Here is a 51,127-nt window from a genome sequence, read left to right on the forward strand (position 1 = left end):
CAATGCGGAAGGGATGGCAGCGCACGGGATACAGTCAGCGTGTAGGAAAATACGGAAGAGGCCAAGGGAACACTCTAAATTGGAAGAAACCAAATGCTTGGTTCAACAGGAGGGTAAGGAACATTCCCGTCAGTAGCACCTATTGGCATTGTCCCAAAGACATCGCAAGATCGTAAACACCTTTTAAAAATTTTCGTCCCGTTGGGACGGCTCCCGCGCCTTCGCTTGAGCTACGTTCACAACCGGTTCAAATTCATTTTTCAAGGAACAAAAAATAATAAGAGCAATTTCCAATTCATTAAAGAATTAGGAACTGCTCTTAGCATACAAGGAGGGTTCTACATGCAAATGAAACGTATAACTACTGTTCTACTATCTCTTACTATGGCAGGTAGTCTGGCGGCTTGTTCCAGCGGGCAATCTGCGGCTCCACAAGAAACCGGCAAGGCTGGAACGGATACTGACAAAAAAGTCACGATCAATTGGTTTGAAGGTTCTTGGGAAGATCCAGTCCCCCCACCAGATAGTGAAGCGGTAAAAGCAATCAATGAGAAGTTTAAGGTTGATTTCAAATCGCAGTACATTCCATGGGATACCTATGATGAAAAGCTTGCCGTAAAAATGGCTTCCGGCGATCTTCCAGATGTGATCGGCATGGAGGAAGTGGACTCCAACTTCGTGAAATGGGCGAAGCAAGGCGCTTACCTTCCTCTCGATGAGTCCATTAAGCAATATGACACCTTTAAAGCGGTTCCGGATTATGTATGGGATCCTTTGAAAGTGGATGGGAAAATATACGGGATTCCAACCTACTTTACGGCAAAAGGCGGAAAAAAACCGCTTATTCGTCAAGATTGGCTGGATAAGTTAGGGCTCAAAATGCCGACTACCTATGATGAGCTGAAACAAGTTGTTACGGCTTTTGCGAAGAACGATCCTGACGGAAACGGAAAGGACGATACCGTAGGTCTAGGCCTTGCAAAAGGGATCTACTATGATCCGGGCTTTGGCGCTTATTACAGCAATACCGCATGGTATCATAAGAATCCAAGCGGGCAGTTGATCCCCGGCAATATTTCTCAAGCCAATAAAGAAAAGATTCAGTTCCTTGCCGATGTGTACAAGGCAGGCGCGCTCAATAAAGATTGGGCTGTTACGAAATATAACGACGTATTTAAAGCGTTTAACGCGGGGAAAGTCGGGATTTGGTACGATCAACCGGGACCGGGTGGGCCAGGCGGCGTTGACTTTGAAGTATTGATGAAAAATGATCCGAAGGCGGTAGTCGTTCCGATTCCTCCTTTTAAAACGGCAGATGGGAATTCAGGCTTTACACTAGGTTCTGGCTTTTATCGTATGTATATGATTTCTGCCAAGCTGAAAAACGTTCCGGATAAAGTAAAACGCATTCTGGAGATCATCGATTACTTCAGAAAGCCCGTTCCCTTCGATCAGCAGAATCCGAAGAACGAATACTTCGATTGGATGAACGGTCATGAAGGCAAAGGCTATAAAATGGTTGACGGAATCGCGCAGCAAATGAAGGAAAACAGATCTAATGTTGCGCCTAATGCCTATATCTTAAACGAAGGATGGCAGACTGGCGATGACATTCTGTATGATTACGCGAAGATGAATAAAACAGCTGAAGGAAAAGTATTCAACCAAAAGCTTGCCGATCTTTTGAAGAGTTCACCGTTTTATGTAAATCCAATCAGTCGGATTCATCCCCTTACGTTTATGGAGAAAAAGACGGAATTGAACCAATATATTACGGATGAAACGACCAAGATGGTTGTGGGTCAAAGACCGATATCCGATTGGGATAAGATGGTTGATGAATGGATGGCTAAAGGCGGAAAACAAGCTATCGATGAAGTCAACAAAGAGCTTAATGATATGAAATTACAAGGGGAATGGAAAAAGTAATTCCTCAAGGAGAGAACCTACTATGAAGGAGCTTACAGCTGTACTCATCGGTGCGGGAGCAAGAGGCGCTCATGGCTATGCGCCTTATGCCATCAATTACCCTCACTTGTTGAAATTCGTCGCCGTTACAGATTCGAATCCGGAGCGAAGGGCAAGTTTCGCCAAAGAACACGGGATTCCTGAGGATCGCTGCTTTGATTCTTGGGAAAAGCTGCTGGAGCAGCCGCAAATGGCAGATATTGCGATGATTTGCACACAGGACCGGATGCATTACCATCCTACACTTCAAGCTTTGAACAATAAGTATCATGTCCTATTGGAAAAACCGATGTCGCCAAGTCCCAAGGAATGCTTGGAGATGGAAAAAGCGTCAAAGGAAAATAACCGTCTACTTACCATCTGTCATGTTCTCCGCTATACACCCTTCTGGTCTGCTATTAAACGGCTGATCCAAGAGGACAGAATTGGTCAAGTGGTATCTATTCAATTAAATGAAAACGTCGGTTATTGGCATATTGCACACAGTTTCGTCCGAGGGAACTGGAACAACTCCGACACCTCGAGCCCGATGATTCTTTCCAAATCGTGCCATGATATGGACGTGCTCTCTTGGTTAATGGATCAGCCTTGCGTTCGGGTCAGTTCTTATGGCTCCTTGATGCATTTTCATTCCGAGAATGCCCCTGAGGGATCAACGGATTATTGCATTAATGGCTGTACGGTCGAATCGACCTGTCCGTACTCCGCACCACGCTTTTATTTAGGGGAAGGCAAAGGATGGGCGAGACACTTTACAGAAGAACTGACAAGGGAAAATATCGTCAAAGGCTTGAAAGAAACCCCTTATGGACGCTGTGTGTACAAAAGCGATAATAATGTCGTGGATCATCAAGTCGTCAATATGGAATTCGCGAATGGGGCCACGGCGATGTTTAGCATGTGCGGCTTCACCCGTCACCAGGAGCGACGGATTCAGATTATGGGCACCAAGGGCGAGCTTCGCGGGGACGAAGACAAGTTGACTCTGCTAGAATTCGTCACCCATGAGGAGACGGAGATTAAAATTGCGACTCCAACAAGCGGCCATGGCGGCGGGGACTCTGGCATCGTGAGCAGCTTCCTTGAGGAAGTACGGAACTACGACGGAGGAGAAAGCTTAACATCCGCATCTGCGTCCGTGCGCAGCCATTTGATGGCTTTTGCCGCTGAAGAGTCCCGATTGAATCATGGGAAGTCCATAGATTTATCCGAATTTGCTTTTCATAATATGGAACCATAAAGTAAACAGAGCCGATTCCCTCGATATTAACTGTGATCTCAATCGTACGGCACATAAAAAGAAAGACCCTAGTTTAACCAATTAAAAGATGGCTCCTGTATTTGGTATTCACCGGGAGTCATCTTTTTTAATGTCAAATGATAATAATTTAAGCGGCTAAATTGTTGTACATTAACATCAAAGGGATAGAGGTGGGATCTAGGCTGAATTGTTGCATTTTCTACAACATCATTCAACAAAGAATAGGGAATCATTCATTCAAGCCTTATTCCCCCCTACCCCAACTATTTCTAACGCGGCTCTCTTCTTTTTCATTGACTTTCCCCTGAGTTAAAGTATACTTATATTTAGTACCTAGTACTAATATCAGATACCAAAGGAGTGAATCATTGATGTCCATCTCTCCCCCATTGCAAGCTAGAATCTCAGCAATCGGCAGCTACGTGCCTAATCGCATACTAAGCAACGCGGATCTTCAGGATATGGTCGATACGAATGATGAATGGATCGTTCAACGCACAGGGATTAGGGAACGTAGAATCGCCGCAGCGAATGAATTCACAAGTCATTTATGTATAGCCGCCGTACAAAATATGCTCACTAGATACCCTACATCACTGAGCGATGTTGAATTAATCATTGTCGCTACCCATACACCGGATCTGCCTTCCACGCCAGTGGCTTGCCAGATTCAAGCTCATTTCGGCATCCCTGAAACTGGCGCCTATGACCTCAATGCCACATGCTCCGGGTTCGCCTATGCCTTGCATACAGCAAGCGGGCTTGTCGCCGCTGGGGTACATCGCAAGGTTCTCGTCGTAGGCGGGGATTCCTTGTCCAAAATCACCGACTATACGGACCGTTCCACCTGCATTCTTTTCGGAGATGGCGCCGGAGCCGTGATGGTTGAAAGAGAAGAAGAGCATCCTGCTTTCCTTGCTCATCATCTTGGATCGGACGGTACAGGCGGCAAGCACGTTTACCGAACCGGACTTGCCTCTGAATTGAACGGAACGTCATTAACGGGTGAAGGCAAGCTCGTCCAGAACGGCCGCGAAGTGTATAAATATGCCGTTACAACTGTCCCGCAAGGAATCGAGAAGCTGCTTGCCAAAAGCCGTTTACCTCATACAGCAATCGATTGGTTCATTCCTCATAGCGCTAACCTTCGGATTATTGAATCCATCTGTGAAAAGAGCGGTATTCCATTCGAAAAAGCGCTGTACAGCCTTGAATACTACGGCAATACATCCGCGGCTTCCATTCCTCTTGCTCTGGATCTTGGCATACAAGAGGGTAAGGTCACGGCCGGTGATACGCTGCTGCTTTTTGGTTTTGGCGGGGGGCTTACTCACGCGGGATTAATCATGCGCTGGGGATGATGTTCCGCGAGCGACATTTTTACTAATCCACGGCTTGCCTGGCGTTCCTAACCGGCGTTGACGTGGACTTTTTTTCGTAATTTTCTCAATCATCGAACGCTGGTATTCACTAATCGTCTGCAGATTTTCAGCCAAATGGATAGCAAGCTGTTCGGATACTGTTACTTGATCTGCGATCGTCTCCATGATTCGGCATAAGGCTCGCTGGCTTCTAGCCAGCGAGGTTAGCATATGCAATTCAATTCTTTCACGATTCGATGCTTTCATTACTTATCATCCTCACCAAACGAAAATAAGTTGCCCATTTCGTTCGAACCGCCTGCTCCCGATTCATTATGTCCAAGAAGAGCCTGCATATGTCGATTTAAGGAGTTCTCCATCTTCGTCAAGCTATCGATGAGCTCAATCACATACTCATGAATCTCTCCGGATTGTTTCATCTGATGTTCGTGTCCATCTAAATTTGCTGAGTTAATATGAAGGCAAATCCAGTTGCGCGATTTCTCCGCTTCTACAACTCTAGCTTCCAACATCAAAGCTATTTCATGCTGCAGCTTGGCTGTAGCATCCAGCATATGCAAATACAGATCATTTCTATTCAAGGCGTATCCCTCTATTCTTCATGATCAGGTTCTTTCATTTCTTTCATGACAATTTCCGTTTGCTGCGCGATTGACTCTTCCAAATTGGCTAAGCTATTTAAATAAGCCGTAATATTCTTAGTCAATTGTAAGGCTTGCTCCTGCAGCATGCCTACGCCTTCGAAATTAGGATGCGAGTCAGGTATATCGCTGGCGATTGTCGCCATTTGCGACGAAACACTTCTGTGCGTCTCTAGAATTCTAGACATCTCACGATGTGAGGCTGCAATGTGAGAAATAATCGTTGTCACTCGCTGTTTCAATCCCTTTCGCCTCCATTTCCACTTTTTCACTCTAAGTTATGCAGCAATGAAGAGAACGGTGACTTCATAAGCTTCACGTCTGGCCTTATATAAAGCTGTGGGGGTCAACGCCCCATTTATCTATAAACTTCTGACGATTTTGCTGCAGCAGTCCTTGCACAGCCTCTTGACTCTTTTTGCTAAAGCTTGCACTGCCATGATGGAAAATGAAGCAATCCCCGGTTATGAGCAATCGATATCCTGCAAGCCGAGCCCGGTAGCATAAATCATCGTCTTCGAAATGACCCGGGGAGAATCTTTCGTCCATCAAACCAACTTTATCTAACATTTCTCTTTTGAAAAGTAAACAGATCCCGACCAGACGTTCAGTTTCCTGCCATAAAGAAGTATCCACGTTGTTATATTTCGCAGCCATGTCGGCTATGTTCGTAAATGGCTCCTGAATCTGCTGTTTACCGCTCGCATAATTCGTCACAGGACCAACCATGCCAATGTCCTCACTGCTGTATAAACAGCGCATCAGGTTATCCAACCAATTCGGAGTTACGATGGTATCGTTATTGAGCAGCATCAAAGCATTGCCAGTCGCAATACGAAGGCCAAAGTTACAAGCAGCGGGGAAGCCGCGATTCACTGGAATTGAAACCAGCTTCAACCGTTCTCTATAGCAATACTCCAGTGTGCCATCCTGTGATCCATTATCAACCACGATAATTTCAAATGGAACAGACGTATGGCTCCGAATTGAAGCTACACACTCTTTAAGTAGAGGAAGGCCATTAAAAGTTGGAATAACGATACTGACCTGCATGCTCCTTCACCTCTCCAGTAATCCCCTTTTTCTAATGATATCAGGAAACACAATTCGCTCACCTTTCAACTTCATCGCAAACTGCAGCGCCTCTACATGATCACCAATAATCAAGCGGGCAACCGGGTTGTTTTTCCCTTTATTGTGACTTCGGACTTTGTTCACAGATACGACGTTAACACTTGTAGGCGCAGTAATCCGTAACCCAGTCAGAATCGCATTCATCTGTGCTTTAGGCGGAACCATTAACTCGGAATATCCGATGTTCTCCAGAGCATTCCGCGACAGAGCATGAGGAACTGCTGTAAGCGAGTTTGCATTCAATTCCGGTCTATTCAACGTTACGTTAAGGAACCGCTTCATCACGGTTACGGAATCCCAGTGTGAAAATTTAGGTAAATACGGTGTTATGTTATTTAGCGCAAGATCTGAACCACGTTCAACATCATAGATAAAAGGAATAAGTTTCTCAGCCTGCACGACAAAATCACCATCTAAAAAGAGTAAAATTTCCGAATTCGACAGTTTAGCACCTATCGATCTTCCGACATCATGACCCAAGGGGTCTGGGTAATGAACGATAAGAGCATGCGAATGCGCTCTTACTTTCTCTAAGGTGCGGTCACTCGACCCATTCACTATTATGATGATTTCATCTAATGGTAATCGATTCAGCTGCTCCAATACCTTCACAATGGTACGCTCTTCATTCATCACGCTCACAATCGCGCCAACGGAATGTGCTGTAGGGATGAGCATCCAATTGGGAACCGGCAATTTAGCAGCTTTAAAGTAACCTTTCACATACCCTCTTGACGCTGCCTCATAGTTATGAACGTTGGTAGCAAGCAGCTGGGAATTAGCATGGTGAACCCAAAGGTTATTGAGCGCTTTCTTTTGATAACCTTCCTTACTAATATCGTGCGCAAGCGCATCTTGTTGACCCGCACGTTTCCCCCAATTTTTCCAGTATAGCTGCGTTTTTGTTAGAGAAGGCGTGTGCTTAGGGGCGGATCGGAGCACGGACTTCTTAAGCCCGGTTCGTTTTTTTTTCGCTACCACAGGCCGGGGGCGAGGTTTTGGTTTCTTGATGCGAAGCTTCATGTGATCACCTCATCATTTCTCTAATACGCAATTTGTCATGCATACTCGCTCTTTCATCTGAGGCTTGGATCAGCCACCCAATGGCTTCCAAATGATCACCGATGATGAGATCACCTACAGGATCTACATCTTTGGCCCTTCTTCTGATGCGATTTCTGAGCCCGACTTGGATAAGCTGCGCTGCCTTAATATGAAGTCCGCTTTGTACAGCTATGGCTTGAGCCAAAGGGGGAACTGCTAAATTCTTAGCTCCAATGGTGTCAAGCGCTTTGCGACTAATTGCATGTGGGATCGTCGTCATAGAGGCTCCATGTAAGTCTGGTCGGCCTAGTATCGCATTAAGTGCATGTTTGGCAAGAACAACCCTATGAACATTTGCTTTCGTTACGATTCCGTTATATTTATTTAATGCTACATCCACACCTTGCTGCACAGCTCGGATCAGGGGGATTGCTTCCTTGGCAGATACAACAAAATCGGCATCGAGGAATAATAGAATATCCCCTTTAGCTTCCATCGCACCTATGCTTCTCCCAACATCATGTCCTAGCCGTTGACTAAACGAGATAACCCTAGCCCCTAATCGCGTCGCAACCCCCTTACTACCATCCGTAGAACCATTATCAACGACAATAACTTCTGTATGTGGATGCACACGGAAAGCTTCCCGAATGACTTTGGCCAAGGTACGAGCTTCGTTGCAAACTGGAATGATGACCGATACTTTTGGCTGATGCTGATGCAAGGTGACGCAGGAGATTGGCTGCTTCCGTTTCCGCTGAATACGCTGGTTACTCAATTCGCTCTCAACTCCTGTCCATGGCGGAATACCTGCTTATATATTCTATGATTGCAGCAGAAAGGGGACAGGGCTAAAGCCGTACTAGAGTAAAACAGGCTTTTGTATCATCCTATCCAGCTTTACAAGAAACGTAATGATTGAGGCATTTGTCTTGTCCCCCTTTCCCCTCCTCCACGTAAGATAACGAAGACCAACCAAGATGAGAGGAAAACAGGATGAAAGCTATCGTTACCGGAGGTGCCGGTCTTATCGGCTCACACCTTGTGGAAGAGCTCCTTGCCGAGCAATTTGAGGTCCATATCATCGATAATCTGATCTCAGGTAAACATAAACATGTAACCTTTCTTTGAAGGGTTATCCGGCTTTGCCAACCAACATGGTTGAACCACCTGTTCCGGGGTTTACCTCCTGACCCTCCACACCCTACCTCGCGGTCAGAGTACTGTCATTCAGCTATACTTCCGCCACCTCACGGTATACACGGGTCTTTCACCCGTTAGTACGATGTGCTGCCTAGCACACAGAAGATCACCAAGGCAACATGGGGTACCGCAGCAGAATGACGTAAAACCCACTCTATGACATTATTTATCGTTTAAAACAGCGATTTTCTACATTGTTAGGTTGGTCAAGTAGGCGGGGCCTCTCCATCACGGATTGCACTCCATACTCTAGGTAGAATGGCCACCCAACTGGTGACCCGAACCCCCACAGAACCCGGCGTGCGGATTTCCTGCACCGGGCTCTTAAGCAATGGATTTACAGCATGGCGTATGTTTTCACCCGGTTATACGGGATGAAAATTCGCCTCAGTGGAAACAATGAGCGAAGGCGGTGGAATTCTTCCCACGTTACGTAGCTTCTCTGGCTTCGTCTACTCAGTGTTCGCCGCCAGCAAAAGACGGCTGCCTTGTAAACTTTAGTGAGATACCTCAAATTACCCGCCATTCCGTAATAAGCGTAATGACCTTGCAGCATCTGGTTTATTTTCACTGACTGTGTTTCTATCGCTTCGTGTTGCATTTTCCTCATCGTTTCCTGCACGTTCCCAATGCTTCGCTTCAATAGCGTCTTCTCCGTTTTCCTGCCCACCATAAAGTTCCCCTGTCGTTTCGCGTACAGTAATGCGTAAACCCCAGACAGTAAAGTGTATCTGGCTTTCTCTTCCCTTTGGCTTGGCTGTGTTTGCTTGCAGATCTCCCAAACTCAATTAATCTGGTTTTGCTAGGTTCCAACTCCAGCTTAAATTTATGGAGCCGGTTTCGAAGCGCTTCCTAAAAACAATGGCGTCGCTGCGTATTGAAAACAAACGATGAAATCGTCGATAACCGGAGCAGATAGGCTTCACCTCTCAACCTAGGTTTGATTGCTTTCTCAAACCATAAATCCAACACATAGTGCAGGTACAGATTACTCAGCATACTCCTTAATTTAAATTCTCTAACATGCGTGGTTTCCAAATTCGAACAAACTGCAAATATAAATAAGATCCAATAACAAAAACCATCGCAAAAGCTTGTAAAGCGAGTGTTTCAATAGTTGGGAATACGGAGAACCATACTCCTAACCAAGCCGATATATCCACATCAATTTTAGTTGTTGGTATCCATTCCGCAAGTTGCATTTCCTGAACGGTTTCACCGACCATTACAAAAAGCACTGCTGTGAGCATAACACCGGTTAAAATTAACATCTTTTTTGTACGAAAGCTTTTGATGAGCAACGAAGGTAAGAACTCCTGCAATGGCTGTAAAAAAACCAATTGATGCTCCCATTAGAATTACATGGTTTCCAGCTTGTAATCGTATGTTTTGAAGGAAAAGAACAACATCAAAGCCTTTTCGGTAAACCGAAGTTAATCCGATGACAACAAAACTCCAGTATGGGTCCCGCCATTGGTGGGACCCCTATTGTAAACAAGGAGATGTGGAGTGTTATAGCCATGAGGCTATAGTCGTTCTGTTAAGGATTGAAACGCTTCGTCAAGAATTATATTCAAAATCATCAATTAGGGGGATTTTGGCTAATGATGGTTACAATCAATATGGTTAGTAAAACAAAGAACGGATCTGTAATTGTTCCACGGAAGAAAAATCAGCCTCTAATTCGTTTGCGCTACCCCTATATAGACTAAATACTGGTTCAAAACAAGCACATTCTACATTTCCTATATAGAATAGAACTACTAAAAAAAATTAAATAATTTGTGTCCGGCAACAATAGGATGTGAACCACTAAGTAATTACTATCTCAAAGATTGGGTGTGTTGCTGGGATGAACCGTCCAAAAGTCATGTTGTTCTCCCATGTATGTAATATAAATTACATCACAGGGGCGGAAAAATGGCTCTTGTTTTTCACTCGCGAATTAAACCCTAGAAATGATTGTATTTTAGTCGTACCTAACGATGGTATACTCGCGGCAGATGCCAGAAACATAGGTATAAACGTGATCATCGAACCATCGGATGGCTGCTTATGGTCTTTGTATGAACCAACGTCTACATTACTCGAAGAAATCCACCAATTACGGTCGGATCCATCATTCAGTTCTTACATCAATTTATTGCATACGTACCGACCGGACTGGGTTGTGGTCAACACATGCGTTAACGTATTACCTGCGATGGCGGCAAAAATGTTGCAAATTCCAGTTATGTGGATAATTAATGAAATATTAGTAATCAACAATTATACGATGCACTCCGTTGATGTAATTGAACGTTATTCAGACTGGATTGTTGGCGTTTCGCATGCGACATTATCCCCATTTCAACATAAAAATTCAATTCCTAGAAAGATTGTCCTATATCCTGCTTTCCGCAGGGAAGAATTTAATCCTCTATCATGGGATTCTAATCGCCACGAACTTCGGATAAGCCATGGAATTTCAGAGGACTTGCCGGTAGTCGGATATATTTCTGCTTACTTTACTCCCAAAAAGGGCTTAAAGGACTTTATAAGGATGGCCATACAGCTTTGCCACGATGGAGTAGAAGCTTATTTCTTCATTATTGGGAATCCCGTTGATCCTGACTATTTTGAACACTGCCTGCAAATGGTAAAAATAACGAAATGGTCGCACAGGTTTGTTATCGTGGATTTCCATTCACGTATTGAAACTCTTTACCCAGCTATGGACGTAGTGGTTATCCCCAGTCTTATTGATGAAGGATTCGGCTTAACGGCACTAGAGGGACTCATATTTGGAAAACCTGTCGTCGCTTACAACTCTGGCGGATTAGCGGAGATTTTGTGCTTGACGGGTAATGAAAAATTTCTCTCACCAAAAGGGGACATTGATGGATTAGTGAATCGAGTGAAGGAACTGTTATCGGTTGAATCCTTACGCTGTAGAGTCACCGAAAGGAATGTATCCGCTGTACAGGAAACATTCGGTATCGATATTTTCCTCCATAGGTTAGAGGGTATACTTTCTATAGTTTATGGTGATATCGAAATACTACAAACTATTCCTTCTCTATTATTGAATTATAGGGATGGAACTTTGTTCAAAGGAGAGCTAACCCCTACAGTTTATCGACTAGAGATAGGAACGAAACGTCCCTTTCCCAGCGAATTCGACTTTCGTTATTATAAAAATCACTGGCGGGATGTTCACGTAGTAAGTGAAGCGGAACTGTATAGGTTGCCAACAGCCCCACCAATCATAGCTGAACCTCCACAGGCCTACGATGGAACGGCTACTTTCCATGCCGATAAGAAACAGAAGTCCAAGCGACATAAGAGGCGGCGAAAGAGACATAAGAAAAATCTCAAGAAAACGAAAAAGTTGCGATTAAAGAGGAAGCACAAGAAACGCAAGTAATTTTATACATCTAAATAGATCAAGGTGAATCATGTTCGTTCATATCCACGTTTAATCTAAATTATAAACCCTTCAATATCTCAACGGTTTGAATCAGTTCACTTAATAGGGGATTTCTGTTGGACACGAAAAATGCACGCAAAGCTAAGCCTCGCGGAAATAAAGAATTTTTTATGTCACTTTATCCCTTAGCGTACGAAATTCGCGTTTATCTAAACTCATAATAATGAGCGACTTTACAGTATTCTATGTATCGTTACTCATTATTTTTATTTCTTTGTTGATTATAAGATTATATATCTCTATTGAATTTTATAGTATTTATAAGTATTTATAGTATATTTGATAAGGTTGAGGACGTAGCTCAAGCAAAGGCGCGGGAGCAGATTTTGAATTGTGCTAAAGTATCTACGATAACAACAGGAGGGTTTAAAGAGGGTTGTCAGTCTTGAGACAAAAGAAGGCAGTATATGCTGATGAATCCGAATGATGAACCCGTACAACCGGTTCTACAGTATTTGAAATTCAAAGATAATAGCGGTGCAGCTCTTGATACAGTTGCTTTGGGAAAGCTCAATGCGAATCGGAGAGGCGTTAGCATTGTGGCTTGAAGACTTTGAGATCGATGCCCGAAAGATAAACATCCGTGACCGCGGCGAACTTTTCAACTTCGCTGAAATTAAAACGGTATGTAGTCCACGAAGTATTGATGTTTCCCCGGATTTAATGAACCTATATCTGGACTACATAGCCGAATTTCATATCGAGAATGTGGATACAAACCATGTTCTCATCAAATTTTCCGGAGAAAACAAAGGAAATCCATTGGAGTACGCAGATGTGTCTTCCTTATTTCAGCGCTTACGCAAGAAAACATCGGTCTTGCTTTAACAACTATTTTATTCCTACTGCTTGTAGGAACCGTTACTGCGTCGAGCATTAATGGCGATTATCAGGGTTATCCTATCGTTAATGTGGAACTACCCTGGTTCCCGTAAGATTCGTTAGTGAAAAAATGGGTTCCAAGTTAGAATGGGATCCCAACACTTTCACCGCCAGTATTACTTCTTCTGCACCACCCGTCTCATCAACCACCGTCATGTTTACTTATGACAAACCAGACAATCAAGCCGACAACGAGTTTATGGACAAGATTTTCTCCATTTTTCCACGTACGCTACAGTGCTAGACAATCCAAGAGGCAAATATCCGATCGATAATGTCATCGTAACTTTTAAAGGCGGATATGTTGAGATGAGCTACAAAGATATTCTTCAGGAGTTGCCAAATTCGAAAGTACCTGGATTATCAAGAAATAAATCAATTAAGAAGAAGATAAAATAGCACCATGACAAACAGGCTGCCAGCATTAAGGGCAGCCTGTTGTACTATCGGGCAGGATAGTTTAAGATCCTGTGTGGTGAACCGTATCATAGTGAATACATCAGTAGGATTAAATGATTCTATCAATATTAGTCCTAATTTCCACTGAATCAAGCAGCTTCGATCTATAATCTGAGGGATCGTTGTTTCCCAGTACAAGTAATGATGTTCTTTTGGTATTACTGATATTGTCAGATACTGTTAATCCTGTATATTTGATATTAAAATGAAGTGAACGAAATAAATTAGTGAGTTCACTAAGATTCCATTCTTGTACATGTGATGGATTTTGAGGTGGCCCAAAATGATCAATACCTCTCTCAATGTCTCTTTCTGGCGTTGACAGCAGACATACGGAAGAAAGCCCCATCATCTCTTTTAGATTCCATAACAAATAAGCTGGATTAACCAAATGTTCAATAACATCTGCACAAATAATAATGGAATCTTTAAGGATAGACTCTTGAAGGATTAGCTTCTGAGGACTATCAAGGTTATGCTCAATCCATGTTCCGTAAGGATACTTGCTCATGCATACTTGTAGATTTGCACCATAATCGACGCCAATAATATGAAAATCGGGATACAATTTTGTTAATTTAAATGCAATACCACAGCCAAGATCGATAACATACTTACAATTTAAATTCGTTCCTAAATAGCGTGCTAAAGCATAAACCTGTGGTTGCCAAATACCATCTCCCAAAGAATCATAACAATATCGAGGTTGATTTCTAGACTGGTATCCGCTCTTTAGGTAACAGTTGTTGATTATAGCATTTTCGATAGACTGATTGTCCAACAGAATCTCTCCTTCTTTTATTTATTTAAGCTTAAAAGTATCCGTTGTATGAACCAAGGTGTATATTACTTTATTCAAGTCTAGTAGGACATGTTCGGGTTTTAGCAGCAGCAATTATACAAGTCTTTTACGATCCAAGAGGAGGAGATCATTTGAACACGTTAGTAGACATGGAAGTTGCAAATAATATTTGGTGTGCTGAACCGTATCATATAGAAAGAAAAGTTAGATTTTCATTGCGCTAACGAAGACTAATCTTTATAGGAGATATGTGATTAGTTGGTATAGTTATACAGTAGCCTCTTGGAATTAGATGAGGTTTGAAGGGGAGAGTGACAGAAATACGACGTATTTTAACTGGAAGAAGTGGACAATGAAAGCCATTTTCATAAAAGGCAGACTGACCCAATTTTCATAAGTTTTTTTAAAAATCAGGCTGCATGAGGGCAAACCATGGTCCTAAGTTTGTTCCACTCTTCTTTCTGGCTCACGTACCACGCATCCATGTGTTGGCAGATCATAATGCCATAGATGCGCATGTACCACATCATGGTCGAGCGATGTCTGCCGGACTCGAGCTTGTAGTCGATCTTTTCCCGCTTGTTGGAACGCTCGATGGAAGTGCGGCGTTTGTAAATCAGCTTCCACTTTTCCGAATTTCGAGCGGTCTTGGGAAAAAGGCGAGGGTTGTCGCTGTTGTGGGTGTGGTAGGTTCGACCGTATTTGGCCGTAGAACACTCGCAGGACGGCGAGCACCTCCACTTGCGGCGATTCTGGGATTTGTCGTAGCCATTAGGTTTCATTTCGTTTCCCTTTGGGCAGATGGGAATGCCCATGGGCGAGATTCGGATGTCGCTGTCCCTAGCCGTATTCTTCTTGCTTCGGTTGTTAAGATCGATGAAAGGCTCGATGTTCTGGTGATCGAGAAGCAGATAAATCGCTTCGGCATCATGACCGGCATCGAGGAGCATTTTGTCTACCGTGCCCAAGGTGAAACGTTGCTTGAATTCGACCGCACTCTTGACCAGACTGACGGCAGCCGGGAAGCAGGATGCCGTCTAGGGTACAAGGGTAAATCGTGTTTGCTGTCCGCCGCAGAGACCATGTATAGGTGGTATCCGTTAAAGTGCTTTTCTCTGGCGCTGTCCCAACCCGAGTTGCAGTCGGGTTGGGAGTAAAGACGAGGATGGTTGTAGTCAGCAAGGCCTTGGGCACGACAATCACAAGTGGGTTTGCTTCGGGGATAGGCGGAAGTTTCGACCGGTGTGCCATCACCGGCAGCACTTAGGGCCGAGAGATCCCCAAGCAAACCTAAACTCGCTGACACGGAGAGAATCTGGGATTGGAAAAATTGAAACAACCGATCCGCAGGCAAAATCGTTTTTTTGTCAGCGTGACGTATCATCATTCCACCAGTCGCTTCACTCTTCCGGATGTCGTGGTAGGCGCCTTTTCGCCCTTCTTGCCTCTCTTGGATTTGCTCTTGCGTTTACGCTGTTTCTTGGGTTTGAGGTGTTTGTCAACAGAAGGCCAAAGGCGATCGAAAAAGTCGTAGAACGTACGACGTCGGGAATCGTCAAAATCAAAACCGCTAAGAATGGCGTAGATCGGGGTACGTTTCATTTCGTTGATCCATTCCGTCAGTCCCATCTCCGAATTGGTTATGAGGAAAATGAGGAAGGAACGCAACAAGGAAGCCGGATCTCGAGGCAGGGGACCCCGATTCGAGTAGGTATCGTGAAGCAAAGTCGTGATGGGAGAAAGATCCGTCATCCAGAGTTTGGCGGTAAGCGGCCAATCCTTGTTAATGATTACGATGCCGGGTCCGTAATTCGTGCAAAGTTGATGGTGAACAAAAGCTTGGTAATCCGAACGGGGAATGAATATAGGTTTCATGAGTAAAACACTCCAATCGTGTGTTGTAAGGGATATCCCCTTCACGCGATTTTGGAGAATTCCAGAAAATGTCAAGTGTTTTTTCGAATTATCAGCCGCAATTTGCAAATATTTTTCCAATTCCGAATGTGGTTGAAATAAAAAATCCCCCTACGAAAGTAGGAGAAGAGCAAGTTTGGTGGTTCAAGGAAACCCTTAACCCATCTGCCTCGGCGAATGCCGAGAGGCTATTATACAATAAGAGGAGGATTCGAAAGTTCAACCACCGCTTATAGCATATTGCTGCTGAGAGGAGATAAGTATTGAGAAATGGAGAACTATAAAAATCGTGTAGTGATCGGAATAGACGGTGGGGGCACCCATACCCGAGTCATGGTAGGAAGAAGATTGATGATATTGATTAGACCGTTCAACTAAACGGAGAACGATAGTTGAATGACAGAAAAAAAGCAGCCAAGACTGTATTGTTCCAGTTTTAGACTGCTTTTTGTGATGCTCCCACAAGAATACATTGAATACATGTAAACAATGTGCAGAGCTTTATAATTCAAGGGATTTTCACACGCTCGTTTAGATAATTAAAATTTGTTGGCTGGACCCCATGCCCCCATTTGGCCACACATGATGCTAATACATCGCGGTAATTGCCAAGTCCGTTACATGATGATCGATCAAGTTTCTACCATTTGTGTCTGGTACGCTGATACTGCCTCAAATGGGTTGTTTCAGGTCCTATTCTTAGGTTCTTGTTTATTTCAATTTCATAACGGGATTCATAGGTTATATAAGGATTGTACGATCATAAAAACAAACGGAGGTGTTAGGCTTGGGTTCAGTCGGAATATCGCGACCGAAGGATTATTATTTCTGGATGAAGGATTGGGCGGTCAGCTCCGGGTTTTCCCTGTCGGATGTATATAAGCCGATTGCCATTGATGCATCAATTCCTACCTTTGTGGCTGTAATCCCCGGGGGACGCGTGTACGGCGACGAAGGTACCGTGATATCCCCTGATAATGTGCTGATTTGGGAAGTATCTTATGATTGGAGCAATCAACCGCATAAACATACGATATTTCTGCTGGATTCACTACCGCCTGTCCGGCATATTTCTGGCAACGTAGCTGTCCTGACGAAGATCGGATCATCTAATTACTATCACTGGTTGTATGATGTGCTTCCCCGCATTTATTTGCTTACATGCAGCGGGATTTCGGTAGACTGGTACATTGTCAGTGGAGGCTTGCAGCCCTTCCAGTATGAAACCTTAGAGTCGCTAGGCATAGGAAGGCATCAGTTAATCGAGAGTGATACCAATTTCCACATTCAGGCTGATAGGCTGATTGTTCCCTCTATCGGCTTCGGGCAGAAATGGGTATACCACTTCCTGCGATCCGAGTTTCTGCCGCAGGCACCTCAGCCGTCGAGGCGGTTGTTTATTAGTCGTGCCAATGCGGTAGGGAGATCGTTAGCGAATGAAGCGGAAGTGATTCAAGAATTGAAGGGCTACGGGTTTGAGACGGTATATCCGGAGACACTGTCCGTTGTTCAACAAAGCAAACTGTTTGCTTCTGCTGCGTATGTGGTCGCACCAACTGGAAGCGCACTAACGAACCTGACCTTTTGCAGTTCAGAAACGAAGGTGCTTGAGTTTTTCTCGCCCAATTTTGTTGTCCATGATATTAAAAGGATTTGCGATTTTGGGGGGGTGCGGCATGATGCTCACTTAGGAATAGGAGTCCGGCCCCCAAGTTATGAAGGAAGTCCTTGGTATTGGAACGGGCTAGACAACATTGTGGTCGATATTGCCGAGCTAAGACGATGGTGCTCGCAAATGAGCTTGTAGGAAAAATCCGGAGGAAATCTGCGAGCGGGATGAGCAGGCGACAAGACTGAGGGACAGGGAGTCCGGGGGAGCAATCTCCCGTCTTACCCTACTGCACAAGCTGTAGGAAAAGGCAGGGTAAACCTAGGTTCACATGGACATCTATCTCTTTCCAATGGTTGCCTTCCCTTCATACTATATAAGGAATTCGTACCGGAAAGGAAGAACTCCATGAACATATTGCTGACTACCTTTTGGGGGCTTCCACAGGCTGGAGGAGTAGATCTGTATATAAGTCAATTAAAATTGGGACTTGAACGGCGAGGGCACCATGTAGATGTCTTGAGCCGGCTCCCCGATGGCAGTGGATATACGGTCTTGAACCAAAAAAGAGTGATACCAAGATCTGTTATCACCTCTTTGGTCACCCCTCATATGGAAACCTATTTTCAATATCATTTACCTGAGATCGATCCGCTAATCCGGGAGGCAGAAGTCGAACGATACTGCTTTGAGGCCGGTGCCGCGTACCTTGACATTCATTCCTATGATCTCATTCATGCCCAAGATGTTATTTCCGCTCGTGCCTTATCCCGCATCAAGCATCCGAGAACCGCTTTAGTTACAACGATTCACGGGTATTTAGCGAAGGAATGGTTCTATGGGCTGGAGGCACAGGGTGTGCTGAAAGATATGAATCGAAGACGTATGCTATGGCATTACGCTTCTCACCGGGAGCAGCTCGGGATTATGTCCTCGAACGAAACGATCCTCCCTACCCAATGGATGAGGGGAATTATGGAGGAACAGTTCTCTATATCCGAGGGAAGGATGTCGATTGTGCCCAACGGCTTTGACATTGAAGGGTTCCTAAAGCAAATGAATGCCTATACCGAAGTGTGCCGCCCACCGGACCGGAAGGTGTTTATATGTCCGGCCCGATTCGATGTTGTGAAAGGACATGTCTACTTAATTCGTGCGCTTGCGAAGTTGAAGCGCGATCGCAGTGATTGGGTATGCTGGCTGGTTGGAAACGGTGGTCTGGAGTTAAAGCTGCGGGAGCTGACGAAGGTACATGGCATTGAGGAGCATGTGGTATTTCATGGTTTACGGAGCGATGTGCCGGCACTGCTCAAGCAGGCGGATGTGTTCGTGTTGGCTAGCCTGCAGGATAATCATCCATTTGCTGTCATGGAGGCTCAGGTGGCCGCTAAAACCATCATTGTTTCAGATGCAGGCGGTATGCCAGAAATGGTTGCGCATGATGAGAATGGGCTGGTATTCCCTGTGGGGGATGACGAACAATTGTATCAGCATTTGCGTAGTGTCATGAACGACCAAGCACTGTGCGACCGGTTGTCGCATCAAGCCCAGAGCTCGGGAAATCATCGTTGGTCGCTTGATACGATGATGGCACAGGTTTCGGCGGTCTATGAATCGGCACTACACCATCACCGGGGAGGATGAGGGCATATGGTAGCGAAAAAGTCCCGCCATCACGGTAAGAAAACGACCAAGAGGGGGAAGGTCTACAAGCTTCTCGTCCGGAAACGTACGAGACGGCATGATCATAAGAGCGGCACCACTAAACGTCATATGCTAAAGGCCGGCATCGGCAAGAAAGCCGGTCGGTCAAAAGGAAATGCCAAGCGGAAGCGACCCACAGACTTCCGAGGTACTGTCGTTTCCAACGGGCTGTATAACAGGATCTTCCACCTTCCGCGTTATAAAGGGGAAATTAAAGAGAAAAAGAGGGTATGGGATACCATTCATTCTGCCCTCCCCCCCAAGTATATGATGCCGGATGTTGAGGTTGTGCGAATGATGGAATCGTATTTGCATATGGAAGCAGAACAGCCATAGATAAGCTCCAGGTGATGTTATTTCCCCATATTTGCGGCAGCCAGCTAATCATGGGGGAAGCGGAAGCATTCATACTGGCAAACCGCAGACACGCGAAATACGAACGGTGATTCAACCTTTATTGAACGGTTCCGCATATCTATCGTTATATGCAGGCTTGAAAGGGACGTTAAGCAGTCTAACGGCATCGTCTGAGGCCTTCCACCACTTCGATTTTCACTGGTAGGATGTGGCGTTGGTAGAGGAACTAGCTGTTCCTCCATCTCGCCGGTATCACGATCAGACATGGTCTCCTATTAATGACTTCGGCTCGCCACTGATAAAGAAACCTTCGCGCGATTCACAGTTATAATCCAACCCAAAAGTTGTGGTAAAACGAATCGGGCGAAGACAGAGGCCACAATGAGCAGTACAGCCAGAAGGGTCTGATCCTTGACCGGATCAGACCCTGATAAGTTCAATCGCCATTTCATAGCATACGCAAATGGACAAGCTTCAGCCAAGAGGAAAGCCCCTTAGATGCGAAGCCGGTAAGACAGAGCTTAAGCTATCTTTGTCAAGCCACTCCAGCGTTTACATCCAAGCGAGCAGTTCTCGCAGTCATGTTGGGTAATTCCGTGCTGAATAGTTTACAGAACCCCATGGAAGGTTGTACGAGAAGTAAGAAACCAGCATGGAACAGACCCTACTGTATCCGTCGATTAGTAACATTCTCATACGACTACCTCATTTGATTCGGGCATTGCTGATGATCGATAACGGACCAGAAAACGAACGATATCGATATCTGGTGCGCGATAGGCGGGAGGCAGCTCAGCGGCGATTCGGTTCCATATCTTCCGATTCACAGATTCCCGTATGGCTTTGCACGGAGGACGGAAGAACCGACTATAATGGTTCGCGGACAGGATCAGGCGTCCAGGCCGTTTCTTCTTCCTGAGACTTGCTACCTTCTTCTTCCTGAGGCTTGCTACCTTTTTCTTCCTGAGACTTGCTACCTTCTTCTTCCTGAGACTTGCTACCTTCTTCTTCCTGAGACTTGCTACCTTCTTCTTCCTGAGTTTTGCTACCTTCTTCTTCCTGAGGCTTGCTACCTTCTTCTTCTTTGTACGGACGATTGTTTTCTTCTTAATCGGGTCCATCCTTCCCTCACCTCTGCTTTCCGTTTATGCATGGCCCGGCTATACACGGCCATCGTTCTTTCCGTCATAACAGGAAGGGACCAATGGTAACTTCCCCACTGTTCCGACTGTTCGCTCAGGTGACGGCACAGCCCTTCATCGTTAAGGGCGGTATTTAATTGGGCGAACAGCCTCTGTTCGTCCCCTGCGGGAAAGATAAGTCCCGTTTGCCCGTCGATGATCATCTCAGGAATGCCTCCCGCATTCGATACGATCACCGGCTTTCCAGAAACATGGGCTTCCATGATTGCGAATGGATGATTATCTTGCAGGCTGGGTAACACGAACAAATCTGCCTTCTTGAGCAGCGCAGGGACATCATGACGTTTTCCAAGGAACACCACCTCATTCTGAAGACCAAGGCTTACCGCCAGTTCCCTCATTTTCCCTTCTACCTGACCGTCCCCGACCAGCCAGCACACCCAATCGTTTTGGAAGCGTTCCTTCTTAAGCAGTAACAACGCATGAAGCAAATGGACATGTCCCTTCACTGGATCGAAGCGGGACGTACAGATAATCACCTTCTTCCCTGCGGCATCCGGAGTAACAGCAGGCTTCTCCATGTCTTGCTTAAACTCTTCGATATCCATACCGCAGGGAACGACCGTCATTTTGTCCGGTGGGATATGAAAGTCCAAGGACATGACGGATTTAAGCCATTGCGTCGGTAAGATGGTTTCTGCATTCCGCATGATGCCGAGGTGCTCAATGAATCCGAAATAGTGCCAAATCGTCGTCTGCTTATACTGGTCGTTGAAGATGCCCTGTTCAAGAAGGCGGGCTAGGCTTTCTGTAGAATAGCAGCCGTGGATCGTGGCGACTTGGATCTGATGCGGATGTCCGATCCGGGTGAATGCCCGGGAAGCGAATATATCTTGCGTGTGAATGATGTCGTATGTGGATGGACGGAAATAGGCAGCTGCTGCCTCAAAGCAAAATTTTTCAATCTCCATATGCTTAATCGCAATGTCAATCTCCGGAATATGCTTTGCGAAATAGGTACCGGCTTGTGCGGAAATTAGTGGGAGCAAATGGCTTTTCTTCAAAATCCAGCCTTTGTTTAACATATGGTAACCCGAGTCGTCTGGCATTCGGCTGAAAATATCCACTTGGTGCCCCTGCGCTTCCAATCCCCGCTTTAATTGATAGATGTATTTTTCTAGTCCGCCCACAGACGGAAGCCCCCAATAGGTGGCAATGAGGATTCTCATAAAGACCTTCCTTTCTGGTTTGAAGTTCTTATATGTTTATGTTTTTGCTGGTCTTCGGATAGAGACATCCACCCGAATTCGGAAAATTTGGGCCGGAACAACACCCCATTTTTTAGAAAACAGGCTCTCAACCATGACTTTATCTTATATAGCTACGTATGATGTTGGCAGGAATCGATAGAAAGGGGGATATTTGTATGCCCTTTAACCATCTGCAAAACATTGCCGTCATCGGACTCGGCTACGTGGGGCTGCCGCTTGCCAAACTTTTTTTGGAAAAGGGACACACGGTCTATGGTATCGATGCGGATAAAAGCAAAATTAAGAAATTGATGAATAAGCAACCTTATATATCGGATTTCACACGGTTGGAGATAACAGAGATGTTCGGAACCGGACACTTCCATGTTGGAAGCTCCTTTGAGGTGATCCGGGAAGCGGACAGTATCCTCTTGTGCGTACCAACACCGATTGATAAAGAAGCAAAACCGGATCTATCTTTCGTACTAAGTGCAGTCGAGCAGATCATCCCTTACTTACGAGAAGGACAGCTAGTCGTCTTAGAAAGTTCTACTTATCCAGGTACGACGGAAGAAGATCTGAAGGCCTTAATCGAAGGCGCCGGGTGGGAGGTCGGGAGGAACGTATATTTGGCTTATTCTCCAGAGCGAATCGACCCCGGGCAAATACGGTATAAGCTTTCTGAGATTCCTAAGGTGGTTGGAGGCGTAACGAATGCGTGCACTGAACATGCGAAGCGGGTTTACGAGGGTGTCTTCAATAAGGTTATTGCGGTATCGAACGCCAGAACGGCGGAAATGACCAAGCTGATCGAGAACTACCAGCGTTTCGTCAATATTTCGTTAATGAACGATCTGGTCAGGATTTGTGAAGCGATGAGCATCAACTTGTGGGAAGTCATTCAAGCGGCCAGCACAAAGCCTTACGGATTCATGACATATTATCCGGGACCAGGCGTCGGTGGACATTGCATACCTGTCGATCCTATGTATCTGGTTTGGAAAGCAAAGCAGTACAATGTTGATCTGCCTTTTATCGAGCTTAGTCATCAGGTGAATGAGGAAATGCCCTGGAACGTCGTCTCTAGGGTGGAAAAAGCCCTCCTCCCTCTTACGCTTGCGCAAAGCAGCATCATGGTGATCGGTGTGACTTATAAGAAGAATGTCAATGATCTTCGTGAATCCAAAGCACTTCAGGTAGTCGAATGCTTGATCCGCAGAGGGGCGTCTGTGAGCTACTACGATCCATATTTCAAGGAAATTGAGATCGCAGACCGAAAGCTCAAACGTTCAGAGGTAACGGCAAAAAACGTCAAGAAGCATGATTGTTTGCTGATTCTGACAGATCACTCCGGGCAGCCGTATGAGTTGATTGCCAAGCACGCACGACTGGTTGTAGATACAAGGAATGCAACGGCGAGTATTGTGGACAAATCCAATATTATTCTACTGTAATTAGCAGTAGGCGGGGGTGACTCGATTGAGAATATTAGTTACGGGCGGGGCAGGATTTATCGGCTCAAATCTTGTTCGGTCACTGCTAGCCAAGGGACACAGCGTAGTGACCCTGGATGATCTGTCTACAGGGAGTGCGCAATTTCTGCAGGATGTGTTATCCCATGATAGGCATACATTTATTCAGGAATCGGTACTGAATCGTCATGAGCTGCAACGCTGGATGGATCAGGCAGAAGTCGTATATCATATGGCAGCAGTCCTTGGAGTTAAGAATACAGTTGACAATCCGATTAAAGTCATCGAGGGGAATATTGACGGCACGCGCAACGTGCTGGAGCTTGCCTATCCCCGGGGGATGAAAGTGATCTTTGCGTCCACATCCGAAATCTACGGAAAAAATACGTTGGTTCCCTTCTCGGAGACATCTGACCGCGTATATGGTGCACCCTCCGTCCACCGATGGTGTTATGCTACAGCAAAGTCGCTAGATGAGCATATGTGCTTCGGTTATGCCCAGAAGGGGCTTCGGGTCACTGTGCTACGTTATTTTAACGCTTACGGCCCTGGTCAGACGAACTCCCAATACGGCATGGTTGTACCACGGTTTATTCGTTCCGCGCTCTTGGGGACGCCGCTTGAGGTGTATGGGGACGGTTCACAGTCTCGGTGCTTCACTTATGTGGATGATACGGTTCGCGGGACGATTAGCGCGATGCGAAGGGAAGCGGACGGACTGGCATTCAACATCGGATCCGACAGCCCGACGACCATCTTGGAATTAGCCCGCATGATCGTGCAGTTGACAGGCTCAGATGCCCCGATACGGTTCAAGCATTACCAGGAAGCATACGGCCCGGGGTATGAGGATATGCCGATTCGTATTCCGGATTTGACCCGTTCAAACTCCGTTCTAAATTTCCAACCTAAGGTTGGGCTGGAAGAGGGATTAACCAAATCTATTGCATGGTATCGTTTGAACGATAGTTGCTTTCCGGGAGGTAAGGAATCATGAGGGCATTAGTAACGGGCGGTGCTGGGTTTATCGGCTCCCACATGGTTGACGAATTGGTGTCGGCCGGGGCGGAAGTACACGTTTTGGATAACTTGTCTACCGGTTCAAAGAGGAATGTGAACCCACGGGCTTTTTTTCATGAGGTGGATATCCGGAACGAAGCCATACGAAGTCTGGTCTCTGACATTCGCCCTGATGTGGTGTTCCACATGGCCGCTCAAGTGGATGTACAGCGGTCTGTGAAACAGCCTCAGGAGGATGCTTCCATTAACCTTGTTGGAACGGTGAATTTACTGGAAGCGTGCCGGCAAGCGGAGGTTCGGAAGATTATCTATGCTTCCTCCTGTGCCGTCTATGGCAATACGGTCAAAGAAAGGATGGAGGAAACCGATCCTGCAGCGCCTATTTCCTATTAAGGAATCAGTAAATGGATGCCTGAGCATTACTTGCGCATTTATCAACAACTATACGGGCTTAGGTATACGATTCTTCGGTATGCCAACGTCTATGGTCCGATGCAAACGCCCCATGGGGAGGGCAGCGTGGTCGCGATCTTCCTCGATCGGATCGGGAAAGGACAGCCACTCGTGATTTACGGTGATGGGAAACAGACCCGTGATTTCGTCTATGTGAAGGATGTAGTACGGGCTAACATGGCGGTTGTGTTGAAAGGGGACGGTCACCTTATTCATTTCTCTACATCAAACAAATCCACTATCTCTGAGTTATGTGGCCATTTGGAGCGTATTCATGGCAAGCCCCTACTAGCTACTAATGCTGACGAGCGACCGGGAGATATTCGTCATAGTTGTTTGTCTAATCGGAAGGCACAGGAAATTTTAGAATGGAAGCCGAATTACAGCTTATGGCACGGCTTGAAGGAGTCTTATGCAAATACAATCATTGGAGAGCGATAAAAAGCGGATCATGATTAAGGGGGGGTATTCGTGAAGATGCCGTTGGTTAGCGTGGTCATTCCTTGCCATAACTACGGGCAGTATGTAGAGGAGACGGTCGATTCCGTATTGCGTTCCACCTTTCAGGACTTCGAAATTATTGTGGTCGATGACGGCTCCACCGACCCCTTTACCCTCGAGAAGCTCGCTACACTGCAAAAGCCGAAGATGCGCATCATCCGCCAATCCAATCAAGGACTTGCTGCCGCCAGAAATCGGGGGATTGCCGAGGCTCGAGGGAAATATGTGCTTCCGCTCGATTCTGATGATCTCATTCATCCCACATATCTGGAGAAGGCGTTCTGGATATTGGAGCTTTATCCCGGAGTCGGTTTCGTGTCTCCATGGGTTCAAGCGTTCGGGACGGAAAACTGGTCCTACCCCGCACCGCAGTTTAACTTCCACACTCAACTGTTTCACAATATCACCTGTGGGAACTCAATGCTTCGCAAGAAGGCTTGGGAGCAGGCTGGCGGGTATAAGAAGGATTTTACCGTCATGGGCTATGAGGACTGGGATTTCTGGGTCACGCTGGGAGAGAACGGTTGGTACGGGTATCAAGTCTTTGAGCGCCTCTTCTTGTACCGACGGCATGGAATTTCAATGGTTCACAAAGCTATGGAGCATCATGATAAGCTGTTTGAGCAAATCAAAGAGTATCATCCCGATCTATATAAGGAGAGCCATCTGATTAAGCTGAAGCAGGAATGGGATCAGGAGCCTTTATTCGACAGGATTAAACCCGATCTGCAGGGATCCGATTGGAACCGCTATGCGACCAGACCTGTTCGGCATGACCGTTCGAGATGGCTATTGCTGCTGCCGCATATCCGACGTGATCGCATTACCGATAGTTATTTGGAGTTTATCGATGGTATGCATCCTGATTGGTATGGAATTACGATGGTTTCAACCGGATACGGGATGGAGTCGGGGATGGAGGATTTTGGTTGGTTAACCGACGATATCTTTGAATTGTCGCTTTATATCCCCGGAATCGAGCTTAGACTGGATTTGATAGAAAAGATGATATGCAAGCTGATTATATCAAGGGAGATAGAACGGATCATCATACTGGGTTCACGGCAAGCGCACTATCTGCTCCCTCATATCAACTACAAATTTCCCCATATTCCGGTAGATATCCGTCCAGAAAACAGGAGTTGATTGGGATGAAACAGCTTCGGAGGTTTAATGAAAATTTTAGCTATGAAAGGTACCTGTTGACGATTGAGGAAGTGCTCGAATGCATAGATACGGCAGTGGCGGAAGGAACTTCGTACTCCCTTGCCCGTTTCGGCCATGCCGAAATTGCCGAGCTGCAAGTATTTCCCGATCTCTACTGGGGAATGGAGTATTACCGGAAATATAATGGCGTTACAAGGGGAAATTTAAAAATTGAGCTTATGGAGGCATTTAAATCGTGTACAACCGCCGGTATACTGCCTACGCTTGAAGACGCGTCAGGTGCCGAATATTCGAGGCAGACGTTCCTGAGTCTCGGGCTTGAGTTCTACACCATATGCTCCGCTTGGGCCACGCATCATATGGTTAGGCTCCCCTACTTCTGGGACTGGGTTCGGCCGTATCGACTCGTGCTAGTAGGGAGACGTGCGGCGGAAGCGGCACCTATTTTTGCAAGCAAAGGTGTTGCTGTGGTGGATGCGGTGATGCTTTCCGATTATGAACAATTGGAGCAGGTTTATCAGCAATTGTGCCGAGTCGGCGGCTGGAATATCGCGCTGATCGCTGCCGGAGTGCCGGCGACGCTGCTTGCCCCCCGTTTGGCGAATGCAACCGGTAAGGTAGCGATTGATTTCGGCCATGCGATTGATTTGATTATCGACGGGGAGGATTTTGATTTCGAGGGACTGGTAAAAAAGCTGAGGTGAGCGTAATGAAGGCAGAAGTCACCGTATTGATTCCAACCTATAATGCCGGAGTTTATCTGCGAGAAGCGATGGATACGGTGTTTAATCAGACCTATGCAGGATGGAAAATCATCCTGATCGATGACGCCTCCACCGATGACAGTATCAACCTCGTGCGCCATTACCTAATGGATAGCCGGGTGACGTACATCTGGAACGAGCGCAATGTCGGACAATCGAAGAGTATGAATACCGGTCTGGAAGCGGTCACAACTCCTTATGTGGTGCAACTCGATGCAGATGATTGGTTGTATCCATATACGCTTGAGGTACTGCTGGCCGAGGCACTTAAGCAGCCTGAGCATGTGGGGCTGATCTGCGGTAACATCAATTCTCTCTTTATGGACAGTAATGGAAATGTGATGGAGAGTATCATCAAAAAAAACCGGTCTTTTCATGATAAATATGATTTCCTTAAGTCGAATATATCGCAATGGCCCAGATTTTATCGGACTTCCGCATTACGGGAAGTTGGAGGATGGCCTACGGACGACCCGTTCGAAGGACGGTACATGGAGGATAAACGCGTTCTGATGCGGTTAATCGAGCACTATCATTTTCACTGGATCGACGTTCCTCTCTATATGCACCGCCGGCATGAGCATAATCAGACGAATTTGCTGGACATTTACAAGGAAATTACCGAGTGGAACGTTCGCGACGCTTTGAAACGCTGGGGAGATGAATTCGACCCCGTGTTTGTAATAGACAACGGCTGGCTGAAGGTTGACTATCTGCAGCCAAAATAAGCCTGATGGCTTGACCTTTTATATAAATAAGGTCATTTCATTATTTCTATAACATGTTTGATTGTATCAGATCACATTAGGTAAATGTCATTATATTAGGTGCATTGGCTCTGCAGTAACAGGCGCTTATTATCACAATGGAATGGATTTTCGCGAAAATCATGAACAATAAGCACAAGCAAGTCTTATGAACATCATTGTTCGTCATCGGAACGACTTAAGATCATTATTATTTATTTGATTATCCAACTAGCTCAGGATAGGTGATCGTCGTTGCCGAAAGGCAACAATGAACTAGCCGGTTGAATAATTCACTCTTGACCTCACGTTGGTTAAACCGATAGCAAAATTCATCGAGATACGCCTGTAAATGCTTAGAGTCTAATCCTTGATAAGTTCCGCCAATAAATGCTTTTGCATTTGAAATAATCGTATGAAGCCATTTCAGATGATCTGGATTTTCTTTCAGATCGTACTTGTGGGCTTCATGCTGAAAGCCTTCCTTGGCCAAGACTTTATAAGAGCTAAACTTATCGCTTGCTATCGTTGAGCCAGCTTCGATGTACTTTGTTGCAAAGATGGCGAGCGTGCTGCCTTTGACATCAGGAACGACCTGCATTTTCAGGTATTTCGGGCAACCCTTCTTGTCGAGCGATAATGCTACAAGCACGGCAGTTTGTTCGGTGCCGCGCCCGCGCTTACCGCCTTCCGTAGGCGCTCCGAAAAAAGCTTCATCGAGTTCGACGATACCAGCAAGGGTATAGGCAGCGTCACGTTCTCCCATCGCCTTACGAACTTTGTGCTGAATCGTCCAGGCAGTCTGATAGGCAATGCCGAGCTCCTCGGATAAGTAAGTGGCAGAGACGCCCCGCTTGTCTTGGGCGATCAATAAAATGGCCCAGAACCATTTCAATAAATCTGTTCTTGTCTTTTCGAAAATCGTTCCGGCGATCACAGTGGTCTGGTGTTCGCAATTCACGCACTCGTATATAGGTAACTTGCGAGTCTTGATTTCATAAGCCTTATCGTGCTTACACTTCGGACAGCAATACCCTTGAGGCCACTTCATTTTATACAGGTTCTCATGGCAAGCTTCTTCAGTTTGAAACTTTTTCTGATATTCGATAAGGTTCATCGATTCTTGTTTCGCCATAGAAATCACTCCCGAACGTATGTTTGATTTCATTACACCAAGCATTCGTTCGTGTTAATAGGGGTTCCTGAGCAAACAGGATAATCAAAATTATTTATAAAGAGGGTGCATTATAATGTCCTTTATAGAACTGAATACTAATCAATTAATGGATAAAATACTACACTCACTAGACAATCAATTACCGCTCTCTGTGATATCCGTGGGAGTTACCGAAACACATGTCTTGGCTCAATATGCCGTTTTCTCCGAAGATCAATTTATGAATGACCCGGAAACACATGTTGCCAATAACTCTATGGTTAAAAGAGGCCACACCCATCGCGGGATAAGATTTCCTAACATTGAAGCACGTAATGAAGCGTTAGAAGCTGTGAAAAATGCTGATATTATAGGCATCTGCATAAAAGTATCAAAAGCGGGGGAATTAACTAGGAAAGTTTTTGACGTCTATGGCGTTACCCCTAAATACGTATTTGAGGCTTACACAAGACGAGTCATTATGATATCTCAGCAGCTAAAGTTTCATCAAATGCTAAGAAATAAAAATATTATCATCATTTGCAGCTACGCAGACGATGTAAGATATGCCCTCGACAATGGTTTAAAAGGACAGTTAGAATTTGAAATTACAGGCACTATAATGATAGAGCAATATGAGGACATCCCTAGAGTGAAGCAGGAAATTACAGAATATGAATTTGACTTATGTTTACTCGCTGCTGGTATAAATGCAGTCATTCTTGCGCCATATATTGCTAATGAGCTAGGGAAAGTAGCCTTTGATATTGGCCAAGGCATGGAAACTTTTATTACTGGCGAAATCGAGGGCGAGGATTGGCTTTCTGGACAAATAGAGTTAGATAGACTCTTAGAAATGTAAATTATAAAGGCCAGAATCTTGGCGTGTATCCAGATTTTTGAGCGCAGAAGTCCCCGGACAGGGAGATCTTCGATTCGGAATCCCCCTCTTAGTGCGGACACGACGCCCTCAACGCCAGCTCCGAATTTGGAAAGTTCGCGGTGTCGTTCTGTCCCCATGCTGCTACGCATCGAATCCGATTGAAGTTTTGCATCTGTGAAGCGAATATTGTTGTACTTCTGCTGTTCTTTCATGGGGCATTGTTCTCAAAGTGGACATACGGCACAATCATTTTTGTCAAATTTGGCTGTATATAACTGCTTGCTTGCTTCAAGAGTTGAATCGGTTCATGCCCTGACTAATGTACTTTGCTGATGCAGCAGCATATAATCAGGCTTTCGCAGCCCAAGCTCTTCAAAAAACACGTCAGTGAGCGTAGATGTGAAATTTTGCCCTGTATGAATGATAGCCATAACGTCTAAGAGTTCGTTCCGAAGGAAATGGATATCGGATGCCATGCTGCAGCAAAAAGACGGTTGGGCCCGATCCTCTAGCTACGCAAATGGCTGGTGCATTTTGCAAGAATGGCTCTTCAGCGCGAATTGCTCCGCCAGTCGGATGAACCGCAATCTGTGTTTTCCTATACATTGGTCACTCGGTTCCAATCGTATTTATAGAAATGAAATGCCTCCATACTGTGAAAAGGACGTTTCTTGCCCTGCTCCACGAAGAATACCGTATTCGAAGACTCGCCTCTCAGCAGAGAACCATCAGGAAACCTTGGCATACTTTGCAAAGCTATGGCCCTTGTTTCCATATGGGGCCCGATTTGTCCAAGGAAGTGTCCCAATCTGGAGCGGTATGTCTCAATCCCGAACACTTGCCAAATCGCCTGACTGCCCAGTTCGCCAACTTCCTGACGTAGGCGGCGATCGGATAGTAGGTGCTGAACCTAAGCTGTGAGATCTTGGATCTCTCCTTTATGCGCCAGAAAAGCGTCAATTACCCGTTGCGGTCAAAATTTAATTCAGTCCACCTGAACGATAGGCAACGACAGGTTTACCGAGGATAAGCCCTTCAGTCAAGTGCAGTTATCCGAATCCCTCGTTCATCAAACTTGGGATCACAACCACATCCATAGCCTGTAGAGAGACTGAATATCTTGAGCACTTCTGTTTTGCCTTCTTACCGGCCATTGGTTGACATCACACTCATCCGTTCGCCAAGAGGGAGGCATTTTTATGGTCCCATCCTATCGTTTGGAATGGCTACAGTGTGGCATGGGATATACCAACAATCCAATCAGAGTATTGATCCACGAGTCCAACCGTGAGCACTGTGGATTCATTCAGTTGTATGGTTTCCGCAATAATCCAAATGACTGGGATTCCTAACTTCTTAGCAGCAACAGCCGGTAAAATGTTGACACACGTATTCGTGATGACAACATCCGGTTCATGGATCAAAAGAAGATCGAGTATATTCTGGTTTCTCGAGCAGCGCTTGGAACATACTTGGCAATGCGGGTGCAGGCTGATACATTTCATGCAAGACCGGATACGGTTGAATGACCGTCGTAACGCCATAGTATCTAGCTTCAAAAGTCCCTCTCTCGGCATCACCAAGGTACAGTCATACTGCCCCCCGAGTTCCAGGTAACAGGTCTCATTACCTTACCCTTTTACATTCGGACATTTGCTTCCTTTTGAAGGACACCTCTCAAAAAAACGACCTTCTTTGGCTAATCAAAGACAGGTCGTTTTTCTATTCACGCGGTTTAAGCAACCTCGTTTAGACGGCAAGCTGTTGTTGCTCCTGAAGGTAGCCTTGCGCAAAGCCTGCATTGAAACCCTCGTTGTAAGCTTGATCAAAGGCTTTATTGTATTTGACAGTAGAATTTGCCTTAACGATTTTGGCGCGCCGTTGCTTGCGTCGAGACGCATTGGCTGATCGACTTGCCAGTGGCTTTCTTTTCAGAATCAGCTTGTTCTTAGTCTTCGACTGATTCTTCCTCTGCAAAGCGCTTTTCTTTTTCCGAATGCTTACTTTAACGTTTCTATTTTTCTTCTTCAACATGATTCATGCACCTCCACTTTCTAGCAGCGTCCTCTCTTATTAGTGAAATACAATATCCAGCATTTGAGACAATCTATTCTCATAGGTGTGATCTCGCATCGTACGATACAATCCGCGCAAAGCGATTTGTTTACGTTCCTCTTCGTTTCTCAAATAGTAGTCCATTTTATGCAAGAGTTCTTCGGGAGATCCATACATCACAATGTCATAGTCTGGTGTGTAAAAGCGGGCTAAATCTTCGCGTATATCCGTGATCTGAAGAGCGCCGCAGCCCGAAATCTCAAATGTTCGCGGATTGGGAGAAGCCCCGAGTAATTGTCGGCTGTTATAGTTATAAGCTTCGTCATCGTAGGCCCTGTGCATATTAATGACCAATTTGGCTCCGTTATAAGCGTTCGCTGTGTCTTCAGGTCCTAGCCAAGTATTCAGTTGAATTTGAGGCGCCAGCAGTTGATATTGCTTCAGACGTTCCCACCAAATTCCTGAGATTTTGATATGTTTGTTTGCTAAGTAGGGAGCTATCCGATCGAACATGGCATGGCTATTCGCATCCTATCTTCTTCGTGAATCAAATAATGCTGCATTTTCTGTATGAGCTCCTCCGCACTATCGAAGGTTTCGATATCATGACCAGGCGTGTAATACTGATCCAAGTCATGGCGGTAATCCGTAATTTGCAAGGTACCGCATGCCGAAATTTCATACGTTCGCGGATTAATCGAATGACCGGGGAGGTTCTTGCTATTTTTATTGTAGGTTTCATCATAACTAAGACGATGCACATTCATGACGATTTTAGCCCCATTGTAATATTTCACTGACTCTTCAATCGGAATCCACTGCAGCTTGATCCCTTGTTCCAAGAGCGAATAATGACGCAGCTGGTCCCAGAGCGATCCGGCCAAACTGCGATATTCAGGAGCGACATGCATCGGTTTATAGACAGACGTATTGACAGCCAGGGGCAAATAATGAACTTGCTGACAACCAATCTCCCTATATAAAGCTAAGCAGCTTAGTTCATGCGTGAACACATAATCATAATGGGGAGCAAGAGATGCTGTATGGTCGGTAAAATAAGGATCATCCGCGAACCAAATGGCGGTCCTTATCCCCATAAGTTTTACTTGCTCTACATGCTCTTTATGTTCGGTTGGAAATAAGTGCAGCCCATTCATGACAAGCACGAGATCAGGTCTAAGCTCTTCTGCCAATCGAACCATATCGGTCGCGGTTGCGGTATAAGCTTCACGGACTGTCTGCTGCAGCCCTTGACTAATACCTCCATCAATGGCATCGAAACCTTGGACGATAAATAATACTTTGGCCTCTCTTAGCGGTAGAGCGGCAGGTCTTACAACGTCAATAACCGCTTGGCAGCGCCACATTCGGACTCCGTGCTCTTTGCCTGCTAGAAATCCTCGCTCCCTGCCCACCGTAGAGTTAGCCGTGATCGTCTTGCTCATTCACACCCTCTTTTCTGTCGTCTTCGGGTATTTATAGTCAACTTGCAGGAAATAATGAAGCGCTGACTTCCAATCCCGCATTGGGGTAAAGCCATTGCCAACAATCGCTTTATGACCAAAGACCGAGTACATGGGTCTTGGGGCTGGTGATGGGAACAAATCCGATTGAACAGGCACTAAGGGAACATGATCCAATTGAGCATACTTTAGGATCTCAGAAGCAAATTCATATCTAGAGCACGATCCTTGATTGGATGCGTGATAAATGCCATATCTGTCCGTCTCCATAAGTTCTCGAATGAAAATGGCCAAGTCCAAACCATACGTAGGTGAACCGAACTGATCATCAACAATGGAAAGATGACCGCCTGCTTGCGCCTTTTCCAATATTTTGGTAACAAAATTGGTTCCTTTGGTCCCGTACAACCACGAAGTCCGCACAATAAAATGCATTGTGCAGGTCCTGCTGACGAATTTCACTCCTAGAAGCTTGGAGCGCCCATATACATTGCCCGGATTCGTTGTGTCAACTTCATCATAAGGAGTTCCCTTTGTTCCATCGAACACGTAGTCCGTGCTAATGTAAATAAGCTTGGCGCCAATTTGCTCGCACACTTTGGCAATATGCAGAGATCCAATGGCGTTGACTTGATAAGCAAGCTCCGTCTCCGATTCCGCTCTATCTACGTTCGTATAAGCTGCTGCATGAATGACAGCGTCCGGGCGTTCATTTGCCAGTATGTCTGCTACCTGTCCCTCATCGCTAACATCCAGTTGTTCCCTCGTCCAGACAGTTACTTCATGTATAGGGGCCAGTACACGTGAGAGATCGTACCCCAGTTGTCCTCCTGCTCCAGTAATCAAAACTTTCATAGCACATCAGCTCTCTTAGAGGTATGATAGGATCCATCGGCAATTCGTTTCAACCACTCGCGCTCCCGCAAATACCAATCTATCGTTTTCTTCATTCCCGCTTCAAAAGAATAGAATGGCGTCCATCCCAGTTCTCGGCGAATTTTCGCCAGCTTTACTTGCCGAGTAAGGACTGTTCGGTGCAAGCGGGGTTCTTTCTGTAAAGGCCCCATCTTGGCCGAGTGTTCCGTATACTTCGTCCGTTGATATATGAATGAATTTCTTCACTTGATGCTGCCGCGCCGCCTCCAACAAGGATTGCGTGCCCAGCACATTGGTAAGTACGAAGTTGCCTGGGCTATGAATGCTTCGATCCACATGGGACTCCGCTGCAAAGTGAACAACGACATCGACACCCTGCTCCATAAGCCGGTTCATCCCTGCCGCATCTCCGATATTTCCATGTACAAACCGGTAGCCGGCTTGCTCTTCCAGCGCCGCGACGTTATCTGGATTTCCCGCATACGTAAGCCAATCCACATTGATGATGCCATCCTGCGGATGGTGCTCTCTCCAATAATGAATAAAATTACTACCAATGAACCCCATGCCTCCAGTTACTAGAATCACCGACATTAGCTATCCTCCTTTTTTGAATACACTAACGATAGCGATCCTTCAAGGACTAAATAACCGGTTGCTCTTGCTCCAAAGCATATCCTTGCGCAAAGCCAATTTTATAACCCTCATTGTAGGCTTCATCGAAGGCCTTATTGTATGAATGGACCCTATGCTTCTTCCTGTGTTTCTTGATCGATTTACGTCTTAGTTTGAGTCTGGGCGATTTCGCCAGGCGACTTAGGCGAGGCTTTTTCTTAACAATCAACTTCTTCTTTAAGCGAGATTTGGTCTGCGAAGCGGGTTTCTTTTTTCGAATATTTATCTTAAATTTAAGCTTTCGAACCTTTATCTTTTTGATCAATGTCCATGCACCTCAGCTTCCTTATCATTAGGACCGGCGTTCTCATCCTTGTTGTCCGAAAACAATAGCGAGCATGTTAGACAGCCTATTCGCATAGGTGTGATCTCGCATTGTACGATACAATCCTCGCATAGCTATTTGTTTGCGTTCTTCTTCGTGTATCAAATAGTATTCCATCTTCTCCAATAGATCTTCTGGTGATGTATAGGTGACAATATCGTAATCCGGTGTATAAAAGTTAACCAAGTCGTCGCGTACATCTGTTAATTGAAGCACGCCGCAGCCGGATATCTCGAAAGTTCGCGGATTGGGGGAGGCTCCAAGTATTTGCCGGCTGTTATTGTTATATGCCTGGTCATCATAGGCTCGGTGCATATTAATGACCATTTTAGCTCCATTATAAACATTCGCGGTTTGCTCCGGCTGCATCCAAGTATTGAGCTGAATCTGTGGCGCAAGCAGCTCATAGTGCTTCAATCGCTCCCACCATATGCCGGAGATGAAGATCCGTTTGTTCGACAAATAAGGAGCCAGCCGATCAAACATCTCCACTCGGTTCCAATAGGCAGATCCGATGAAACTGATATCCCGGTGCATACCATGTGGAATGGGCTTTGGTCGAAACATATCCGGCTGAAAGGCAAGCGGTAAATAATGAACCTGAGGGCATCCCATTTCCTTATATAGCGACACGCAATTCACTTCCAACGTGAACATGAACTCGTAGTGGGTCGCATAAGAGACGGTGTAGTCCGTGTAATAGGGGTCATCCGTAAGCCATATGGCCGTGCGGATGCCCATACTGCGAATCCGGTCTACCACATCTAGAGATAGATTCATCCCATCTAGAATAATCATCAGGTCGGGATGATAGACAGCAGCAAGCGTTTCGAGATTTGCTTCCGGGCTGCCGATACGAATCGGATCATTATCACAATTCCCTATAATTAATTCACGGACTAATGGACGCAAGCTGCCAATAATCGCATGATCCAAGGGCTCGTAAGGAAAGCCTTTACCCGACGTTACATAGAGCACGCGTACATCCCATACGGGCTTTGGTGCACGATCCCGAATCGCTTTTTGAATAACAGCTTCACATTGCCCCAACCGAACGCCATTGGTTAATCCAGAGTCATAACCGTCCTTATGACCCCGTTTCCAGGCATGATTCTTTTTAACTACGGCCATTTGTTCCTCTCCCTTCTAGGCAAATACAATTTCCATCATTTTTACTAATCGATCTGCAAACGTATGCTCCTGAACCGTTCTGCGCAAGCCTCTTATCGCAATGCGCAGCCTTTCCTCCTCATGCCGCAAATAAAAGTGCATCTTTTGAATAAGCTCATCCGCATTAAGAAAGGTTTCGATATCTAGACCCGGTTTGTAGTATTGATCCAAATCATAACGGTAATCTGTTATTTGCAACGTACCGCATGCGGCAATCTCATACGTTCTCGGGTTTATCGAATGACCTGGAAGGTTTCTACTATTTTTGTTATATGTTTCGTGATAGGTTAAGCGATGTACGTTAATGACAATTTTAGCGCCACTGTAATATTTCACAGACTCCTCGATGGGAATCCATTGCAGCTTTATCCCATGCTTTAAGAGCTCATACTGACTTAGTTGGTCCCATAATGAACCGGCCAGCAGCACCTTTTTACTAGCTAAAAAGGGCGTAAGCTTGTTGAATAGGTCGATTCGATTAGGAAAGCCGCTCCCAATGAAGCAAATATCGCTGCGATATGCCGGATCTACTTGTAAGGGTTTGAACACAGTCGTATTAACGGCCAATGGCAAGTAATAGACTTGCTGACAACCAACCTCAGCATAAAAGGGTACACAGCTCATTTCATGAGTAAACACATAATCATAATGGGGAGCAAGCAATGCGGTATGGTCTGTAAAATAAGGATCATCCGCAAACCATATGGCCGTGCGAATCCCCATAAGTCTTACCTGATCCACATGGATCGAATGATCCGGAGGAAAGATATGGAGCCCATTCATGACAAGCACAAGATTCGGCTGGAGTTCCCCCGCCAAACGAAGCATATCCGGAGCTGCACCGATAAACACTTCTCGAACCGTCTCCTGCAAGCCTTGAATAATCCCCTGATCAATGGCATCGAAGCCTTGAACGATAAAAAGTACGCTGGCATCTTTGAGTGGAAAAGGGGCTGGCCTCATCGTGTCAAGAACAGATTGGCACCGCCCCATCCGTAGTCCATGTTCCCAACCTGCACGAAAGCCCTGTTTCCTTCCCAGCGCCGAACTGACAGCAATCGTTTTGCTCATTTCACACCTTCTTTACTATGACTGCTGGATAAACATGGTCGATCTTCAAGAAGAAGTTCAGCGCCGATTCCCAATCTCTCATCGGGGTAAAGCCATTGTCAGCAATAGCTTTGTGAGCAAATGCCGAGTACATCGGTCTTTCCGCAGGCAATGGATACAAATCCGAATGTACAGGAATCAGCGGAACATGCTCCATCTGAGCCATCTTCAAAATGTACAAGGCGAATTCATATCTAGAACACACCCCTTGATTCGATGCGTGATAAATGCCATACCTGTCCGTTTCAATCAGTTCTCGAAGAAAGATCGCCAGATCCAAACAATACGTGGGTGAGCCGAATTGATCATCTACAATGGACAGTGGTCCTCCCGACCGCGCCTTTTCCAATACTTTGGTAACAAAATTAGCTCCTTTGGTGCCATATAACCAAGACGTACGTACGACAAAATGCTTCGAGCAGGTCATTCTGACGAATTTCTCTCCAAGAAGCTTGGAATGACCATATATATTGTTTGGATTGGTGGTATCCCCCTCCTCATACGGGGTTCCCTTCGTTCCATCGAACACATAGTCGGTACTGACATATACAAGCTTGGCACCGATTTGTTCGCAAGCTTTTGCTATATGCAGGGCTCCCATGGCATTCACTTGATAGGCTAGTTCCGTCTCTGTTTCCGCCTTATCGACATTCGTATAAGCAGCAGCGTGAATAACAACATCCGGTCGCTCTTGTAAAAGGATGTCCATGACTTTCTTCTCATCGCTCACGTCAAATTGGTCTTTGCGCCAAGCGGATACTTCATGAACGGAGCCAAACACACGGATGAGATCATAACCGAGCTGTCCACCAGCTCCAGTGATTAATATTTTCATGTGAGATCAGCTACTTTTGGGGCGCGGTAAGATCCGTCAGCAATGCGTGCACACCATTCGTGTTCTTGCACATACCAATCTAGCGTTTTCTTTAATCCTGATTCAAATGAATAGAACGGCACCCACCCCAGCTCACGACGAATTTTGGTACTATCAATCGCATACCGACGATCATGTCCAAGGCGATCAGATACGAAGTGGATCAAATCCTCCGATTTGTTAAGCATTTTCAGAATGCTTTTGACAACCTCCAAATTCGTTCGTTCATTTTGTCCGCCGATATTGTAAACCTCCCCTGCTACACCATCCTCAATCACTCGTTCAATTGCTGAACAATGGTCATCCACATACAACCAATCCCGTATATTCAATCCATCGCCATATATCGGAATCCGCTCATTACGAAGGGCACGAGTAATAATGAGTGGAATTAGCTTTTCAGGAAACTGACGAGGACCATAATTATTAGAGCAACGGGTAATAACACCCGGAAATCCATAGGTTTCATAGTAGGCTCTGACGAGTAGATCCGATCCTGCCTTACTCGCAGAATAAGGAGAATTAGGTGCTAGAGGAGTCGTTTCGGTGAATGCTCCCTCGTCACCAAGTGATCCATACACCTCATCGGTTGAAATATGAATGAACTTCTTGACCTGGTGCTGTCTTGCTGCCTCTAATAAGCATTGTGTCCCTGCGACATTCGTAAGCACGAAGCTGCGGGGGTTACGAATACTTCGATCTACATGGGTTTCGGCGGCAAAATGGACGACCACGTCAACCCCGAGCTTCATCTGTTGGTTGATCAAAGCAATATGAGCGATATCACCATGTACAAACTGGTACCCAGCTTGCCCATCTAGTGACCTGACGTTATCCTTGTTTCCTGCATACGTAAGTAAATCGATATTTATTAACTGATCTTCCGGATGATTTTTTTTCCAGTAATGCATAAAATTACTTCCAATAAATCCCATTCCGCCCGTAATTAGAATCACCGACATTAGCTGTCCTCCTTCCTTACAAAAAGAGTAGCCTGAAAGAGAGATTCATGTGTCCCGGCATCAATCCACCATCCTGTAAAGAACTCATGAGTAAGCTTGCCAGCAGCTGCGTACACATTGTTCACATCGGTGATTTCCAGCTCGCCTCGGTTGGAAGGCGTTTGTTGTTTGATAATGTCAAACACCGTAGAATCAAATAAATAAATACCCGTAACTGCATAAGATGAGCTTGGATGCTCCGGCTTTTCTTCGATCCGTTCAATGATGCCGTCCATCATCTTTGCAACACCATATCTTCTAGGATCAGCCACTTTCTTAAGAATGACCATTGCTCCCTCTTTCTGCTTCTCGAAAGTGTTAATCATCGGATTTAAGGAATCTTCAAACAAGTTGTCACCAAGAAGAACGACGAATTTCTCACCTGACAACACGAATTCCTTCGCAAGCGCCAGTGCCTCAGCGATCCCCCCGGCTTTCTCTTGGAGCTTGTAGGTAAGACGGACACCAAACGTTTCACCGCTGCCCAAATATTCCAAATACAATCCTGCGGACTGTTTCCCCGTGATTAATAAAATATCTTGAATGCCAGCTTTGCATAATTTCTCAATGGCATATTGAATCATGGGTAATTCACCGACTGGAAGCAAATGTTTATTGATGATGTTCGTCAGAGGACGCAAGCGGCTTCCCGTCCCTCCCGCCAGTACAACACCCTTCACAAGACATACCCCTTTCCAAGCGTTATAATGGTGCGTAGCCACATCCACTTCTTTAATCATATGCTTTCGTGATATATGGAAATTGGACGAATACCCCTGATTCAAAAATTGGTCATTCAACCACAAGATAAAACGCCGCTAAACAACAAAAAACGGCTAGCTCGCAGAATCTGCGACACAAGCCGTTTATCATCTACCTGAGCCCTCTTCATTTACAACTTTTTGCCGATAGCTATCCAATTCACGATACCTTCTTGATCGGGTGAAAACTTGGCACGTATAACGGATACTATGGCGTTTTCCATCGATTTTTGTTTCACAGATACATAGCAGGCCTGGTGATCCGTCATCGCCGTCAACACATAATTCTCATCCGCAAACTTCTCATCGAAGTGTAATACGACTTCCATCATCTCATCCTGAATTTTCATTTCAAAAGGAACGAGTCCAAACTGCTGCGTAATATTTTTTTTCGTACTTGGCGTCTGCAGAACATTTTCCGTTAACTTCGTTACAGAAAGCGATCCATCTGCAATGTGCTCCCTGCTTATAGCACCTGGTTTAAGCTTTGATCCGTCAATGCTGCTACTCGCAATATGGAAATTGCTAACAGCCGCATAGGCTAGTTTGCTGCCATCAATACTGCCAACCGTCAGCTTCGATCCTTCCAATGCACCTTCTGCCAGATGGCTGCTATTTACTGCGCCGGCTACCAACTTGCTGCCATCTACGCTGCCAGCTGCCAGCTTCGATCCGTCTACGGAACCGGGTACCAGATGACTGCTGTCCACTGCTCCAAACGCCAACTTGCTGCTATCTACACTGCCAATTGCAAGCTTCGCCGCATCTACAGCGCCGTCCATCAGGTGCTCATTTCTTACCGCACCTTCTACCAATTTACTGCTATCCACACTGCCTGCCGCCAGCTTATTGCCATCTACCGCGGCTGCAGCCAAATGCTCCTTAGTTACTGCGCCAACTTTAATCTTATTGCTGTCTACACTGCCCGGGGCCAACTTCGAGCCTGACACTGCTTTATCAGCAAGGTGCTCACTACTCACCGAGCCGCCCGCCAGAATTCGACCGTTTACACTGCCATCAGCCAGCTTTGCCTCATCCACTGCACCGTCCGCCAAATGTCCATTCGTAACCGCACCTGCGATGAGCTTACTTCCGTCCACGCTGCCAATGGTCAAATGGTAGTTGCTGATGATGCCAGAGGCCAACTTGCTGCCATCAATACTTCCTGCAGCTAGCTTCGCGCCATACAATGCGCCATCAGCGAGATGATCGCCGCTAACAGCACCTGCGGTCAACTTGCTGCCATCTACACTTCCTGCTGCCAACTTAGCCCCATCGACAGCACCGTCGATAAGATGAGCGTTGTTGATGGATGCAGCTGTCAGTTTGCTGCCATCTACACTTCCTGCGGCTAGCTTTGTAATATCAACTGCACCTTCTGAGAGATGAAAGCCACTAATGGCGCCAGATACCAGCTTGCTGCCATCCACACTGAATGGAGCCAGCTTGCTGCTTGTGATGACTCCATCACCTAAGTGCTCATTCGTTACCGAGCCTGCCACCAGCTTGCTGCCGTCCACACTGTTTGGAGCCAGCTTTGATGCATTAATGGATCCAATCGCGATGTGATCGCTGTTCACAGCCCCAGTGACTAACTTACTGCTGTCCACAATACCTGCAGCCAGCTTAGTACTCGTAACAGAACCATCAATGAGGTGACCGCTGCCAACCGATCCTAGAGCTAATTTACTACTTCCTACACTGCTGTCTGCAAGCTTAGATCCATCCACTATCCCATTCGCTAAGTGTTCATTATTTACAGCGCCTGCTGCCAGCTTCGATCCATCTACAACGCTATCAATGAGATGTTCCCGATGAACCGAACCCGCCACCAACTTAGTTCCATCTACACTACCTGCTGCCAACTTCGCACCATCAACAACACCGTCTGACAGATGCTCATTCTTTATCAAGCCTGTTGTCAACTTACTACTGTCTACGCTGCCTGTCGCCAGCTTCGCTCCATACACCGCATTATCAGCTAAATGATAATTACTAACAGCGCCAAGAATCAATTTGCTTCCGTCTACTGAATTCGCAGCAAGCTTATCATTATCAACAGCACCGTTTGCCAGGTGCTCAGTATCGACAACCCCAAACCCAAGCTTTGTTCTATCTACTGCACCATCAGACAAATGTTTGCTTGTAACTGATCCTAGAGACAGCTTCGTACTGTCTACGCTGCCCATTGCCAACTTCGAATTACTTACAGCACCATCCGATAAGTGCTCACTATTTACAGCGAGCGCTGATATTTTGGAACTCGTGATAGCCCCGTCTGCCAAATGTCTTCCACTAAGCGCGCCGCTCACTAGCTTGCTGCCATGAATACTTTCATTAGCCAGTTTAGCCGCTGTAATCGCCCCATCAGCGATATGCTCACTATTGATGGCTTTCACTGAGATTTTGCGGCTAGTCACACTCGCATCTGCTAAATTGGCTTCCTTCACCGCTTGGTCTTCCAGTTTCCTTGTTGTCACTGCTCGATCCTGGAGTACCTTGGATGATACGGATTCAGCTTGCAGATGCTGGGTTCCAACCGCTCCATTTGCCAGCTTTTCTTCTGTAACAGCTCCTAGCGCAAGAGTTTCAGAAGTAATCGATTGTTCGACAAGTTTACTTCCTTCCAGACTTCGGTCAGCGAAGATGCCAATAGTAATAGATCCTTGGGCTAAATGTTCAGACGTTATTGCACCTGGTTTAATGTGCAGACCATTAATAATATTCTCTTGTAGATGGCGAGTTTCAACAGACATCGCGGCCATTTTGCTGCTTGTTACAGCTTCTTCCGCGATTTTACTCGTTGTAATGGTTTCATCTTGCAAATGAAGGGTTGAAATGGCTTCTTCGGCTATGTGTTCGCGTTGAATCGCTGACCAAGCAATTTGTTTCTCGCCTATTGCTTGATCTGCGACATGCTCCGAACGAATCACCTTTAACCCCATCTTATCCTCAGTGACAATTCCATTCTGAAGGTGCTCTTTACCAATTGCCTGATGAGTAATGTGTTGACCTAATACGGCTACATCCTTCAAATGAGTACTACTAATGATGCCTTCTTGCAAATGCCCTGTTTTGATGGAACTCAGAGAGATTTTATCAGAAGTTACACTGTCATCCTTCAACTTAGAAGTATCTACACTACCCTCCGATAATTTCTCATTCGTCACAGCACCTGCTTCAAGCTTAGCGGTAGAAATGATTTGATCAGCCAAATGTGTATTCTGTATGGATTCTGCTTTAATATGTCTTCCCTCAACCGAGCCTTCGGCTAATTTAGAAGAGGTGATCGTTCCATCTTGAAGCTTGGAAGGCGTTATTTCACCATCAATCAAATGCCTATTACCAATCGCTTGACTGCGAAGGTGCTTTCCTTCAACAAGGTCCTCTACCAATTTAGCTGATGTAATGGACCCATCTTTCAGCTTCGAGTTCGAAATGCTAGCGTCCGCAAGATGCTGGCTTTGAATGGCATTAGGATGAATGTGTTTATCCGTAATGAGGTTTTCTGCCAACTTATCTGATGTAATGCTTTCATCCGAAAGCATACTTCCATATAAAGCACCATTCGCAATATGCTCCGCTTGAATCGAGCTTGCAGCGATATGACGACTAGTGATGGCTTCATCGGTAATATGTTCACCAAAGATGGAGGCTTCCTGCAAATGTTTCGTTTCAATCGCTTGTGGAGCAATCTTCGAGCTCGATATAGCCATATCCACAATCTGATCTTGATTTACGGCATCCCACGCCAGCTTATCTGTAGTGATTGACTCATTTTTCAAATGAAAACTCTCAATAGCAAAATCAGCAATATGCGTTGTTTCAATTTGACGCGGAGCAATGTTACGGCTTAGAACACTGCCATTAGCCAAGTGCTCTCCATAAATACTTTGTGGTTGAAAATGAACAGAAGTAATGCTCTCATTGGCGATCTTCTCTTCGGTCACAGCCTGATCTCTTAACTTATCCGTTGTGACTGAAGCATCTGTCAGCTTGGCGGTATCAATAATATAATTGGACAAATGCTTTGCTTGCACGGCGCCACTATGAATTTTCTCTCCCGTTATCGCTTGATTATCAATGAGTTCGCTCGTAATGATCAGCTCAGACAAATGTTGGGGAAGAATGGAACCGTGAGCAATTTTTATGGAATCAATGGTTTGATCGGCCAGTTTATCGGCTGTGATACTATTGTCCAGCAGTTTACTGCCCGGAATGGATTCATCCTGAATTTTATCACCCAAAATACTATGCGGAGCAATATGTTCATCATTGATCGCTTGAATAGCGATCTTATCTCTTGTTACGCTGCCCGGAGCAAGCTTCGAATGCTCGATTGCAAAATCCTTCAAAGCTTTAGTGCCGATACTTAGAGGTTTAATCTTGCTCTCATCGACAGAGCGACTTGCAATTTTCTCCCAAGTGATCGCTTCCTCGACAATATCATCTGTATAGACAACAGGGTTTACAAATTTCCCCGTTTTTCTTTCAGAAAGCAATAACAGCGGTGGTGGGGGCGCGGTAGTCGTAGTGGAAACCTTCATTAGACTGGATTGCTTGTTAATTTTGGTCGTTTCGACCGGGGGTTTCACATTCCCTTTGAGTGGCGGTTGTGGATCACTTGTTACCGTCTTCTGAACGGGTTCGACTTTTTCTATTTTCTCTGCTTTCTCAGCTTTCTCTGTTTTCTCTTGCTTCACTGGATCTGATACTGGTTCAATCTCATCTATCCAATCCAGTTCGTTCACCCTGCTGGAGATCACTTTTTTCACATAAGGTCTTACCCTGCTGTTCTTACTCTTACTCATAGACTCCTCTCCATTCTCCAAGAATTAGTCACTTGTAACATATTCAGTCTCCGCCCGATAGGTACGCTAGCCCGAGAAAATGTGCGCTAACCTAGATAAATGGTCGAATTCACCAACTACTCTCTATACATATGCGGATTATAAAAGAAAGCTTGGGCATTTGTTTCATTGGTACATGTAAAGTATCCGTATCCGTACAAACAAGCAATCCTGCTTTTCCATCATGTCAGCCTACGATTCTCTCATTATTAAACCAACCAATTCTAGCATCGATGATGAAAATGGATCGCAATGTCAGGAGCTGGTTCTTTCCATTGACGGATATGCAAAATTCTTGTTAGATGGCGGCATCCCCCCGCTTTAATCAAGCAAAAAAAACACCGTGCTGCGAATGAATCCGCAGGAACGGTGTTATTTGTTTGCTTTTGTCCCTAGTACGCTTTGCACCTCAGCGTTTAGCTTCTTCGTATCAGGAACTTTGATCGGACGATCCGTAAGTTGGTATTTCTGTTTCACCTTCGTGACTTGACGAACACTTTGGTTGATTGTTTCCATCGGTATTCGCCCGGATTGAACGGCTTTTCGCAGTGCGTCTATGACCGTGACGACCTTCTCATAATCATGTCCGACCATGACGATATTTGACCCCGCAAGAACAGACTTCACCGCAGCCTCACCCAGATCATAGTTTGTGATAATGGCTCCCATCGTCATATCATCTGTCATGATGAGTCCCTCAAACCCCATTTCCTTACGCAAAAGATCTGTCATAATCTTTTTCGACATCGAAGCGGGATTCTGAGCATCCACTTTTGGCAGCAGAATATGAGCGACCATGACCGCATCAGCCTGATGCTTGAAAGCTTCTGCGAATGGAACCAGCTCAAGCTTGCGCAAACGGGCGAGATCATTTTGAACGATCGGCAGTCCCACATGCGAATCTATCGAAGTATCACCATGTCCAGGGAAATGCTTCACAACAGGGACAACCTTCTGATTCTGTAGTCCATTCATCATTTGAACACCAAAACTGCCCACAATAGAAGCGTTAGATCCGAATGAACGGTCACCAATGACCGGATTATTGGGGTTGCTATTGACATCCAGATCAGGTGCGAAATCCATATTTAAGCCATAGGCATTTAGTTCTTTCCCTAGAAGTTGACCGATATTATATGCCAGTACAGGACGACCCGTTTTACCGATGTCCATGCTGGTCGGTGTTTTCATAATCTCATCCGGTAACCGTGTCACCCTGCCGCCTTCTTCATCTACACCCAGCCAAAGCGGAAGCTTATTCACGGCATTCGTCTGTTTCAATTCATTAACTAGATCTACCAGCTGAGTCGTATTTTTCACATTTGGCTTGTATAATATAATCCCGCCAACATGATAAGCTTCAATCAGTTCGCGTGCATGTGCATTCATACTGTACTCATCTATTCCCGCTATAATCATTTGTCCTAACTTTTCTTCCAGTGTCATCGCCGTAACACCGCTTGTTGCGACTGGTGTTGAAGTTGGTGATGGAGACGAAATCGGTGTTGGAGTAGCATCCACGCTCGGCGGTGTCGCGGCGGGTGCTGAGGAAGATGGACTGACTCCCGGGTGAGACGACGAACAGCCCGTTAAGAGCAGTGAAAATGCAGCTGCGAACACAGCGCTCCTGATCAACAAAGGTATATCTCGTTTCATCTTCATCTACCTTCCCTTTTGGACCTAATCTTCTTAACGAGCTTCTACCTAAAATTGTTGCAAGACCGATTACTCACTTCTAAGCTCCTTCAGCGTCCATCTCAGTAACGTGTAGATCCCATAACACCCCAAGTAACCTCCGCTTAACAGGAATAGCCCATTTTGAAAAATGCCGTGAATATTCGTCATAAATACCGTCTCATCTCTTAAAATCTCATAAATGGCGAGCACGCTGATGATACCAAACACATAAGCACACCCTACTGCTAACACATGATAAATCGTTCGGCAGAATGTGAACAGCCAAGCACTTACTAGCATGCTGATCGGAAGCAGAATACTAAGTATCACGATTATTAAAGTCATGACGTTCTTTCACCTCATCAACAGCATTGACGTTTTCCTTTCGGGAAATACCAAAGGCAACTTGATCCATTTTGTGATATGATAGACATTGAAAGTAAAGCGTTTACATAAAGGCTTCTCCTGCTAGGATCCGGCTCGCATCCATCACAAGGAAAAGAGGTCTATTAATGAAGAAGAATATCGTCTTACAGTATTCGCTGCCCTTAGATGCTTCCTTTGAGCTAATCGCAAGCTGCAAGTCCTGTACGAGTATTTCTGATCATTCGTCTCGAACCCCTGTTCAATGTATCAAGTTCGCCGGCTCCTCTGTTCCCATCTCCGTTAACCTCGCTACGTGCTATACCTGCGGGGATTATAAGCAAAGCTAGCATATTCCACCTCAAACAGCCATTAGGCTGTTTTTTTCTTGTGCTTGCCTTGCATTCCTTCCTTATTCGACAATTGATTCTTTTACCTTTCTGTGGCAAGATTAGCGAAGAGCCATATATAGGGATCTTTGATCTTGATCAAAGTCTCTCTGCATGAAGGGATCTTTGATCTTGATCAAGGTCTCTCCTAAACACATGAATGAACAGGAGTTTTTTAATCTATGTCTAAACCATTTTTTCGATTGCTTACGGAGCTGTCTTCACGCAAATGGGTGTCCCAAGTGACAGGTGCTTTTGCCAGATCCAAAGCAAGCCGGATCTTCATTCCCCGCTTTGCCCAAACCTACGGAATACGTATTGAAGATGCTGAGAAGCAGTTACAAGATTATAAATCTTTGAATGATTTCTTCACACGCAGATTAAAGCCAGGGTTACGCCCTATTCACGAAGACTTGTCTCGTGTTGTAAGTCCTGTTGATGCCATGATTACAGGTATCGGCGACATTAAAGAAGGCTTAATTGTGAATGTCAAAGGCCAAGACTACACCATCGAAGAGCTGCTGAATCGTTCCCCCCGTACGGTCAACTATAAAAATGGCTTTTATTTTGTTCTGTACCTCAGCCCTACAGACTACCACCGGATTCATTCGCCGATTTCAGGTGATGTGCTTGAGAGCGAGCATGTGCTAGGAAAAGTATATCCTGTGAATGAGTTTGGCCTTCGTCATATGAAGAGAGTACTAAGTCGTAACGAACGGTTAATCACCTTTATCCAGCATAATGCCGGTGAAGTTGCTGTGGTCAAGGTCGGGGCACTTAATGTAAGTTCTATTCAATATGTGAAGCCTCTTCCCAAAAACCTTGAGCGAGGTCAAGAACTAGCCTACTTCGAGTTTGGTTCAACCGTCGTTCTCCTTTTTGAAGATGATATGTTTGAGCCTCGACCGGATCTGCAGCTTGGTTCTAAAGTTAAAATGGGAGAAGACCTCGGCCGTTTCCTAGAAAAATAAAGGGAATCTGCTGACTGGAGAGGAGAGAAACATGGCATCCATTACAGCATCATCTCCCGATCAAAGCTCCAAGAGCTTACATGGTACCGGAGACGTTAAACCTACCGTATATCGGATTTTATTCGCAATTGGTCTTGTCCATTTACTCAACGATTCAATTCAATCTGTCATCCCTGCTATCTTTCCCATACTAAAAAGCGAGATGGGACTTAGCTATTCACAGATTGGTTGGGTGCAATTCGCCATTAACTTCACGGCTTCCATTATGCAGCCGGTTGTCGGCTTATACACAGATCGCAAGCCTTCACCCTATATGCTGCCGATTGGCATGGCATCCACCCTTACGGGTATGCTGCTGCTCGCGTTCGCACATTCGTATTGGGTCGTGTTATTGTCTGTTTGCTTTGTAGGTCTGGGCTCAGCCGCCTTCCACCCAGAGGGATCTCGTGTCTCTCACATGGCCGCGGGAGGTCGCAAAGGTCTGGCTCAATCCATTTTCCAAGTTGGCGGAAATGCCGGTCAATCTTTGGCCCCTATGATGACCAAATGGATTTTCATTCCACTTGGATTATTCGGTTCCATATGGTTCACAGGCGTTGCAGCAGTAGCTATCGCCGTGCAATTATATATTGCGCGCTGGTATAAATCCGTGCTGATTGCCACACCGGTTAAAGCTAAAACAATCGTACAACGCACCGTCAATCCACAACGGCGCAAGCAAGTCATGTTTGCGATTTGCCTGCTTATTTTTCTAGTGTTCGTCCGTTCTTGGTACGGAGCAGCAATGAGCGGCTACTTCGCCTTCTTCTTGAAGGATACATACGGCATGTCAATCGACCGCGCACAGGACTTTATCTTCTTGTTCCTAGCGGCTGGTGCAGTTGGAACATTTTTTGGCGGTCCGCTTGCAGACCGCTTCGGTAAGCGGAATGTCATTTTCTTTTCCATGCTTGGTTCAGCGCCGTTTGCTTTGCTGTTACCGCATGTGTCCATAACTTGGGCTTACGTTTTACTTGTTATTATCGGAGTCATTCTATTATCCAGCTTTTCTGTTACCGTTGTGTACGCCCAAATGCTGTTTCCCGGGAAAGTCGGAACCGTTTCTGGCTTAATTACAGGCTTAGCTTTTGGAATGGGGGGCATCGGGAGTGTCGTCCTAGGAAATCTCTGCGACACCCTAGGCACGACACGTGTTATGGAAATGTGTGCCTTTCTACCACTCCTCGGCATCCTGACGTTCCTTCTCCCTTCGGATCGCAAATTAAGACAGTGGACAGAAGAAACCAACTAAAAGAAAGACCTTGTTAGGCATGCTAAATCAGCTGCTGAAACAAGGTTTTTTTGTATAGTTATAGACAAGCTGGCGATTTCTTGCATTATCTTGCTGCTATGAACCTATTAACTAGCTGACTGCTTTGCTGCTACAACACACTACATAGCTGGCTACTAAGACATTATCTTGCGGTCTGCTAATCCATAAACTTGCTGCCTGCTAACCCATTACTTTACCACTACCCCTTTACTTGCTGCCTGCTAACCCATTACCTTATTACTACCCCTTTACCTGCTGCCTGCTAACCCATTACCTTATTACTACCCCTTTACCTGCTGCCTGCTAACCCATTACTTTGCTACTCCCCCTTTCCCCTGCTGCCTGCTCACCCATTACTTTGCTACTACCCCTTTACCCTGCTGCCTGCTAACCCATTCCTGATTGTGACATGACACACTTCCTCTCGCATGAATTACCCCCACTTCCTCCACCCTCCTCCTCGCTCCGCCACACCTTTAAGGAACTGTTCGAACAAAATTTGCTGCAAAAAATGCAGCTAATTTCTAATCAGCTGCTCATTCGGTTCGGCCCCTTAATTATGGAGTCTAGCTGCTAAATGCTCTCGCTCTCGCAGCTTCTCATTTCTCTAGCACACTAAAGCGCAATTTCTACGGCTTCTAATTTTTTAGCTTCCCAAGCTGCATGGTACTGGCTTGGACTCATTTTGTGCAGACTTCCGTGGAAACGCCGTTGGTTGTAGAATTCAATGTATGTGTGTACTCTTTGGTAAGCTTCTTCAAACGTTTCAAAGTACTCTTTTGTGTACACATCTCTTTCAATAATGCTATGAAATGACTCAATGTATGCGTTCATATTGGGGGTCTTGGGCGGTATGCGCTCGTGCTCGATCG

At 45.6% G+C, this 51,127-nt stretch carries 51 protein-coding genes and 2 pseudogenes; 21 read left to right on the forward strand and 32 right to left on the reverse strand.

The window, feature by feature from the left end:
* Positions 1 to 342: 342 nt before the first annotated feature.
* The 3 genes from G519_RS0124440 to G519_RS0124455 all read left to right on the forward strand — a co-directional run bounded on the left by G519_RS0124440 (position 343) and on the right by G519_RS0124455 (position 4,590).
* Positions 343 to 1,929: an extracellular solute-binding protein gene (locus tag G519_RS0124440; RefSeq protein WP_029196931.1), complete on the forward strand. Its 1,587-nt coding sequence runs from the start codon at positions 343 to 345 to the stop codon at positions 1,927 to 1,929.
* A gap of 22 nt (positions 1,930 to 1,951) precedes the next feature.
* Positions 1,952 to 3,208, forward strand: coding sequence for a Gfo/Idh/MocA family protein (locus G519_RS0124445; protein ID WP_029196932.1), 1,257 nt, complete (start codon positions 1,952 to 1,954; stop codon positions 3,206 to 3,208).
* Positions 3,209 to 3,600: 392 nt separating this feature from the next.
* Positions 3,601 to 4,590, forward strand: a complete 990-nt coding sequence (locus tag G519_RS0124455) for a ketoacyl-ACP synthase III (RefSeq protein ID WP_029196933.1) — start codon at positions 3,601 to 3,603, stop codon at positions 4,588 to 4,590.
* On the opposite strand, the gene G519_RS0124460 is transcribed toward G519_RS0124455, so the two are convergent.
* From G519_RS0124460 to G519_RS0124485, 6 genes are all read right to left on the reverse strand, one after another.
* Entirely contained in the window at positions 4,570 to 4,857 is a 288-nt protein-coding gene (locus tag G519_RS0124460; RefSeq protein WP_029196934.1) for a hypothetical protein, read from the reverse strand. The genes G519_RS0124455 and G519_RS0124460 overlap by 21 nt on opposite strands.
* Positions 4,857 to 5,192 carry a hypothetical protein gene (locus G519_RS0124465; protein ID WP_029196935.1) on the reverse strand — a complete coding sequence of 112 codons (336 nt, stop codon included), beginning with the start codon at positions 5,190 to 5,192 and terminating at the stop codon, positions 4,857 to 4,859. The genes G519_RS0124460 and G519_RS0124465 overlap by 1 nt, the downstream gene beginning before the upstream one ends.
* Positions 5,193 to 5,203: 11 nt before the next feature.
* A complete protein-coding gene (locus G519_RS0124470) occupies positions 5,204 to 5,494 on the reverse strand; it encodes a hypothetical protein (protein ID WP_029196936.1) in 291 nt (96 codons plus the stop codon).
* Positions 5,495 to 5,579: 85 nt separating this feature from the next.
* Entirely contained in the window at positions 5,580 to 6,305 is a 726-nt protein-coding gene (locus tag G519_RS0124475) for a glycosyltransferase family 2 protein (protein WP_029196937.1), read from the reverse strand.
* Positions 6,306 to 6,311: 6 nt separating this feature from the next.
* A complete protein-coding gene (locus tag G519_RS44370) occupies positions 6,312 to 7,409 on the reverse strand; it encodes a glycosyltransferase family 2 protein (RefSeq protein ID WP_244280209.1) in 1,098 nt (365 codons plus the stop codon).
* A 4-nt stretch (positions 7,410 to 7,413) separates the two neighbouring features.
* Positions 7,414 to 8,208: a glycosyltransferase family 2 protein gene (locus tag G519_RS0124485; protein WP_244280210.1), complete on the reverse strand. Its 795-nt coding sequence runs from the start codon at positions 8,206 to 8,208 to the stop codon at positions 7,414 to 7,416.
* A 218-nt stretch (positions 8,209 to 8,426) separates the two neighbouring features.
* Here G519_RS0124485 and G519_RS49245 point away from each other — a divergent pair, with 218 nt between their 5' ends.
* Positions 8,427 to 8,561, forward strand: a complete 135-nt coding sequence (locus tag G519_RS49245; protein WP_084160318.1) for an NAD-dependent epimerase/dehydratase family protein — start codon at positions 8,427 to 8,429, stop codon at positions 8,559 to 8,561.
* Between the two features lie 409 nt (positions 8,562 to 8,970).
* Here G519_RS49245 and G519_RS47760 read toward each other — a convergent pair whose 3' ends face one another.
* Together G519_RS47760 and G519_RS0124500 are read right to left on the reverse strand one after the other, a co-directional pair.
* Entirely contained in the window at positions 8,971 to 9,306 is a 336-nt protein-coding gene (locus G519_RS47760) for a hypothetical protein (protein WP_029196939.1), read from the reverse strand.
* A 331-nt stretch (positions 9,307 to 9,637) separates the two neighbouring features.
* Positions 9,638 to 9,973, reverse strand: coding sequence for an FTR1 family protein (locus G519_RS0124500; protein ID WP_244280211.1), 336 nt, complete (start codon positions 9,971 to 9,973; stop codon positions 9,638 to 9,640).
* Positions 9,974 to 10,485: 512 nt separating this feature from the next.
* Here G519_RS0124500 and G519_RS44380 point away from each other — a divergent pair.
* The 4 genes from G519_RS44380 to G519_RS53660 all read left to right on the forward strand — a co-directional run bounded on the left by G519_RS44380 (position 10,486) and on the right by G519_RS53660 (position 13,228).
* Entirely contained in the window at positions 10,486 to 12,039 is a 1,554-nt protein-coding gene (locus G519_RS44380) for a glycosyltransferase family 4 protein (RefSeq protein WP_051253649.1), read from the forward strand.
* Between the two features lie 470 nt (positions 12,040 to 12,509).
* The gene (locus tag G519_RS51685) at positions 12,510 to 12,650 is read left to right on the forward strand and encodes a hypothetical protein (protein WP_208860910.1); all 141 of its coding nucleotides are present in this window, start codon (positions 12,510 to 12,512) and stop codon (positions 12,648 to 12,650) included.
* Positions 12,640 to 12,930, forward strand: a complete 291-nt coding sequence (locus G519_RS0124515; RefSeq protein ID WP_029196941.1) for a hypothetical protein — start codon at positions 12,640 to 12,642, stop codon at positions 12,928 to 12,930. Before G519_RS51685 ends, G519_RS0124515 begins: the two co-directional genes overlap by 11 nt.
* A gap of 94 nt (positions 12,931 to 13,024) precedes the next feature.
* Positions 13,025 to 13,228, forward strand: a complete 204-nt coding sequence (locus G519_RS53660; protein WP_369073739.1) for a stalk domain-containing protein — start codon at positions 13,025 to 13,027, stop codon at positions 13,226 to 13,228.
* 264 nt (positions 13,229 to 13,492) lie between these two features.
* Here the strand turns inward: G519_RS53660 and G519_RS44385 are convergent, their stop codons facing one another.
* Positions 13,493 to 14,224, reverse strand: a complete 732-nt coding sequence (locus G519_RS44385; protein WP_051253650.1) for a methyltransferase domain-containing protein — start codon at positions 14,222 to 14,224, stop codon at positions 13,493 to 13,495.
* A 440-nt stretch (positions 14,225 to 14,664) separates the two neighbouring features.
* Between G519_RS44385 and G519_RS52365 the strand changes: the two genes are divergently transcribed.
* Positions 14,665 to 15,402, forward strand: a complete 738-nt coding sequence (locus G519_RS52365) for a hypothetical protein (protein WP_029196942.1) — start codon at positions 14,665 to 14,667, stop codon at positions 15,400 to 15,402.
* 226 nt (positions 15,403 to 15,628) lie between these two features.
* Here the strand turns inward: G519_RS52365 and G519_RS52370 are convergent, their stop codons facing one another.
* Positions 15,629 to 16,120, reverse strand: coding sequence for a hypothetical protein (locus tag G519_RS52370; protein ID WP_029196943.1), 492 nt, complete (start codon positions 16,118 to 16,120; stop codon positions 15,629 to 15,631).
* Positions 16,121 to 16,946: 826 nt separating this feature from the next.
* Between G519_RS52370 and G519_RS44395 the strand changes: the two genes are divergently transcribed.
* From G519_RS44395 to G519_RS0124550, 3 genes are all read left to right on the forward strand, one after another.
* Positions 16,947 to 17,966 (forward strand): glycosyltransferase family 61 protein, encoded by a 1,020-nt coding sequence (locus G519_RS44395; protein WP_051253651.1) that lies wholly within the window; start codon positions 16,947 to 16,949, stop codon positions 17,964 to 17,966.
* 210 nt (positions 17,967 to 18,176) lie between these two features.
* Positions 18,177 to 19,412, forward strand: coding sequence for a glycosyltransferase family 4 protein (locus tag G519_RS0124545; RefSeq protein WP_029196945.1), 1,236 nt, complete (start codon positions 18,177 to 18,179; stop codon positions 19,410 to 19,412).
* Between the two features lie 6 nt (positions 19,413 to 19,418).
* Positions 19,419 to 19,808 (forward strand): hypothetical protein, encoded by a 390-nt coding sequence (locus G519_RS0124550; RefSeq protein WP_029196946.1) that lies wholly within the window; start codon positions 19,419 to 19,421, stop codon positions 19,806 to 19,808.
* Positions 19,809 to 19,852: 44 nt separating this feature from the next.
* Here the strand turns inward: G519_RS0124550 and G519_RS50460 are convergent, their stop codons facing one another.
* From G519_RS50460 to G519_RS44400, 4 genes are all read right to left on the reverse strand, one after another.
* Entirely contained in the window at positions 19,853 to 20,095 is a 243-nt protein-coding gene (locus G519_RS50460) for a hypothetical protein (RefSeq protein ID WP_127528027.1), read from the reverse strand.
* Between the two features lie 9 nt (positions 20,096 to 20,104).
* Positions 20,105 to 20,311, reverse strand: coding sequence for a hypothetical protein (locus tag G519_RS0124555; protein ID WP_029196947.1), 207 nt, complete (start codon positions 20,309 to 20,311; stop codon positions 20,105 to 20,107).
* A gap of 210 nt (positions 20,312 to 20,521) precedes the next feature.
* Positions 20,522 to 20,950, reverse strand: a complete 429-nt coding sequence (locus tag G519_RS51340; protein WP_029196948.1) for a hypothetical protein — start codon at positions 20,948 to 20,950, stop codon at positions 20,522 to 20,524.
* A complete protein-coding gene (locus G519_RS44400) occupies positions 20,899 to 22,200 on the reverse strand; it encodes a glycosyltransferase family 4 protein (protein WP_051253652.1) in 1,302 nt (433 codons plus the stop codon). Before G519_RS44400 ends, G519_RS51340 begins: the two co-directional genes overlap by 52 nt.
* A gap of 197 nt (positions 22,201 to 22,397) precedes the next feature.
* Here G519_RS44400 and G519_RS0124570 point away from each other — a divergent pair, with 197 nt between their 5' ends.
* The 6 genes and pseudogenes from G519_RS0124570 to G519_RS0124595 all read left to right on the forward strand — a co-directional run bounded on the left by G519_RS0124570 (position 22,398) and on the right by G519_RS0124595 (position 28,326).
* Positions 22,398 to 23,675 (forward strand): nucleotide sugar dehydrogenase, encoded by a 1,278-nt coding sequence (locus G519_RS0124570; protein ID WP_029196949.1) that lies wholly within the window; start codon positions 22,398 to 22,400, stop codon positions 23,673 to 23,675.
* A 16-nt stretch (positions 23,676 to 23,691) separates the two neighbouring features.
* Positions 23,692 to 24,690 carry an NAD-dependent epimerase/dehydratase family protein gene (locus G519_RS0124575; protein ID WP_307720107.1) on the forward strand — a complete coding sequence of 333 codons (999 nt, stop codon included), beginning with the start codon at positions 23,692 to 23,694 and terminating at the stop codon, positions 24,688 to 24,690.
* Positions 24,687 to 25,607, forward strand: a pseudogene (locus G519_RS44405) (NAD-dependent epimerase/dehydratase family protein). Before G519_RS0124575 ends, G519_RS44405 begins: the two are co-directional and overlap by 4 nt.
* A gap of 36 nt (positions 25,608 to 25,643) precedes the next feature.
* Entirely contained in the window at positions 25,644 to 26,813 is a 1,170-nt protein-coding gene (locus G519_RS47765) for a glycosyltransferase family 2 protein (RefSeq protein WP_244280212.1), read from the forward strand.
* 5 nt (positions 26,814 to 26,818) lie between these two features.
* Entirely contained in the window at positions 26,819 to 27,538 is a 720-nt protein-coding gene (locus tag G519_RS0124590; protein WP_029196951.1) for a GT-D fold domain-containing protein, read from the forward strand.
* Between the two features lie 5 nt (positions 27,539 to 27,543).
* Positions 27,544 to 28,326, forward strand: a complete 783-nt coding sequence (locus G519_RS0124595; protein WP_051253654.1) for a glycosyltransferase family 2 protein — start codon at positions 27,544 to 27,546, stop codon at positions 28,324 to 28,326.
* 241 nt (positions 28,327 to 28,567) lie between these two features.
* On the opposite strand, the gene G519_RS0124600 is transcribed toward G519_RS0124595, so the two are convergent.
* Positions 28,568 to 29,479: an IS1595 family transposase gene (locus G519_RS0124600; protein WP_036633711.1), complete on the reverse strand. Its 912-nt coding sequence runs from the start codon at positions 29,477 to 29,479 to the stop codon at positions 28,568 to 28,570.
* Positions 29,480 to 29,594: 115 nt separating this feature from the next.
* Here G519_RS0124600 and G519_RS0124605 point away from each other — a divergent pair, with 115 nt between their 5' ends.
* Positions 29,595 to 30,362 carry a GT-D fold domain-containing glycosyltransferase gene (locus G519_RS0124605; protein ID WP_029196954.1) on the forward strand — a complete coding sequence of 256 codons (768 nt, stop codon included), beginning with the start codon at positions 29,595 to 29,597 and terminating at the stop codon, positions 30,360 to 30,362.
* Between the two features lie 619 nt (positions 30,363 to 30,981).
* Here the strand turns inward: G519_RS0124605 and G519_RS0124615 are convergent.
* The 16 genes and pseudogenes from G519_RS0124615 to G519_RS0124690 all read right to left on the reverse strand — a co-directional run bounded on the left by G519_RS0124615 (position 30,982) and on the right by G519_RS0124690 (position 47,565).
* Positions 30,982 to 31,221, reverse strand: coding sequence for a hypothetical protein (locus G519_RS0124615; RefSeq protein ID WP_029196955.1), 240 nt, complete (start codon positions 31,219 to 31,221; stop codon positions 30,982 to 30,984).
* Between the two features lie 388 nt (positions 31,222 to 31,609).
* Entirely contained in the window at positions 31,610 to 31,927 is a 318-nt protein-coding gene (locus tag G519_RS50470) for a hypothetical protein (protein ID WP_127528031.1), read from the reverse strand.
* Positions 31,928 to 32,132: 205 nt separating this feature from the next.
* A complete protein-coding gene (locus G519_RS0124625) occupies positions 32,133 to 32,417 on the reverse strand; it encodes a hypothetical protein (RefSeq protein ID WP_029196957.1) in 285 nt (94 codons plus the stop codon).
* A gap of 39 nt (positions 32,418 to 32,456) precedes the next feature.
* Positions 32,457 to 32,951 (reverse strand): CgeB family protein, encoded by a 495-nt coding sequence (locus tag G519_RS0124630; protein WP_029196958.1) that lies wholly within the window; start codon positions 32,949 to 32,951, stop codon positions 32,457 to 32,459.
* Positions 32,936 to 33,883 carry a CgeB family protein gene (locus tag G519_RS44415; protein WP_051253655.1) on the reverse strand — a complete coding sequence of 316 codons (948 nt, stop codon included), beginning with the start codon at positions 33,881 to 33,883 and terminating at the stop codon, positions 32,936 to 32,938. Before G519_RS44415 ends, G519_RS0124630 begins: the two co-directional genes overlap by 16 nt.
* Entirely contained in the window at positions 33,884 to 34,756 is an 873-nt protein-coding gene (gene rfbD, locus G519_RS0124640) for a dTDP-4-dehydrorhamnose reductase (protein ID WP_029196959.1), read from the reverse strand.
* A gap of 141 nt (positions 34,757 to 34,897) precedes the next feature.
* Positions 34,898 to 35,371 (reverse strand): annotated as a pseudogene (locus G519_RS44420) (dTDP-glucose 4,6-dehydratase); the annotation flags it as partial.
* A gap of 49 nt (positions 35,372 to 35,420) precedes the next feature.
* Positions 35,421 to 35,717 (reverse strand): hypothetical protein, encoded by a 297-nt coding sequence (locus G519_RS0124650; RefSeq protein ID WP_029196960.1) that lies wholly within the window; start codon positions 35,715 to 35,717, stop codon positions 35,421 to 35,423.
* Between the two features lie 42 nt (positions 35,718 to 35,759).
* A complete protein-coding gene (locus G519_RS0124655; protein WP_029196961.1) occupies positions 35,760 to 36,908 on the reverse strand; it encodes a CgeB family protein in 1,149 nt (382 codons plus the stop codon).
* 15 nt (positions 36,909 to 36,923) lie between these two features.
* Positions 36,924 to 38,018: a CgeB family protein gene (locus tag G519_RS0124660; protein ID WP_051253657.1), complete on the reverse strand. Its 1,095-nt coding sequence runs from the start codon at positions 38,016 to 38,018 to the stop codon at positions 36,924 to 36,926.
* Position 38,019: 1 nt separating this feature from the next.
* Complete coding sequence (rfbD, locus tag G519_RS44425; protein WP_051253658.1) at positions 38,020 to 38,892, reverse strand: dTDP-4-dehydrorhamnose reductase; 873 nt, start codon at positions 38,890 to 38,892, stop codon at positions 38,020 to 38,022.
* Positions 38,889 to 39,893 (reverse strand): dTDP-glucose 4,6-dehydratase, encoded by a 1,005-nt coding sequence (gene rfbB, locus G519_RS0124670; RefSeq protein ID WP_029196963.1) that lies wholly within the window; start codon positions 39,891 to 39,893, stop codon positions 38,889 to 38,891. Before rfbB ends, rfbD (G519_RS44425) begins: the two co-directional genes overlap by 4 nt.
* Entirely contained in the window at positions 39,893 to 40,612 is a 720-nt protein-coding gene (locus G519_RS0124675) for a sugar phosphate nucleotidyltransferase (protein WP_029196964.1), read from the reverse strand. The genes rfbB and G519_RS0124675 overlap by 1 nt, the downstream gene beginning before the upstream one ends.
* 212 nt (positions 40,613 to 40,824) lie before the next feature.
* Positions 40,825 to 45,504 carry a WIAG-tail domain gene (locus G519_RS47770; RefSeq protein ID WP_051253659.1) on the reverse strand — a complete coding sequence of 1,560 codons (4,680 nt, stop codon included), beginning with the start codon at positions 45,502 to 45,504 and terminating at the stop codon, positions 40,825 to 40,827.
* A 411-nt stretch (positions 45,505 to 45,915) separates the two neighbouring features.
* Complete coding sequence (nagZ, locus tag G519_RS44435) at positions 45,916 to 47,199, reverse strand: beta-N-acetylhexosaminidase (RefSeq protein WP_084160322.1); 1,284 nt, start codon at positions 47,197 to 47,199, stop codon at positions 45,916 to 45,918.
* Between the two features lie 69 nt (positions 47,200 to 47,268).
* Complete coding sequence (locus G519_RS0124690) at positions 47,269 to 47,565, reverse strand: hypothetical protein (RefSeq protein ID WP_029196965.1); 297 nt, start codon at positions 47,563 to 47,565, stop codon at positions 47,269 to 47,271.
* A gap of 589 nt (positions 47,566 to 48,154) precedes the next feature.
* On the opposite strand from G519_RS0124690, the gene asd reads away from it, so the two are divergent.
* Together asd and G519_RS0124700 are read left to right on the forward strand one after the other, a co-directional pair.
* The gene (asd, locus tag G519_RS0124695) at positions 48,155 to 48,943 is read left to right on the forward strand and encodes an archaetidylserine decarboxylase (protein WP_029196966.1); all 789 of its coding nucleotides are present in this window, start codon (positions 48,155 to 48,157) and stop codon (positions 48,941 to 48,943) included.
* A 31-nt stretch (positions 48,944 to 48,974) separates the two neighbouring features.
* A complete protein-coding gene (locus G519_RS0124700; protein ID WP_036633712.1) occupies positions 48,975 to 50,234 on the forward strand; it encodes an MFS transporter in 1,260 nt (419 codons plus the stop codon).
* 636 nt (positions 50,235 to 50,870) lie between these two features.
* On the opposite strand, the gene G519_RS0124705 is transcribed toward G519_RS0124700, so the two are convergent.
* On the reverse strand, positions 50,871 to 51,127 hold a 257-nt coding region (locus tag G519_RS0124705), incomplete at its 5' end, for an integrase core domain-containing protein (protein ID WP_029196968.1).

Source organism: Paenibacillus alginolyticus DSM 5050 = NBRC 15375 (genome assembly GCF_000422905.1).
In the GTDB taxonomy this organism is placed as follows: Bacteria; Bacillota; Bacilli; order Paenibacillales; family NBRC-103111; genus Paenibacillus_E; species Paenibacillus_E alginolyticus.

Coding starts and splice junctions, on each gene's coding strand:
- G519_RS0124440 (WP_029196931.1), top strand. CDS start 343: ATGCAAATGAAACGTATAACTACTGTTCTACTATCTCTTACTATGGCA.
- G519_RS0124445 (WP_029196932.1), top strand. CDS start 1,952: ATGAAGGAGCTTACAGCTGTACTCATCGGTGCGGGAGCAAGAGGCGCT.
- G519_RS0124455 (WP_029196933.1), top strand. CDS start 3,601: ATGTCCATCTCTCCCCCATTGCAAGCTAGAATCTCAGCAATCGGCAGC.
- G519_RS0124460 (WP_029196934.1), bottom strand. CDS start 4,857: ATGAAAGCATCGAATCGTGAAAGAATTGAATTGCATATGCTAACCTCG.
- G519_RS0124475 (WP_029196937.1), bottom strand. CDS start 6,305: ATGCAGGTCAGTATCGTTATTCCAACTTTTAATGGCCTTCCTCTACTT.
- G519_RS44370 (WP_244280209.1), bottom strand. CDS start 7,409: ATGAAGCTTCGCATCAAGAAACCAAAACCTCGCCCCCGGCCTGTGGTA.
- G519_RS49245 (WP_084160318.1), top strand. CDS start 8,427: ATGAAAGCTATCGTTACCGGAGGTGCCGGTCTTATCGGCTCACACCTT.
- G519_RS47760 (WP_029196939.1), bottom strand. CDS start 9,306: ATGGTGGGCAGGAAAACGGAGAAGACGCTATTGAAGCGAAGCATTGGG.
- G519_RS44380 (WP_051253649.1), top strand. CDS start 10,486: ATGAACCGTCCAAAAGTCATGTTGTTCTCCCATGTATGTAATATAAAT.
- G519_RS51685 (WP_208860910.1), top strand. CDS start 12,510: ATGCTGATGAATCCGAATGATGAACCCGTACAACCGGTTCTACAGTAT.
- G519_RS52365 (WP_029196942.1), top strand. CDS start 14,665: ATGAGGGCAAACCATGGTCCTAAGTTTGTTCCACTCTTCTTTCTGGCT.
- G519_RS52370 (WP_029196943.1), bottom strand. CDS start 16,120: ATGAAACCTATATTCATTCCCCGTTCGGATTACCAAGCTTTTGTTCAC.
- G519_RS0124545 (WP_029196945.1), top strand. CDS start 18,177: ATGAACATATTGCTGACTACCTTTTGGGGGCTTCCACAGGCTGGAGGA.
- G519_RS0124550 (WP_029196946.1), top strand. CDS start 19,419: ATGGTAGCGAAAAAGTCCCGCCATCACGGTAAGAAAACGACCAAGAGG.
- G519_RS50460 (WP_127528027.1), bottom strand. CDS start 20,095: ATGTCTGATCGTGATACCGGCGAGATGGAGGAACAGCTAGTTCCTCTA.
- G519_RS51340 (WP_029196948.1), bottom strand. CDS start 20,950: ATGGACCCGATTAAGAAGAAAACAATCGTCCGTACAAAGAAGAAGAAG.
- G519_RS44400 (WP_051253652.1), bottom strand. CDS start 22,200: ATGAGAATCCTCATTGCCACCTATTGGGGGCTTCCGTCTGTGGGCGGA.
- G519_RS0124570 (WP_029196949.1), top strand. CDS start 22,398: ATGCCCTTTAACCATCTGCAAAACATTGCCGTCATCGGACTCGGCTAC.
- G519_RS47765 (WP_244280212.1), top strand. CDS start 25,644: ATGCCGTTGGTTAGCGTGGTCATTCCTTGCCATAACTACGGGCAGTAT.
- G519_RS0124590 (WP_029196951.1), top strand. CDS start 26,819: ATGAAACAGCTTCGGAGGTTTAATGAAAATTTTAGCTATGAAAGGTAC.
- G519_RS0124595 (WP_051253654.1), top strand. CDS start 27,544: ATGAAGGCAGAAGTCACCGTATTGATTCCAACCTATAATGCCGGAGTT.
- G519_RS0124600 (WP_036633711.1), bottom strand. CDS start 29,479: ATGGCGAAACAAGAATCGATGAACCTTATCGAATATCAGAAAAAGTTT.
- G519_RS0124605 (WP_029196954.1), top strand. CDS start 29,595: ATGTCCTTTATAGAACTGAATACTAATCAATTAATGGATAAAATACTA.
- G519_RS50470 (WP_127528031.1), bottom strand. CDS start 31,927: ATGGCGTTACGACGGTCATTCAACCGTATCCGGTCTTGCATGAAATGT.
- G519_RS0124625 (WP_029196957.1), bottom strand. CDS start 32,417: ATGTTGAAGAAGAAAAATAGAAACGTTAAAGTAAGCATTCGGAAAAAG.
- G519_RS0124630 (WP_029196958.1), bottom strand. CDS start 32,951: ATGTTCGATCGGATAGCTCCCTACTTAGCAAACAAACATATCAAAATC.
- G519_RS44415 (WP_051253655.1), bottom strand. CDS start 33,883: ATGAGCAAGACGATCACGGCTAACTCTACGGTGGGCAGGGAGCGAGGA.
- rfbD (WP_029196959.1), bottom strand. CDS start 34,756: ATGAAAGTTTTGATTACTGGAGCAGGAGGACAACTGGGGTACGATCTC.
- G519_RS0124655 (WP_029196961.1), bottom strand. CDS start 36,908: ATGGCCGTAGTTAAAAAGAATCATGCCTGGAAACGGGGTCATAAGGAC.
- G519_RS0124660 (WP_051253657.1), bottom strand. CDS start 38,018: ATGAGCAAAACGATTGCTGTCAGTTCGGCGCTGGGAAGGAAACAGGGC.
- rfbD (WP_051253658.1), bottom strand. CDS start 38,892: ATGAAAATATTAATCACTGGAGCTGGTGGACAGCTCGGTTATGATCTC.
- rfbB (WP_029196963.1), bottom strand. CDS start 39,893: ATGTCGGTGATTCTAATTACGGGCGGAATGGGATTTATTGGAAGTAAT.
- G519_RS47770 (WP_051253659.1), bottom strand. CDS start 45,504: ATGAGTAAGAGTAAGAACAGCAGGGTAAGACCTTATGTGAAAAAAGTG.
- nagZ (WP_084160322.1), bottom strand. CDS start 47,199: ATGAAACGAGATATACCTTTGTTGATCAGGAGCGCTGTGTTCGCAGCT.
- G519_RS0124690 (WP_029196965.1), bottom strand. CDS start 47,565: ATGACTTTAATAATCGTGATACTTAGTATTCTGCTTCCGATCAGCATG.
- asd (WP_029196966.1), top strand. CDS start 48,155: ATGTCTAAACCATTTTTTCGATTGCTTACGGAGCTGTCTTCACGCAAA.
- G519_RS0124700 (WP_036633712.1), top strand. CDS start 48,975: ATGGCATCCATTACAGCATCATCTCCCGATCAAAGCTCCAAGAGCTTA.